This window comes from Christensenellaceae bacterium 44-20 (genome assembly GCA_041223705.1).
Lineage (GTDB): Bacteria > Bacillota > Clostridia > Christensenellales > Christensenellaceae > QANA01.
Genome location: JBCLQU010000002.1, coordinates 1 through 53,391, shown reverse-complemented (window position 1 = coordinate 53,391; position 53,391 = coordinate 1). Strand labels below are relative to the sequence as shown.

69 protein-coding genes and 1 tRNA gene are annotated in these 53,391 nt (G+C 56.9%); 12 read left to right on the top strand and 58 right to left on the bottom strand.

What is annotated here, in order from left to right; translation table 11 throughout:
- Positions 1–9: 9 nt before the first annotated feature.
- The 5 genes from AALG83_07170 to AALG83_07150 form a co-directional block, all read right to left on the bottom strand.
- A complete protein-coding gene (locus AALG83_07170) occupies positions 10–204 on the bottom strand; it encodes a DUF1858 domain-containing protein (GenBank protein MEY8382938.1) in 195 nt (64 codons plus the stop codon).
- A 62-nt stretch (positions 205–266) separates the two neighbouring features.
- Positions 267–650 carry a hypothetical protein gene (locus AALG83_07165; protein ID MEY8382937.1) on the bottom strand — a complete coding sequence of 128 codons (384 nt, stop codon included), beginning with the start codon at positions 648–650 and terminating at the stop codon, positions 267–269.
- Positions 651–743: 93 nt separating this feature from the next.
- On the bottom strand, positions 744–1,463 hold the full coding sequence (locus tag AALG83_07160) for an MBL fold metallo-hydrolase (protein MEY8382936.1): 720 nt from the start codon (positions 1,461–1,463) through the stop codon (positions 744–746).
- A 9-nt stretch (positions 1,464–1,472) separates the two neighbouring features.
- Complete coding sequence (locus AALG83_07155; protein ID MEY8382935.1) at positions 1,473–4,859, bottom strand: UvrD-helicase domain-containing protein; 3,387 nt, start codon at positions 4,857–4,859, stop codon at positions 1,473–1,475.
- Positions 4,825–8,034 carry a PD-(D/E)XK nuclease family protein gene (locus AALG83_07150; protein MEY8382934.1) on the bottom strand — a complete coding sequence of 1,070 codons (3,210 nt, stop codon included), beginning with the start codon at positions 8,032–8,034 and terminating at the stop codon, positions 4,825–4,827. The genes AALG83_07155 and AALG83_07150 overlap by 35 nt, the downstream gene beginning before the upstream one ends.
- A gap of 27 nt (positions 8,035–8,061) precedes the next feature.
- On the opposite strand from AALG83_07150, the gene AALG83_07145 reads away from it, so the two are divergent.
- Entirely contained in the window at positions 8,062–8,526 is a 465-nt protein-coding gene (locus AALG83_07145) for a hypothetical protein (protein ID MEY8382933.1), read from the top strand.
- A 254-nt stretch (positions 8,527–8,780) separates the two neighbouring features.
- On the opposite strand, the gene AALG83_07140 is transcribed toward AALG83_07145, so the two are convergent.
- The 3 genes from AALG83_07140 to AALG83_07130 all read right to left on the bottom strand — a co-directional run bounded on the left by AALG83_07140 (position 8,781) and on the right by AALG83_07130 (position 10,701).
- A complete protein-coding gene (locus tag AALG83_07140) occupies positions 8,781–9,014 on the bottom strand; it encodes a polya polymerase (protein ID MEY8382932.1) in 234 nt (77 codons plus the stop codon).
- 113 nt (positions 9,015–9,127) lie between these two features.
- Positions 9,128–9,853, bottom strand: coding sequence for an RluA family pseudouridine synthase (locus AALG83_07135; GenBank protein MEY8382931.1), 726 nt, complete (start codon positions 9,851–9,853; stop codon positions 9,128–9,130).
- The gene (locus AALG83_07130; GenBank protein ID MEY8382930.1) at positions 9,850–10,701 is read right to left on the bottom strand and encodes a class I SAM-dependent methyltransferase; all 852 of its coding nucleotides are present in this window, start codon (positions 10,699–10,701) and stop codon (positions 9,850–9,852) included. The genes AALG83_07135 and AALG83_07130 overlap by 4 nt, the downstream gene beginning before the upstream one ends.
- A 60-nt stretch (positions 10,702–10,761) precedes the next feature.
- Here AALG83_07130 and ispE point away from each other — a divergent pair, with 60 nt between their 5' ends.
- Positions 10,762–11,634: a 4-(cytidine 5'-diphospho)-2-C-methyl-D-erythritol kinase gene (gene ispE / locus AALG83_07125; GenBank protein ID MEY8382929.1), complete on the top strand. Its 873-nt coding sequence runs from the start codon at positions 10,762–10,764 to the stop codon at positions 11,632–11,634.
- Entirely contained in the window at positions 11,631–12,542 is a 912-nt protein-coding gene (locus AALG83_07120) for an alpha/beta fold hydrolase (protein MEY8382928.1), read from the top strand. Before ispE ends, AALG83_07120 begins: the two co-directional genes overlap by 4 nt.
- A 77-nt stretch (positions 12,543–12,619) precedes the next feature.
- Here the strand turns inward: AALG83_07120 and AALG83_07115 are convergent, their stop codons facing one another.
- On the bottom strand, positions 12,620–13,495 hold the full coding sequence (locus AALG83_07115; protein ID MEY8382927.1) for a class II fructose-bisphosphate aldolase: 876 nt from the start codon (positions 13,493–13,495) through the stop codon (positions 12,620–12,622).
- Between the two features lie 185 nt (positions 13,496–13,680).
- On the opposite strand from AALG83_07115, the gene AALG83_07110 reads away from it, so the two are divergent.
- The gene (locus AALG83_07110; protein ID MEY8382926.1) at positions 13,681–14,331 is read left to right on the top strand and encodes a flavin reductase; all 651 of its coding nucleotides are present in this window, start codon (positions 13,681–13,683) and stop codon (positions 14,329–14,331) included.
- Positions 14,332–14,535: 204 nt separating this feature from the next.
- Positions 14,536–14,627: transfer RNA gene (locus AALG83_07105), tRNA-Ser, on the top strand.
- Between the two features lie 567 nt (positions 14,628–15,194).
- Here the strand turns inward: AALG83_07105 and AALG83_07100 are convergent.
- A complete protein-coding gene (locus AALG83_07100; GenBank protein ID MEY8382925.1) occupies positions 15,195–16,094 on the bottom strand; it encodes a zinc ribbon domain-containing protein in 900 nt (299 codons plus the stop codon).
- 336 nt (positions 16,095–16,430) lie between these two features.
- Here AALG83_07100 and AALG83_07095 point away from each other — a divergent pair, with 336 nt between their 5' ends.
- Positions 16,431–17,534: an aldo/keto reductase gene (locus AALG83_07095; GenBank protein MEY8382924.1), complete on the top strand. Its 1,104-nt coding sequence runs from the start codon at positions 16,431–16,433 to the stop codon at positions 17,532–17,534.
- Between the two features lie 87 nt (positions 17,535–17,621).
- Positions 17,622–18,125 (top strand): ferritin family protein, encoded by a 504-nt coding sequence (locus tag AALG83_07090; protein MEY8382923.1) that lies wholly within the window; start codon positions 17,622–17,624, stop codon positions 18,123–18,125.
- 136 nt (positions 18,126–18,261) lie between these two features.
- Here AALG83_07090 and AALG83_07085 read toward each other — a convergent pair whose 3' ends face one another.
- A complete protein-coding gene (locus AALG83_07085) occupies positions 18,262–19,776 on the bottom strand; it encodes a DUF3794 domain-containing protein (protein ID MEY8382922.1) in 1,515 nt (504 codons plus the stop codon).
- Between the two features lie 148 nt (positions 19,777–19,924).
- Here AALG83_07085 and AALG83_07080 point away from each other — a divergent pair, with 148 nt between their 5' ends.
- From AALG83_07080 to AALG83_07070, 3 genes are read left to right on the top strand one after another with little or no spacing between them, the layout of a single operon-like run.
- Positions 19,925–20,872, top strand: coding sequence for an ABC transporter ATP-binding protein (locus AALG83_07080; protein ID MEY8382921.1), 948 nt, complete (start codon positions 19,925–19,927; stop codon positions 20,870–20,872).
- Positions 20,869–21,582, top strand: coding sequence for a hypothetical protein (locus tag AALG83_07075; GenBank protein MEY8382920.1), 714 nt, complete (start codon positions 20,869–20,871; stop codon positions 21,580–21,582). Before AALG83_07080 ends, AALG83_07075 begins: the two co-directional genes overlap by 4 nt.
- Positions 21,579–23,009 carry a Gldg family protein gene (locus tag AALG83_07070; protein MEY8382919.1) on the top strand — a complete coding sequence of 477 codons (1,431 nt, stop codon included), beginning with the start codon at positions 21,579–21,581 and terminating at the stop codon, positions 23,007–23,009. The genes AALG83_07075 and AALG83_07070 overlap by 4 nt, the downstream gene beginning before the upstream one ends.
- A 34-nt stretch (positions 23,010–23,043) precedes the next feature.
- Here AALG83_07070 and AALG83_07065 read toward each other — a convergent pair whose 3' ends face one another.
- The gene (locus tag AALG83_07065) at positions 23,044–23,235 is read right to left on the bottom strand and encodes a hypothetical protein (GenBank protein ID MEY8382918.1); all 192 of its coding nucleotides are present in this window, start codon (positions 23,233–23,235) and stop codon (positions 23,044–23,046) included.
- 149 nt (positions 23,236–23,384) lie between these two features.
- Between AALG83_07065 and spo0A the strand changes: the two genes are divergently transcribed.
- On the top strand, positions 23,385–24,149 hold the full coding sequence (spo0A, locus tag AALG83_07060; protein MEY8382917.1) for a sporulation transcription factor Spo0A: 765 nt from the start codon (positions 23,385–23,387) through the stop codon (positions 24,147–24,149).
- 125 nt (positions 24,150–24,274) lie between these two features.
- On the opposite strand, the gene AALG83_07055 is transcribed toward spo0A, so the two are convergent.
- The gene (locus tag AALG83_07055) at positions 24,275–24,496 is read right to left on the bottom strand and encodes a hypothetical protein (protein MEY8382916.1); all 222 of its coding nucleotides are present in this window, start codon (positions 24,494–24,496) and stop codon (positions 24,275–24,277) included.
- 1 nt (position 24,497) lies between these two features.
- Here AALG83_07055 and AALG83_07050 point away from each other — a divergent pair, with 1 nt between their 5' ends.
- A complete protein-coding gene (locus AALG83_07050; GenBank protein ID MEY8382915.1) occupies positions 24,498–24,734 on the top strand; it encodes a Veg family protein in 237 nt (78 codons plus the stop codon).
- Here AALG83_07050 and AALG83_07045 read toward each other — a convergent pair.
- From AALG83_07045 to AALG83_06825, 45 genes are all read right to left on the bottom strand, one after another.
- Positions 24,715–26,679 (bottom strand): hypothetical protein, encoded by a 1,965-nt coding sequence (locus AALG83_07045; protein MEY8382914.1) that lies wholly within the window; start codon positions 26,677–26,679, stop codon positions 24,715–24,717. The genes AALG83_07050 and AALG83_07045 overlap by 20 nt on opposite strands.
- A gap of 132 nt (positions 26,680–26,811) precedes the next feature.
- The gene (glmS, locus tag AALG83_07040; protein ID MEY8382913.1) at positions 26,812–28,638 is read right to left on the bottom strand and encodes a glutamine--fructose-6-phosphate transaminase (isomerizing); all 1,827 of its coding nucleotides are present in this window, start codon (positions 28,636–28,638) and stop codon (positions 26,812–26,814) included.
- 1 nt (position 28,639) lies between these two features.
- The gene (gene glmM, locus AALG83_07035) at positions 28,640–29,989 is read right to left on the bottom strand and encodes a phosphoglucosamine mutase (GenBank protein ID MEY8382912.1); all 1,350 of its coding nucleotides are present in this window, start codon (positions 29,987–29,989) and stop codon (positions 28,640–28,642) included.
- 20 nt (positions 29,990–30,009) lie between these two features.
- Positions 30,010–30,918, bottom strand: coding sequence for a thioredoxin-disulfide reductase (trxB, locus tag AALG83_07030; GenBank protein ID MEY8382911.1), 909 nt, complete (start codon positions 30,916–30,918; stop codon positions 30,010–30,012).
- 202 nt (positions 30,919–31,120) lie between these two features.
- Positions 31,121–31,759, bottom strand: a complete 639-nt coding sequence (locus AALG83_07025; GenBank protein ID MEY8382910.1) for a hypothetical protein — start codon at positions 31,757–31,759, stop codon at positions 31,121–31,123.
- Between the two features lie 45 nt (positions 31,760–31,804).
- Complete coding sequence (rpsI, locus tag AALG83_07020) at positions 31,805–32,197, bottom strand: 30S ribosomal protein S9 (GenBank protein ID MEY8382909.1); 393 nt, start codon at positions 32,195–32,197, stop codon at positions 31,805–31,807.
- A gap of 17 nt (positions 32,198–32,214) precedes the next feature.
- Complete coding sequence (rplM, locus tag AALG83_07015; GenBank protein ID MEY8382908.1) at positions 32,215–32,640, bottom strand: 50S ribosomal protein L13; 426 nt, start codon at positions 32,638–32,640, stop codon at positions 32,215–32,217.
- Between the two features lie 178 nt (positions 32,641–32,818).
- Complete coding sequence (gene truA, locus AALG83_07010; GenBank protein ID MEY8382907.1) at positions 32,819–33,553, bottom strand: tRNA pseudouridine(38-40) synthase TruA; 735 nt, start codon at positions 33,551–33,553, stop codon at positions 32,819–32,821.
- 2 nt (positions 33,554–33,555) lie between these two features.
- Positions 33,556–34,347 (bottom strand): energy-coupling factor transporter transmembrane component T, encoded by a 792-nt coding sequence (locus tag AALG83_07005; protein ID MEY8382906.1) that lies wholly within the window; start codon positions 34,345–34,347, stop codon positions 33,556–33,558.
- Positions 34,344–35,201, bottom strand: a complete 858-nt coding sequence (locus tag AALG83_07000; protein ID MEY8382905.1) for an energy-coupling factor transporter ATPase — start codon at positions 35,199–35,201, stop codon at positions 34,344–34,346. The genes AALG83_07005 and AALG83_07000 overlap by 4 nt, the downstream gene beginning before the upstream one ends.
- Entirely contained in the window at positions 35,186–36,019 is an 834-nt protein-coding gene (locus tag AALG83_06995) for an energy-coupling factor transporter ATPase (protein ID MEY8382904.1), read from the bottom strand. The genes AALG83_07000 and AALG83_06995 overlap by 16 nt, the downstream gene beginning before the upstream one ends.
- A 167-nt stretch (positions 36,020–36,186) precedes the next feature.
- The gene (gene rplQ / locus AALG83_06990) at positions 36,187–36,699 is read right to left on the bottom strand and encodes a 50S ribosomal protein L17 (protein ID MEY8382903.1); all 513 of its coding nucleotides are present in this window, start codon (positions 36,697–36,699) and stop codon (positions 36,187–36,189) included.
- Positions 36,700–36,723: 24 nt separating this feature from the next.
- Positions 36,724–37,668, bottom strand: coding sequence for a DNA-directed RNA polymerase subunit alpha (locus AALG83_06985; protein ID MEY8382902.1), 945 nt, complete (start codon positions 37,666–37,668; stop codon positions 36,724–36,726).
- Between the two features lie 44 nt (positions 37,669–37,712).
- Positions 37,713–38,336, bottom strand: coding sequence for a 30S ribosomal protein S4 (gene rpsD / locus AALG83_06980; protein ID MEY8382901.1), 624 nt, complete (start codon positions 38,334–38,336; stop codon positions 37,713–37,715).
- A gap of 15 nt (positions 38,337–38,351) precedes the next feature.
- Positions 38,352–38,741, bottom strand: coding sequence for a 30S ribosomal protein S11 (gene rpsK / locus AALG83_06975; GenBank protein MEY8382900.1), 390 nt, complete (start codon positions 38,739–38,741; stop codon positions 38,352–38,354).
- Between the two features lie 13 nt (positions 38,742–38,754).
- On the bottom strand, positions 38,755–39,123 hold the full coding sequence (gene rpsM / locus AALG83_06970; GenBank protein ID MEY8382899.1) for a 30S ribosomal protein S13: 369 nt from the start codon (positions 39,121–39,123) through the stop codon (positions 38,755–38,757).
- A 130-nt stretch (positions 39,124–39,253) separates the two neighbouring features.
- Complete coding sequence (rpmJ, locus tag AALG83_06965; protein MEY8382898.1) at positions 39,254–39,367, bottom strand: 50S ribosomal protein L36; 114 nt, start codon at positions 39,365–39,367, stop codon at positions 39,254–39,256.
- Positions 39,368–39,587: 220 nt separating this feature from the next.
- A complete protein-coding gene (infA, locus tag AALG83_06960; GenBank protein ID MEY8382897.1) occupies positions 39,588–39,809 on the bottom strand; it encodes a translation initiation factor IF-1 in 222 nt (73 codons plus the stop codon).
- A gap of 2 nt (positions 39,810–39,811) precedes the next feature.
- Entirely contained in the window at positions 39,812–40,078 is a 267-nt protein-coding gene (locus tag AALG83_06955) for a KOW domain-containing RNA-binding protein (GenBank protein MEY8382896.1), read from the bottom strand.
- Positions 40,079–40,086: 8 nt separating this feature from the next.
- The gene (gene map / locus AALG83_06950) at positions 40,087–40,839 is read right to left on the bottom strand and encodes a type I methionyl aminopeptidase (protein ID MEY8382895.1); all 753 of its coding nucleotides are present in this window, start codon (positions 40,837–40,839) and stop codon (positions 40,087–40,089) included.
- Positions 40,836–41,462, bottom strand: coding sequence for an adenylate kinase (locus tag AALG83_06945; protein ID MEY8382894.1), 627 nt, complete (start codon positions 41,460–41,462; stop codon positions 40,836–40,838). The genes map and AALG83_06945 overlap by 4 nt, the downstream gene beginning before the upstream one ends.
- Before the next feature lie 10 nt (positions 41,463–41,472).
- Positions 41,473–42,729, bottom strand: coding sequence for a preprotein translocase subunit SecY (secY, locus tag AALG83_06940; protein MEY8382893.1), 1,257 nt, complete (start codon positions 42,727–42,729; stop codon positions 41,473–41,475).
- Complete coding sequence (gene rplO / locus AALG83_06935; GenBank protein ID MEY8382892.1) at positions 42,729–43,172, bottom strand: 50S ribosomal protein L15; 444 nt, start codon at positions 43,170–43,172, stop codon at positions 42,729–42,731. Before rplO ends, secY begins: the two co-directional genes overlap by 1 nt.
- 13 nt (positions 43,173–43,185) lie before the next feature.
- Positions 43,186–43,362: a 50S ribosomal protein L30 gene (gene rpmD / locus AALG83_06930; protein MEY8382891.1), complete on the bottom strand. Its 177-nt coding sequence runs from the start codon at positions 43,360–43,362 to the stop codon at positions 43,186–43,188.
- A gap of 12 nt (positions 43,363–43,374) precedes the next feature.
- Positions 43,375–43,872 (bottom strand): 30S ribosomal protein S5, encoded by a 498-nt coding sequence (gene rpsE, locus AALG83_06925; protein MEY8382890.1) that lies wholly within the window; start codon positions 43,870–43,872, stop codon positions 43,375–43,377.
- A gap of 13 nt (positions 43,873–43,885) precedes the next feature.
- Positions 43,886–44,254 carry a 50S ribosomal protein L18 gene (rplR, locus tag AALG83_06920; protein MEY8382889.1) on the bottom strand — a complete coding sequence of 123 codons (369 nt, stop codon included), beginning with the start codon at positions 44,252–44,254 and terminating at the stop codon, positions 43,886–43,888.
- A 17-nt stretch (positions 44,255–44,271) separates the two neighbouring features.
- Positions 44,272–44,811, bottom strand: coding sequence for a 50S ribosomal protein L6 (gene rplF, locus AALG83_06915; GenBank protein MEY8382888.1), 540 nt, complete (start codon positions 44,809–44,811; stop codon positions 44,272–44,274).
- 37 nt (positions 44,812–44,848) lie between these two features.
- Positions 44,849–45,247, bottom strand: coding sequence for a 30S ribosomal protein S8 (gene rpsH / locus AALG83_06910; protein ID MEY8382887.1), 399 nt, complete (start codon positions 45,245–45,247; stop codon positions 44,849–44,851).
- Between the two features lie 27 nt (positions 45,248–45,274).
- On the bottom strand, positions 45,275–45,460 hold the full coding sequence (locus AALG83_06905; protein ID MEY8382886.1) for a type Z 30S ribosomal protein S14: 186 nt from the start codon (positions 45,458–45,460) through the stop codon (positions 45,275–45,277).
- 14 nt (positions 45,461–45,474) lie between these two features.
- Complete coding sequence (rplE, locus tag AALG83_06900; GenBank protein ID MEY8382885.1) at positions 45,475–46,014, bottom strand: 50S ribosomal protein L5; 540 nt, start codon at positions 46,012–46,014, stop codon at positions 45,475–45,477.
- 16 nt (positions 46,015–46,030) lie between these two features.
- Positions 46,031–46,354 carry a 50S ribosomal protein L24 gene (rplX, locus tag AALG83_06895; protein ID MEY8382884.1) on the bottom strand — a complete coding sequence of 108 codons (324 nt, stop codon included), beginning with the start codon at positions 46,352–46,354 and terminating at the stop codon, positions 46,031–46,033.
- Positions 46,355–46,369: 15 nt separating this feature from the next.
- The gene (gene rplN, locus AALG83_06890; protein MEY8382883.1) at positions 46,370–46,738 is read right to left on the bottom strand and encodes a 50S ribosomal protein L14; all 369 of its coding nucleotides are present in this window, start codon (positions 46,736–46,738) and stop codon (positions 46,370–46,372) included.
- A gap of 21 nt (positions 46,739–46,759) precedes the next feature.
- Positions 46,760–47,023, bottom strand: a complete 264-nt coding sequence (gene rpsQ, locus AALG83_06885; protein ID MEY8382882.1) for a 30S ribosomal protein S17 — start codon at positions 47,021–47,023, stop codon at positions 46,760–46,762.
- A gap of 17 nt (positions 47,024–47,040) precedes the next feature.
- On the bottom strand, positions 47,041–47,244 hold the full coding sequence (rpmC, locus tag AALG83_06880; GenBank protein MEY8382881.1) for a 50S ribosomal protein L29: 204 nt from the start codon (positions 47,242–47,244) through the stop codon (positions 47,041–47,043).
- The gene (gene rplP / locus AALG83_06875) at positions 47,231–47,674 is read right to left on the bottom strand and encodes a 50S ribosomal protein L16 (GenBank protein MEY8382880.1); all 444 of its coding nucleotides are present in this window, start codon (positions 47,672–47,674) and stop codon (positions 47,231–47,233) included. The genes rpmC and rplP overlap by 14 nt, the downstream gene beginning before the upstream one ends.
- The gene (gene rpsC, locus AALG83_06870) at positions 47,646–48,389 is read right to left on the bottom strand and encodes a 30S ribosomal protein S3 (protein MEY8382879.1); all 744 of its coding nucleotides are present in this window, start codon (positions 48,387–48,389) and stop codon (positions 47,646–47,648) included. Before rpsC ends, rplP begins: the two co-directional genes overlap by 29 nt.
- A 1-nt stretch (position 48,390) precedes the next feature.
- Positions 48,391–48,786 carry a 50S ribosomal protein L22 gene (gene rplV / locus AALG83_06865; GenBank protein MEY8382878.1) on the bottom strand — a complete coding sequence of 132 codons (396 nt, stop codon included), beginning with the start codon at positions 48,784–48,786 and terminating at the stop codon, positions 48,391–48,393.
- Between the two features lie 12 nt (positions 48,787–48,798).
- Entirely contained in the window at positions 48,799–49,071 is a 273-nt protein-coding gene (gene rpsS / locus AALG83_06860) for a 30S ribosomal protein S19 (GenBank protein ID MEY8382877.1), read from the bottom strand.
- A 23-nt stretch (positions 49,072–49,094) separates the two neighbouring features.
- Positions 49,095–49,928 carry a 50S ribosomal protein L2 gene (gene rplB / locus AALG83_06855; protein MEY8382876.1) on the bottom strand — a complete coding sequence of 278 codons (834 nt, stop codon included), beginning with the start codon at positions 49,926–49,928 and terminating at the stop codon, positions 49,095–49,097.
- A 17-nt stretch (positions 49,929–49,945) separates the two neighbouring features.
- Positions 49,946–50,242, bottom strand: a complete 297-nt coding sequence (gene rplW, locus AALG83_06850) for a 50S ribosomal protein L23 (protein MEY8382875.1) — start codon at positions 50,240–50,242, stop codon at positions 49,946–49,948.
- Entirely contained in the window at positions 50,242–50,865 is a 624-nt protein-coding gene (rplD, locus tag AALG83_06845; protein MEY8382874.1) for a 50S ribosomal protein L4, read from the bottom strand. Before rplD ends, rplW begins: the two co-directional genes overlap by 1 nt.
- A 24-nt stretch (positions 50,866–50,889) precedes the next feature.
- Complete coding sequence (gene rplC / locus AALG83_06840; protein ID MEY8382873.1) at positions 50,890–51,510, bottom strand: 50S ribosomal protein L3; 621 nt, start codon at positions 51,508–51,510, stop codon at positions 50,890–50,892.
- A gap of 21 nt (positions 51,511–51,531) precedes the next feature.
- The gene (gene rpsJ / locus AALG83_06835; GenBank protein MEY8382872.1) at positions 51,532–51,840 is read right to left on the bottom strand and encodes a 30S ribosomal protein S10; all 309 of its coding nucleotides are present in this window, start codon (positions 51,838–51,840) and stop codon (positions 51,532–51,534) included.
- 6 nt (positions 51,841–51,846) lie between these two features.
- Complete coding sequence (locus AALG83_06830; GenBank protein MEY8382871.1) at positions 51,847–52,170, bottom strand: hypothetical protein; 324 nt, start codon at positions 52,168–52,170, stop codon at positions 51,847–51,849.
- A gap of 181 nt (positions 52,171–52,351) precedes the next feature.
- Positions 52,352–52,828, bottom strand: a complete 477-nt coding sequence (locus AALG83_06825) for a DUF2500 family protein (protein ID MEY8382870.1) — start codon at positions 52,826–52,828, stop codon at positions 52,352–52,354.
- Positions 52,829–53,391: the final 563 nt, after the last annotated feature.

Below are 53,391 nucleotides of genomic sequence, written 5' to 3'. Positions count from 1 at the left end.
TCGCATCTCTTACTCGCCAAAGAACTCGTTGAGCTTAGCGACGAGAATATCGGCATCCAGCCCATGCACCATGCATGCCTGCTCGATGGATTCGCCGGACGCGGAAGGGCATCCCACGCAGTGCATGCCCGATTCCAGGAAAATCTCTGCGCTGTTAATATCTTTTTCCAGCACTTGCCGGATGGTCATCTCTTTTGTAATCATGTGTTTCTCTCCTTTTGCTTGATACCCTTATTATATCCAATTTGAGGGAAAAATCAATTCCATCAGGTTTTTTTCTCAAATTTTTTCCCGCACCGGGGGCAGGTGATTAAAATCTTGCCCTTTCCCCTGGGCACGCGCACCTCCTGCCGGCACTCCGGGCATTTATAGTGCCTATGCGTTTTGGCATCCGCTCTGGGTTTAAATCCGGAAAAGAAGTTTTTGACGCGCTGCCATCCCCGCAGATAGGCCGCGTTCTCCTTTTGCCTGGCGTAGATATTGCGCGAAAGCATCCGCCAGACGGCAAACGCAAACACGGCCGGCGCCAAAAACGAAAAAAACGGCAGGAACATCGAGGCAAGGTTGAGCCCGATGCCCACGCACATCAAAAACAGCGTCAGGGCATCGCTGCCATAGCGCCCCTGCATAAACCGACGAATCGCATCCATTCCTTCTCTTCCTCCTCTGCGCCGCCTTCAAACATTCGCCGCAGGCAAGCCTGCAATTCTATCCTATCTCAAAGATATGAACAAAACAAAAACTCAGCATGAAATTTCCAAAACATCTCCGGCAAACTGCGGCGCCCAGACCCGCGCCTTGCCCTGCATTTTCTGCGCAAACCGCCGCGGCGCAGCAAACTCCTGGCCGAAGTGCATGGGGACGAGCAGGCCGCAGGGAACTTTGTGCAAAAACTCCAGGGCGCCGTCGTCCAGCAGCGTGCCCAGGCGAGGATCTACCGGAAAAAAGGCGAGATCTGCCCGGGGCATTTTGGGCGCAATCTCCGCCAGCGCCTGGCTGAAGGCCTGCCTGGCCTCGGCCTCTTCCGCCGGGGTGTTTTCCCCCGCCCAGTGCCAGCAGTTGAGATCGCCTGCATGGAAAATCGTCTTGCCAAAGGCCTCAACCTGGAAGGAAATGCCGATATCCGTGGAGGGATGAGCCGTAACGCGCAGGGTTTCATCCGCAAATACCTGGCCGCAGGCCAGCTTTTGCGCCAAAACGCCCTGGGGCGCGGAGATTTCGCTATCCAGCAGGTAGGTTACCCCCGCTCCTGCCCAATCGAAAATTTTGGGGTTAAAGTGATCCGCGTGGCTATGGCTGACAAAAATATATGCCTTCTCATAGCTGCGCACCTGCTCCCGGCAGAGAAAACCCTCTTCCGGCCCACCCTGGTCGTTTTCCGGGAACTTCCAGCAATCGAACACCAAAAGCACGCCGCCCTCTTCCAGCGCAAACCCGCTGTTATCCAGATACCTGATTTTCATAAAATCCTCCTAATACAGTTGCAGCGCCGTATGCGCCCGCAATAGATAGAGATAGCTCTCGGCCACGGGCTTTCCCGTGATGCGGGTGAGCGCCTTGCGGTAGAGATCTATCTGCGTCTGATAGGCGCTGGCCAGGGCGATGAGCCGGCTTTCCTCGGCCATATTGGATTTATAGTCCACCAAAATCCACTTGCCCTGCTCTTCAAACACCAGGTCGATGATGCCCTGCACCATGATTTTCTCCTGGCTATCCGCGATGCCCACCTCCTGGGCCGTTACCGAAAGGCTGAACGGGATTTCCCGCAAAACAGTTTGAGAAGCCCGGGCGCGGTAGGCCAAATCGCTGGTCAGAAAGCTCAAAATCTGCGGGAAAAAGCCGCGCAGGCGGGCGGCCTCCTGCTCTGTCAGGATGAGCTGGCGCACCATGCGCCGCGCCTCCTCCTCCAGCCCCTGCTGGCTTTTGCAGGCAAAATCCACATGCTGAAGGAAAAGATGTGCCAGCGTCCCCAGTTCGGCGCCGCCATCCTCTCCGCTGTCTGCCGCGTGGTAGGCCGGGCGAACCTCGCCTTCGGCATCGTCCATGGCGCGCAGCGTGCTCACGCCGATTTTCACCGGGATGCGCTCGGCCTCATAGCGCAAAAAGGGGCGATAGGGCCGCCTGCCCGCCGCCAGCAGGCAGGCTTTCAAATCAAATGGTTCCTCCTGCCTGCCGCCCCCGGCCGCCTCTCCGCAGATGCTGTGCGCAATCTCTATCTGCTCCTTTGCCGGGTGCACCCCCTGATACCAATCCGCCATGCAGGGAAGCGGCAGCAGCGCCGAGAGCGCCCATTCCAGCAGGCTGTTTTGCGCCAACAGGTCGTACCACGCGAAATCCTGGCTGAGCTTTGCAAAAAGCTCCTGGCTTTTTTTGACGGCGCCGGATAGAATCAGCCGCTCTTTGGCCCGGGTCAGGGCGACATAGAGCACGCGCAGTTCCTCGCTTTTGAGCTCTTTTCCCATGACGTAGGCAAAAAGCGCGCGGGTCAGGGCCGGGCGGGTGGTGCGGCGCTGGGCGCTGATGAGATCGGATGCGATGCCCAGGCCAGAATGCAGCAAAATGCTCTGGCTGAAATCCTGCCGGGAAAATTTGCTGTCCATGCGCGCCAGGATGACCACGGGAAATTCCAGGCCCTTGCTCTTGTGCACGCTCATGATGCGCACGCACCCGCCCCGATCCCCGGCCTGGCGGAACTCGGAATACGCCCCCTTGCTTTTATAGACCTCCTCCAGCTGCACCACCAGGCCATAGAGCATGCGCTGCTGCTGGGCATAGGAGAGGCAGCGGGCGAAAAACTGGTCGAACGCCTCCTTTTTCTTGGCGCCGCCGGGCAGGGCCGCCAGATGCGCGGCATAATCCGTCTCGTTTTTGAGCAGTGTCAGAAAAGCGGGCAGCGGCAGGCCCCGGGAGAGCAGCCGCCATCTGCGGATTTTCTCCAGAAACGCGGCGCACTTTTCGCCCAGGGCATCCGCATACCCAGCGTATGCCGCGAAGGCCTCATAAAAGGAGTGGGCCCGGTCTGCCTGGCGGATGAGGGCCAGCTCGCGCTCATCGAACCCGCCGATATGGCTCTTCATCACCGAGAGCAGGGCGATATCCGATCCAAAGCTATCCACAGTTTTGAGCAGGTTTACGAACACTTCCACGCCCACGAATCGGGTGAACCGGCCGTCGGGCGTCTCGGAATCGATGCCGTAATCCGCGAAAACTTCCGCGAAAATCTGGCTGCTGATTCTGGTCTTGCGCAGCAGCACGCAGATATCCGAGGGCGCATAGCGCTTTTCGCCCTGCTCATCCCGCTCCTCCAGCAGCTGCAAAATGCGCCGGGCCACGGTATGCGCCTCTTTTTCTGCCGCGCCGATATCCTCCTCCTGGCCGGCGGCATCAAAATCCGTCAGCAAAAGCTCCATCCCGCCGCCCTGCTCGCGCTTTGCGATGAGCTGTTCCTGCTCGGTATATTCGATTTCCCCCAGCTCCCGGCTCATGAGCCGGCTCATCATATAGTTGATGGGCGCGATGACGCCCGGGGCGCTTCGGAAATTCTCGTTCATGCGGATAACTTGCTGATCCGCCGCCGCGCCCTCAAACTCCCGGGTCTTTTGCAGGAAAATCATCGGGTCGGCCAGGCGGAAGCGGTAGATGCTCTGCTTGATATCGCCCACCATAAAGCGGTTATCCCCCCGGCTGATGCGGGAAATCAGCGCCTCCTGGACGGGGTTGGTATCCTGGTATTCATCCATGAAAATATAGTCATACCGCCCGGCATAGCGCCCGGCCGCTTCCTCCTCTTCCAGCAGGCGGTAGGCAAAGGCGATGAGGTCGTCGTAATCCAGCATATGTGCCTCCCGCTTGAGGGCGGCATAGCGCTGTTCGAAGCGCACCAGCACCCGGTGCAGAGCCTGCGCCAGCTCCCGCTGATAGGCGTTTTCCTCCCGCAGAAGGGGCATAGCCTCATCGGGCAGAGCGCGCCTCAGCTCGCTCAGTTCCTCCCGAGCCTGCTTTTTGAGCTCCCGCAGCAGTTCTTTGCCCTCGCCGGCCGGGTTCTTGCGCTCCAGCGCGGAAATTTTGAAAGAGGCCAGCTCTGCGCCAAAGGCGGCGAAATCCCGCTCCAAAAGCGCCAGCAGCGCCTCGGCCTGCTCCAGCTCCTGCTGGTTGTTCAGCGACTGCTTTTCGCAGAATTCATAGTGCGCCTCCAAATCCTGCCCGCGCCGCAAAAGCGCCCGCAGGCGGCGCATACCCACCTGGCATTTCTCCTGCAAAACCGCCGCCAGGCCCTGCTCATCAAAGCGCTGGGAAACTGCCTCCAGCCAGCCCAGCCGTTCGGGGCGGCTGGTGCAGAAGGAATAGACTTGCAGCAGCACTTCTTTCAGGCGATCATCCGTCCTCCCCGAGTAGCGGTCCCGCAGGGAGAGGAACTGGGCGTCCTCCTCCTCGTAAAGCTCAGTAAAAACCTGCTCCAGCGCCTTTTCGGCCAGAACGTCGCATTCCTCTTGCCCGCCCACGCGCATCCGCTGGGGCAGCCCCAGCGCCAGGAAGTTTTCCCGAATCAGCCGGGCGGCAAAGCTGTGGATGGTGCAGATATCCGCGACCTGCACATACTCTGCCTGCGCCTCCAGCCGGAACTGCCCTAGCTCTTCGGCCCGGGCGGAGAGCTCCCGGCGGATGCGGTCCCGCATCTCTGCGGCGGCCAGGTTGGTATACGTTACGATGAGCATACGCCGGATATCCGCGCCTTCCTCGATTAAGGAGACGATGCGCCGCGCCAGCACGCTGGTCTTGCCGCTGCCCGCCGCCGCCGAGACGAGCAGATTGCCGCCCCGGCTCTCAACAGCCTGCCGCTGGCGGCTGGTCAGCTCCATTTTCGCCACTTTCCCCTCCTATCTCGCCAAAAAAGCGCGCTTTCTCCATCTTCTGCTTTTGCCGCACCTGGTTGCCCTGATAGAGCTCGTCGAACCCGCAGACGGCGTGGTAATCGCAGTACCGGCAGGGCAGGTTTTCCCCATCCGCCACCGGGCAAAGCGAGAGCTCCCCCTCGCTCATCTGCGCCGCCGCCTGCAAAATCAGCTTTTTGGTGTAGCCAAAGAGCGCCTGCATCTGCTCTTTGCTGAAGGTGTTCTCCCCGTCTGCCAGGCCGCCGGCCTTCTGCCTTATATTCATGCTCTGCTCCTGGCCGGAAAACGCCTGCGCCACCGAATCTTCGGCCAGGATAAAGCCGTTCATCTTAAATTTGGAGAGCCGGCTTCCCTCCTCGGCATCCTCCGGAATATAGGGCAGCTTGATCTCGAAATAGAACCCGCCCGCCGGGAAGACTTCCCTGCCGTGGGCGCGGTAGTAGTTTTCCACCGCCATGAGGTAGACGATAAGCTGCAAATTCAGGCCGTAGTAGACGTCCGTCAGGCTGAATTTTTTGGCGCCCGTCTTGTAATCCACCACGCGCACATATGCCTGGCCGCCGGGTGCGGCTTCATCCACCCGGTCGATGCGGCCGCGCAGGGTCAGCCGGCCATACGGCGTGGGCAGGGAGAAGATATCCCCGCCAAAGCCCGCCTCGCTAGCCGCCACGCGCACGCCGCTTCCCTCCAGCTGGCTGCGCACAGCCCGGGCCGCCAGCGCCGCTTCTTCCCGCAGGCGCTTTTCGCCAAAGGCAAAGCGCTTCTCCCGGAAAATGCCGCGGTTGTGCTCCTCCATGCGCTTTTCCGCCGCGCTGTCCACTACTTCCTGCAGGAGAGCGTCGTCTATCTCGGCCCAGGAGAGCTTTCGCTCGGCCAGCTCCTGGGCAAAATCATCCATCAAATCGTGCACATACGTCCCGGCACTGCCCGCATCCTCCTCAAACTCCCGGATCTTCTCCGGCCGGATGCCGTATTCCATGAAATGCCGGTAGGAACACTCGAAATAGCGCTCCATCCGGGAGACGCTGGCCGCCGGCGGGCCGTATAGCCCCCGGGCGACCGCTCTGCCCAGGCTGGCCGGCGTGTTGTCGAACTGCACGCTGGGCAGCAGCTCTGCCAGCTTTTTCTTCTCTTCGCCGATATAGGCCGAGAGCAGTTCGCTCTGCGCCTGCCCGCCGTCTGCCAGCGCCCGAAGCTCCATGGCCAGGTTGTCGTAAGAAGCCTGAGCCGAGCGCAGAGGCCGGCACTCGGCCTGCTCCTCCTCCAGCATGGGGAAAAGGCGATGCAGGCGGTGCACCAGATGCGAAGCCGGGCCGTCTTCCCGGTTATAGCAGAGCACCAGCCGCTCGCCCGCGGCAAAGCCCCGGCGCAGATACGCCTTTTGGTCGTCGAACTCCATTTTATTGGGAAAGGCCGGCAGTTCTTTGCGCAGCTCGGCAATCTCGTAGTCGTTGATGAGGCCGGAGCCATCCGGCGTCAGCGGCAGGCTGCCCTCGTTCGCCCCCAGCACGATCACCAGCTTTTTGCGCTCGAAAATGCTGTGGGTGATATCTCCCAGGCTGACTTCGTCTGTCGCCGGCGGGATGATGGAGATTTGCGCGGCTTCAAAGCCCGCCTCCAAAACCTGCCGCAATTCCCGGGCATCCATCTGCTCCCCCAGCGCCTGCGCCTGGGAAATCAGGGCGCGCATGGCCTCGTAAACCTGCCGCAGATAGCGGCCCTCGGCCAAAAAGCCCAGCCGCTCCAGCTCTGATGCCTGTTCTTCCAGCTTTGGGCCAAGGCCGGAGCGCTCCAGATATTCCAGCAGCAGCGCCGCGATATTCTCCTGCTCCGCCCTCTGCTCCAGCTCCAGAAGCGGCCCGAAGGCGCGCTGACGGAGCGCTTCCATCTCCTCGCCGCCCTTCCGGAAACCGCGCCGGAAGGCATAGCCCCGCAGGCCGTATTCCCGGGCATGGCGCACCAGGGCCGTCTCCTCCCGCTCATCGCAGAGAAAGCCGCATTTTAAATGCCGCAGAACGTCTGCCAGCCGCCATCTGCGGCCAGCCAGGATATCCAGCGCCGAGAGGGCAAATTCAGCCGCACTGCTCTCCAGAAGCGCCCGCTTGCTCTCCAGAAAGAACGGGATGCCCGCCCGGGCAAACACATCCCGCACGGCCGCCTCGTATTCCCCCATACTGCCCGCCAAAATCGCGATTTCCCGCATCCGGCCACCCTGCTCGCAGGTGTGCTCCAAAATGCGCTGGGCCGCGTATTCCACTTCCTTTTGCTTGCTCGCCGCACAGACAACTTCCACCGCCCCCGGCTTTTTCTCATACTGCCCCCCTGGGTAGGCATAGATATTTTCCTGCAAAAAGCCGATTTCCCCGGCCGGCTTTGCTTTCCATTCCCGCATGGAAACGGCAACCCCTTCCGAGCGCGCCAGCGCTTCCAGCCGCTTAACACACTGCCACTGTTTTTGCAGAACGCCGTCGTCTGCCGCCTCGATGAGCAGTTTCAGGCTGGCCGCGCTTTTGGCCAGCGCCGCGATGCTCTTCATGCGCAGAGCAGGCAGAATATCGAACCCGAAGATGACGATATCCCGCTTTTTCAAATAAACCGAGCCGGCGAATTTGCCCTGCGCCAGCTTTTCCTGGTCTCTTCCATCCATCATGCTCCCGCCCGAAAGCGCCAGCATCTGTTCAAAGATATCCGCGACGTCCAGCAGCTTGTCCGCCGTAAAGGCGTGCCGCCCCGCGGCCAGAGCCCGCAGCTGCTCCGGGAAAATTTCCTCGCTTTTGAGCGCCGAAACCAGCTCGCCCACCCGCTGATGCAGGCGCTCGTCCTCGGTATTCAGCGCCCGAAGCCCCTGGGCCTGGCGCATGGCGCGCTTGGCCAGCATGGCGACGCCTGCGCCGTCCAGCGCGGGCAGGACGCGGCCGCCCTCCAGCTCCAGGATGCGGGAGGTCAGCTTCTCAAAACTCATGACTTCCAGCTCCAGAAAGCCCTGCACGCCGCACTCTCTTAGTATGCCGGATTCCACCAAAAAGCTGGCCTGGGCTGGCACAAGAATCAGCGTCGGCCGATTTTCGCGCAGTGCCTGGCCTGCCATGCGGTAGAGCTGCTCCTGCAGCGCATGATAGTGGCTCGAATAGATAATTTCCATAGGCTCCTCCGGTAGCCCTATTATACCATGATAAAGGCAAGCGTCAGCTTGCTTCTTCTTTTAGCGCCGCGGCAAAGCGGAGCGGCGCCATGGTTCAATGAATCCGGGAACCCGTTTGAAATCTCTGATTTCAGTAACGGGTGGAATCATTATACCATGTCGGCAGCGCGCGGCGTGCACTGCCGGCAGCCGTCAATGAACGCTCGGCCCTTTGTGCGTTCATTTTACCACGGTAAGGGCAAGCGTCAGCTTGCTTCTTCTTTTAGCGCCGCGGCAAAGGGGCACCCGAATGGCGGAACAGAAAAACCTTTCATCGCCGCTCGCGCAGCTGACAGTCGGTTTGCCAGTTCGTACATGCTCACACAGAACGTGCCTGCCTACCCGCGCCGCTCCGCCCAATTGATGGGGCGTAACAATTTGTCAGAGAGCAAATGCTCTCCCATTTTCAGCCCGCCATGCGAATCGGCCTTCCCCCCGCAACCCCATTTTTAAAAATAGGTAAGGGGGTATGGGGGCTTGCCCCCATGACTACCCATTGCCCTTGACCTTTTTATTATCATCGTGGAATCATTATACAATAAAACCGGCTCAAAGGCACGGGATTTTTCTTGCCCGGCAGGCTCTGCCAGCATTTGCCAAAGGCTGTGCAAAAGAAAAACACCCATGCGGCGCATCGGTGTTTTTATATCTCAAAAATGATTGATTGCGTTTTTTAGCGGCTGCCAAAGCAGCCTTTTTTTGGAAGATTAGCCCTTGATGAGATAGTCAAGAAGCATGCTCATATCTTCCGGCTCGGAAACAACCAGCTCGACTTCGTCGATGGATGCATCCTTGAACATCTGCGTGAGCGCAATATACTGGCAGAGCTTGCTCTTCAGGTTGAGTCTGTCGCCTTCGGAAGTAACCAGCTCAACGCTGCCCTTGCAGTTGTTCAGAACCTCAAAAAATTTTTGGGGCTCGCTGATGTTTTGAATTTTCATCGCTTTCCTACCTCCCTATTCTACTCGGCATATTCCATGCCTCTTTAGATATTTCGCCGTCTCCCAGTAAATTCCTGCCTATCTCCTGCTATTTTTTCAAAAATGCGGCGATTTTATTCGTCTTCCGGCAAAATTGCTTCTCCCAGCTCTGCCGCAGCCTTCTTCTGGGCATTTATTGCCTGCCGCATGGCCTGCCCGAAGGGCGCGAACGCCGGGGCGCAGGGAAGCGAATAAAAGCGCATGGCCTGCTGTTTCGTCGGGTGTGCAAAGCCAAGAAAATAGGAATACAGCGCCAAATCCTGCCCGCCGCTTCCGTATTTGGCGTCGCCGGCCAGCGGCCACCCCCGGGAGGCGAATTGCAGGCGAATCTGATGCGACCGGCCCGTGAGCAGGCGGATGCGCACCAGCGCTTGCCCGCTTTTCTGCTGCAAGACCTCATATTCCAGCGCCGCCTTTTTGGCGCCGCGCTCCTCCGGCCGGGCGATGCGGGACTGGTTTTTGCGCGGGTCCTTTACGAGATAGTCCTCCAGCCGGCCTTCCCTTGGCGGCGCGCCCTGCACCACGGCAAAATACCCCTTTTGCATCTCTCCCCGGCGAATCTGCTCGGAAAGGCGGCCTGCGGCCTTGCTCGTCCGGGCGAACACCATCAGGCCGGAAGCCGGGCGATCCAGCCGGTGCACCAGCCCAAGGTAGACTGCCCCGCTCTTTTGGTATTTCTCCTTGAGATAGGCCTTGAGCAGAGTGAGCATATCCGCCGCCCCCGAGGCATCTGCCTGGGCCGGGACGCCCGCCGGCTTTTCGGCCACCAGAAGGTGGTTATCCTCGTATAGAATGTTCACGCCTGCCACCTGGCCGTCGTCCCGCAGGGCAGATAGATGCGCTGTTCCTGCACGGGCAGAACCAGGCTGTCCGCCTGAATGCTGCCGCCCAGCTTCTCTGCCACGCACTGCTCCAGCATGTTTTGCGTAACCACAGCGGAGAGGCCGGTGGTATAGGAATTGATGATGAAGAACTTGGCATCCTCCGCCAGCAGTTTGGCGCACTCCTCCACCAGCGGGAAAAGATGCTCCTCCACCCGCCAAATCTGCCCGCTGCTGCCCCGGCCGTAGCTTGGAGGATCCATGATGATGCCCTGGTATTTCCTGCCCCGGCGCTGTTCGCGCAGGACGAACTTCATGCAGTCGTCTACCATATAGCGGATGGGCGCTTCCGCCAGGCCGGAAAGAGCGGCATTCTCCTTGGCCCAGGCCACCATGCTCTTTGCCGCATCCACATGCGTCAGCCGCGCCCCGGCCCTGGCCGCCGCCAGCGTCGCTCCGCCCGTATAGGCAAAGAGATTGAGCACTTCCTCGCCGCCCGAGAGCGCATCCATCATAAACTGCCAGTTGGCCGACTGCTCGGGGAACAGGCCGGTATGCTTAAAGCCCGTGGGCCGCACATAAAAGCGCAGGCCGCCATAGCCGATTTCCCAGCGCTCGGGCAGCTGTTTTTTATATTCCCAGTGCCCGCCGCCTGTGGCGCTGCGGTGATAGACCGCGTGGGCCTTTTCCCAAAGAGCGGGCCGGCTCTTTTTCCAAATCACCTGCGGATCCGGCCGGGCCAGCAGATAGCCGCCCCAGCTCTCCAGCTTCATGCCGTCGCCCGTATCCAGCACTTTATAATCCGAAATTTTATCTGCAATGATCATATCTTCCGCCTTTCTTTTCCATTTTAACATATCTTTGGCGTTTTATGCTATAATACATTCATGTTAACCATTCAGGCAAATGCAAAAATCAACCTATATCTGGAAATTACCGGCACGCTGGAAAACGGCTACCACGCTCTTTCCATGATCATGCAGAGCATCTCGCTTGGCGATACGCTCCGCATAGAGCAGGCGGATGCGCTCTGCGTGCATTGCCCGGGCGTGCCCCAGGAGCAGAACAGCGCTTTTCGGGCGGCGCAGCTCTTTTTTGATGCCGCAGGGCTGGCCGGCGGCGCGCGCATCGAGATTTCCAAGCGCATACCTTCCCAGGCCGGGCTTGGGGGCGGCAGTGCGGATGCGGCGGCGGCTCTTTTGGGGCTGAACGCGCTCTATGGCAACCCGCTTGGCCCCGATGAGCTGGCGCGCATCGCCGTGCAGATTGGCGCAGACGTCCCCTTCTTTCTGAAAGGCGGATGCCAGCAGTGCCAGGGCATCGGCGAGGTGCTCACCCCGCTGGAAAATGCGCTTTGCCCCTATTATCTGGTCGTTCAGCCCGAGGGCGGCGTCAGCACCCCGGCGGCCTACCGCAAATACGACGAGCTGGGCGGCCGGCAGGGAGACCTGGCGCTCTGCAAACAGGCGCTGGCGGCGGGGGACCTGGCGGCCTTTGGCAAGGCTACGGCCAACAGCCTGGAGCGCGCGGCAAAGGCGCTCTGCCCGCCCGTCGCCCAGGCGCTGGCATTCCTGCAAACATGCGCAGACTGCGCCCTGATGACGGGCAGCGGCAGCGCCTGCATCGGTCTGTTTGCAGACAAGCCCCGGGCAGAGGCGGCGCTGCAAAAGGCCCGCGCCCGGTTTCCCTTTGCAGAGCTGGCGCAAAATGCGCCGGCAGGCATCTACATTCACAGCACCAGCAATACGGAGGCACTATGAAGCATCAAACCGAAATTTTTCATCTGAATTCGGATGCCGACGGCCTGCGGCTGGAGGGGACGCTGGTGTTCCCATCCGGCGCGCCCAAGGGCATCGTGCAAATTTCCCATGGCATGGCCGAGCATCGCCAGCGCTATTTGCCCTTTCTGGATTTTCTGGCGGATGCGGGCTATATCGGCGCCATTCACGACCACCGGGGGCATGGAGGCAGCGCCAAAGGCCCGGAGGACTACGGCTATTTCGGCGCGCCGGGCTGGCAGGGGGCCGTCTCGGATTTGGCGCAGGCTGCCGCCTATCTGAAGGGGCGCTTCCCCGGCCTGCCCCTCTCCCTCTTCGCCCACAGCATGGGGACGATGATCGCCCGCATCTTCCTCAAGGAGCACGACGGCGAAATTGCAAAGCTCGTGCTCTGCGGGCCGCCCACGGAAAACAAGCTGGCGGGAGTTGGCATCGCTCTGGCGCGGGCGCTGGGGGCACTCTGCGGCGGGCATCACCGCAGTGCTTTTTTGCAGAGCCTGGCCTTTGCGGGATACGACAAGAAGGGAGATCCGGAGAATTCCTGGGTCTGCGCCAATCCGGACGCGCGCTCGGCCTATCAGGCAGACCCGGCGTGCGGCTTTGTTTTCACGATAAACGGCTTTGCGGCGCTCTTCTCTCTCATGCGGGAGTGCTTTTCCAAAAAAGGATGGCAGATGCGGCACGCGGATTTGCCCATCCTGCTCATGGCCGGGGCGGATGACCCCGTCATCCAAAGCCCGGCGGCTTTTGAACAGGCGGCAGAGTTTTTGCGGCGGCGTGGCTATGGCGATATCTGCACCAGGCTCTACCCAGGCCTGCGGCACGAACTGCTGAACGAGCGGGAAAATGAGCGCGTCTATGCAGATGTGCTGGCCTGGCTGGAGGAGTGAGGGCAAGATAGGCCTCGGCCGTCATTTTATGAAGGCACAAAAAAAGAACCGGAAAAATCCGGTTCTTTTTTTATTGCTTATTTCTCGGTGGTATCGATTTCGAAGAAGCCCAGGCCCTTGTTCTCGACTTTCCAAGCTTTGTCCTTGCCGCCGAACAGCTCGATGTAGTAGGAAATCTGCTTGACGATGCCGTTGGTGATGGAGTTCCAGATCATGCCGGGGATGCCGTCTTCGTTGATCTGGCGGACAGCAGCTTTTGCAAGGTCGGTGTAGATATTGACCTTGTTGATGCCCAGCTGGCAAGCCTTCTTGAGGTTCTCATCGCCCGAGCCGGAACCGCCGTGCAGAACCAGCGGGAAGCCGTTGGTCGCCTTCTTGATCTCGACCAGGCGGTCGAAATCGATGTGGGGCGTGCCGACATACTCGCCGTGCGCCGTGCCGACTGCGACAGCCAGCATATCAATGCCGGTATCCTCGATGTATTTGACGGCCTCTTCGGGCTTGGTCAGGCCGGCATCTCTGTCTGCGGCATAGCTTGCGCCCTGGCCGACGTGGCCCAGCTCAGCCTCAACGCTGACGCCCAGCGCGTGTGCAACCTTGACGAGATCCTTAACCTCTGCAACATTCTCCTCATAGGGGAGCGTGGATCTGTCGACCATGATGGAGGTGAAACCAGCGGCGATAGCGGCAACGCCTTCCTGATATGTGCCGCCGTGATCCAGGTTGATGGCAACCGGAACAGCAGCTTTCTCTGCCAGCTGGGTCAGATATTTGCCATAGAAAATGATATCCGGGGTTGCGCCATAGGCGACGTCCAGGATAATCGGAGCGTTCATCATCTCCGCAGCCTGGAGAACCGCTCTTGCATCCAGCTCATGCGCCACGTTGGGGGCGGCAACGCCGTAGTTCTCTTTGCTGGCTCTATCCAGCATCTCTTTCATCGTTACGAGCATAATAAGTACCTTCCTTTCAAATCTACTGTAAAAAGCTTATGCTGTTTTACCAAATTTCACTATTCATATGATAGCAGACTCCTGGCAAACTAACAAGAGTTTTTATAGAAATTCACTCATATTTGCGCCGGGTTATGGTAAGATAGAGAAGATAGAAGCAATTCGCTTATTTTGGGAGGGAGAAAATGGATCCGAGAATTTTATGGAAACTTTCCTACGGCGTTTATGCCGTCTGCGGGCAAAAGGACGGCGTAAAATTCGGCTGCATCGCCAACAGCGCCATGCAGGTTACGGCAGAGCCCGCCAGCATTGCCGTCAGCATCAACCACGACAACTTTACGCACGGCTGCCTGGCGGCGACCGGCCGGTTTGCCCTCTGCATTCTGCCCGAATCCTATCCCCCGCTGGCCATCGGCAAGCTGGGCTTTTACAGCGGCCGGGACACAGACAAATTTGCCGGGCTGGAATATGAGACGGCGGATGGCCTGCCCGTTTTAAAGGGCGCCTGCGGATATCTCATCTGCCAGGTGCGCCAGACGCTGGACGCGGGCACGCACACCATCTTTTTGGCAGATGTCGTGGATGGCGCCCTGCAGTCGGATGCCCCGCCCATGACGTATGCATATTATCACGATGTCATCAAGGGCAAGAGCCCCAAAAACGCGCCCACCTACCGCGGCCAGGAGCAAAAAAAGCCCCAGGAAAAGAAGAGCGGCTACCGGTGCAGCGTCTGCGGATATGTGTATGAGGGCGAAACCGCGTTTGAGGATCTCCCGGAGGACTACGTCTGCCCCATCTGCAAAGTTCCCAAGAGCAAGTTCGAGAAAATATCCTAGCAGGTTTTCACGCAAAAGGACCGAGGCATTCTACGCTTTCGGCCTTTTTGCGCCGTGCTGGGCGGCGGCTCCTGCTCTGCGCGCATTCTTTGCGCAATTATGGGAAGAATTGTGTTGACATGGGCAGGGGAAATCCTTATAATATGGAAGTAATGACTTTTGTTTGCAAAAATGCTCCCTTTCCTGCATTTGAGCAAACATGCTGGAGAAGTATCGAAGTGGTCATAACGAGCACGACTGGAAATCGTGTTGCCGTGATGAGCGGCACGCGGGTTCGAATCCCGCCTTCTCCGCCAAAAAGAAAAGTGCCATGCAGTGCATGGTGCTTTTTTCTTTTTATGGGATATCCACCGCGGATTCGAACGGGCAGCTTCGCGCCGCCTGTGGCGGATCAAGCGAGGCTGCCCCGGCGTGATAGGCGGCTTTGCCGCCGGAGCGAATCCCGCCTTCTCCGCCACGTCGCGATGGACTTCGCGATCATAATCCCGTTCGGATAAACCGGACGGGATTTTTAATCGCCCCGTCATCGCTCCTCACTCCGCAAAAAAGCTCGGCTGCGCTCCCGCGCAAAAAACATTCGCTCGTCCCTCGCTCGGTTTTTTTGCTCTACGCTTGCCTACCACTTTTTTGCGGTTGCGTGCCTTATAGCGCAGTTGAAAGATAAAAATAGTTCATTTTTAGCAAACCGATCCAAAAAGAAAAGCGCCATGCAGTGCATGGTGCTTTTTATTTTTAGCAGAGCGAAGTTCGATTCACCCCTGATAAAAAATATTCGCTCATCCACTGCTTTGGCAGCGCCTTGTTTTTATTATGGCGGCTTTTTGTTGCAGATATGCCGTAATTTGCGAACGAAGCACACTTTCTTATCTTACGGGAGAAATTGAGACAGTATAGTAGTCTCCTAGCTTGCTATATTGAAATAATAAATTTTCTGTTCGGTAGCTATCAGAAAGCAGCAATCCCAAAGCGATTTCCCCATACTGCGTTTCCACAGAAGCGTCTATTATCTCGGCCAGTTCTGTTCCATATAAATATGCAATTGCAAGATCATCGGAAATTGCAGAAACGACGATCACCTCAGATTTTTCATTCTCTTTAAAGCTAAAGATTGCCGCCTTCTGTACCTCGTCAGCCGTGCACACAACTCCATAGCCCATTACACCCTCTTCTATCTCCTGCTTCACATCCGGAAAATATGTAGCTGGCAAATTTTCCTTGCAATATTCCATGAACTGCTCTTTTGTAAAAGTGAAATGCCCATCTTCAATCATCTCAGATGCAACCGTAAATTGCAGCGGGCTTTCTACCGTCAATTGAGTGCTTAAGCCCTGATATGCAATATTTACGGTTACGCTCTTCCCTCTGGCCAAGGCCTTCGGCTCTTCGATCGTCCATTCCTCTAGCTGCTTTTCATCCCCATTGTCATATTTGCCTATTACCATAATGCCGACATTGTTGTTATCCAGCATGACGCCATGCGCGGTATCGCCGCCATAGGACGCGCTAATCGATTCCAGCTTTGGCCGCATAAGAATTACAGCGCCTGCCACTATGCAGATTAGTACAGCACTCACAGCAGCTATGATGGAAATAAGCCGCTTTTTCTTTTTCGGATCAGGCTTTTCCTCTGATACTGCTTCATCCCCAGGTTTTTCCGAATTTGCCGCCTCTTCATCTAAGCCCGGCATTTCGCTGCCGCAATTACTGCAAAACTTTACCTCCTGGGAAACCTCGTCTCCACAATTTGGGCACCTCTTTGCCATCTTTCTCCTCCTCTTAATTTTTCTACACAAATCATAGCAGAAATCAAAATTTCCGCAGCCAGCCTTTTTACATCTTTATATCTGTGCGATATTATTTTATCTTATTTCGATAATTTATTCAACTATATTGCACTGTAAATTCAGTCAGAGCTCTATCCGCTCCAAATAAGCGCCGTAAAGGGCTAGAAACGGTATTTTTCTTATCGTATTGCCGGAAAAGAAGAAGCCTCCTGCCTAACGGGCAGGCTGGTCAACCCGATTGGCAGGATATATAATAAAAGTTAATAAACGGAGAAGGACAGCAAGATAGCCGCCTCCCATAGAAAGGAAAATAAGATGAACAAACTTGGTTTTGGCTTTCTGCGCCTGCCCAAGGCGGATGCGCAAAACGAGCAGGCGCTGGATTGGCCGCTTCTTTTTGAGATGGTGGATACCTTCCTCGCCCGGGGCGGCACGTATTTCGACACTGCCTATACCTACCTGGACGGCGCCAGCGAGGCGGCCCTGCGCAGGGCGGTTGTGGAGCGGTATCCGAGAGAAGCCTTTCAAATTGCCGATAAACTGCCCTCCTGGCATGTCAAAACGCCGGAGGACTGCCAGAAATATTTTGATGAGCAGTGCGCCCGGTGCGGCGTGGATTGGTTCGACGTCTACCTGCTGCACTGGCTGAATGCCGAGAATTACGCCATCGCGCAAAAACACGATGAATTCGCCTTTTTGCGGCAACTCAAAGCCCAGGGCAAAGCGCGCAAAATCGGCTTTTCCTACCACGGCGGCGCCGCCCTGCTGGAGGAGATTTTGGCGGCGCACCCGGAAACTGAGATTGTCCAGCTGCAAATCAACTATCTGGATTGGGAAAACCCGGCCATGGAGGCGCGCAAATGCTATGAAGCCGCGGCGCGGCAGGGCAAGGAGGTCGTGGTGATGGAGCCGGTCAAAGGCGGGACGCTGGCCAGCCTGCCCGGGGAGGCGGAGGCGCTCCTGAAGGCGCACGCCCCGGACGCCAGCTGCGCCTCCTGGGCTCTGCGCTTCGCCCAGATGCCGGAGCGGGTCAGCATCGTTTTAAGCGGCATGAACACCATGGAGCAGATGCTGGATAACCTGGCAGATTTTTCCCCGCTTACGCCGCAGGAATACGCGGTTTTGGAGCAGGTCTGCCGGATTCTCAATCAAAGCATCACCATCCCCTGCACGGCCTGCCGCTACTGCACGGCGCACTGCCCCAAAAACATTGCCATTCCGGATTATTTTGGCATCTATAACGAATACAGCCGCCGCCCGGATGAGGGATGGAAAATGACCCCGGTCTATGCCTCCCTTGCCGCCTCTCACGGCAAAGCCTCGGACTGCATCGGCTGCCGCGTCTGTGAGCGAAACTGCCCGCAGAAAATCAAAATTGCCGACTGGCTGGCCAAAACCGCGCAGGCGCTGGAGCGCTAGGCATCCGATCGGCCATACGCCGGGCGTATTTTTGCCTTTTCTTCTTCATATGGATAAATAACAAGCTATGAAGGAGGACACTCTTTTTTGGATCAGATTCTATGTCAATCCCCGCTCCCCTATCCGCCCGTCGCGGCGCAAATCAAAAGCCCTGCCTATGCCCAGGCCATGCTGAGCAATATGAGCGGCTCTGTTTCCGAGATGTGCGCGGTCAGCCTCTATTTCTATAACCGCCTGCTTTCGCACGAACAGCAGAAGATCGCCGATATTTTTTCCAAAATGGCCGTCGTCGAGATGCACCATCTGGAAATTTTCGGGACGCTCGCCCGCCAGATGGGCGCGGATCCCCGGCTTTGGCAGCGCCGCGCCGGGCGGATGCTCTACTGGTCGCCCGGGTATAACGACTATCCCCAGGAGCTGCTACCCATGCTTCAAAACTCTCTGAAATGCGAACAGCTGACCATTCAGAAATATCAGGACCAGGCAGAGGAGATCGCGGATGAGAACGTCGTGGAAAACCTCATGCGCATCATCCTGGATGAGCAGGTGCATGCGTCCATTTTGAAGGAACTCATCGAACAGCACAGCTGAAAAAAGACTCGCTCAAAAGCGAGTCTTTTTGATTTGGCGGATATCCGCATAGGCAGAGTTTCTCCAAAAGCCTATAGGGTATCATGGGAAAATGCCTTCGCGGCATAAAAAAAGCGGCGCTTTCGCGCCGCTTTTTCTATTTGCGGATGAAGATGAGCCGCTGGCCTTTGGGGATTGCCGCATCCGGCTCGCCGCTGCCCAGCATATCGCTGCTGACCTTGAAGCGCTTGGCGATATCCCAAAGCGTCTCGCCGCCGTCTGCATAATAGACGACTGCGCCGCTCCGGCAAGGCTGCTCCAGCGGCTGGCTGGATACCTCGCAAACCGCGCGCATCCGCTCGCTTTGCATCTGCCAGATGCAGAGATCCAGGCAGCATTTGAGGCTGAGCTCCCGGCCGGAGCCCTCCGCCGTGGCGTATTCCACATTGGCATAGACCTGAAGCTCGCAGTCCGGCGTTACGCCGGGCAGGGAGATCTCGGTCTCAAAGGGGAGCACAAGCGCCGCGCTCTTGATGCCGGCATCCGCCGTGGTATAGCAGATGTTGACGGCCAGCTTGCCGTCGATGGACGCACGATCCCGCTGGGGATGGATGCAGACCGTCTTGGGCACCGCCGCCGTAAACAGCACCCGGGAGACTTCGGGCGCGTTTTCGGGAATCTGCGCCTCCAGCCGCACGATTTTCTTCTGGCCTTCCCGCATGGCGGCCTTGCAGGCGCCAATCTCGCAGGACTGCGCATCCATCTCACTCTTCTCGTCGTAGAGATCCGCGATATAGGAGAGCTGGCGCATGCCCCGGCTCATGACGCACAGATTGACCACGGCAGAGATCTCCAGCAGATCGGGATTCTCCGGCGCGGTATCTATGGCCAGGCGCTCCAGGGATGCGTGCACGGTTACCGAGCTGTCTGCGCCGATGTTTTCGTGGTTGACGATCTCCCCAAAGGGGATGGTTTCCTGGAAATACTGAAGCGGCGCGTTCTTATCCGTGCTCTCGTAGACCACGAACACCCGAAGCTCGCCCTCGATGATGGCCTTGCCCGGCTCGGTTACCACGCCCCGCACCGCCGCATAGCCCCGCTCGGCCAGCACCTTGCGCACCTCCGGCATACTCTGGGGGACGCGCAGCTCGCTTTTGACATAGCTCTTGATCATCTTGACGCACTCGACAAAAGAAGCCTCCCCCTGGCCGCATTTGAGATGGATATTGCCGTCGGCCAGTTCGGGATCCAGGATCTCGAAATTCTGGTTGCACAGGGCGAAGGCATCGATGCAGATATCCGCCCGGACGGAGACCGAGCTGCCATCCAGCACGCTGAAGGAGATTTCCCCCAGCTTCGCCCCCGCCGCCACCTTCATATCCGGCCGGACGCCGCCGCACTCTATGGTGTGGTTGAAGCGGCAAGTCGCGTTAAAGCTCTCGAACTCGCCTTTTTTATTCAGATACAGCACGCAGAAGACCGCGTTGCCCTCGATAAAAATGCTGTTTTCCCCGGCCGAGGCATCCGTAACCTCGCCCACGCCTGCGATATCCAGCACTCCCGAAATCTCCTCCATGGAGTCGGGAAGCTTGAGCACGCCCTCCACCATCGCCTGTGAGGCGCAGATCCACCTGCTGTTTTCAGCCATAATTTCCCGTTTGGAAATGCTCATTTGATTACCTCCGTTCCCTTTCGCTAGCTGCTACCCTATCTATATTTCAAAAGCCCCGGGAAAATTACACCTTTGTTCATAAATTATTAACACCGCAGGATCGGGGCTTTTGCTATAATTTAGATACGAAGAAAAGGAGGGAGCGTTTTTGCTGACAGTATCCAACCTAAGCAAGCGTTATGGAAACGTTTTGGCACTGCAAAACGTTTCTTTCCATATTCAAGAGAAGGAGAGCGCAGGCATTTTTTCCGCGGCCGGCCCTGCGGGCCCTGCGCTCTGCGGCCTGCTCTCGGGGCTTTATGAATGCCGCCCCGGGCAGATCTGCATCGGCGGGCTGGATATGGGCAAATCCGCCGAAAAGGCGCGCGCTCTGGTGGGCTATCTGCCCCGGGGCAACCCGCTCTATGGGGATATGAGCGTCTTTGAATATCTGGAATTCATCTGCTCACTGTATAAAATTCCGGGCAAAAGCCGCCGCGCGCGCATAGAGCAGGCCATGGAGCTCTGCGGCCTGGCCAGCCGGAGGGATGCGCTCATCCGGGATCTCTCGGCGCTGGATGCCAGGCGGGCGGGCATTGCCGGGGCCATCGTCTTTGGCCCCTCGCTGCTGCTGCTCAGCCAGCCGACGTTCGCCCTGCGCACGGAGGATGCCGAGCAAGTCCGCGCCCTGCTGGCAAAACTGCGGGGCAGCTATACCCTGCTTTTGCTGACGGATTCGATTACCGAGATCACAGAGCTTTGCCGGCATATCATCATTTTGAACAAGGGCAGAGTCGTCTCGGACAGCTCGCTCTCGGATCTGGCCGCGACGACGGGCGGCAACAACCGCCTCAAGCTGCGCATGGCCGGCTCGCCTGCGGATTTGCAGGCGCTCTTTGGCCTGCTCCCGGGCATCTTGGACGTGAATTTTCAGCGGACGTTCGAGCCGGGGACGGTGGATATTCTGCTGGAAGTGCGCCGGGGGACGGACCTGCGCCGGGATATCTGGGCGCTTGCCGCCAAGGCGCAGCTGCCCATTTTGGAAATGCGCCCCATCAGCGTCTCTTTAGAGGATGTTTTCCTTCAGCTGACGGGCAGCGGAGGAGGGAGCCTATGATCGCCATCTTCAAAAAGGACTTCCGCTCCTATTTCCGCAGTATGCAGACCTTCGTCTACCTGGCGCTCTTTTCGCTTTTCTGCGGCTACTATGCCTGCCGGCAGTTTTTCCTGGCCGGGGCAGACGGCAGCGCGGCCAGCACGCTCTTAAGCGGCATGTGCGCCGCGGCGGCCCTGCTTTTGCCGCTCATCACCATGCGCAGTTTTGCCGGCGAGCGCATTTTGCATACCGACCACCTGGTGCTCACGGCGCCCATTGGCCCGCTCAGCCTGGCGTTCGGCAAATTTCTGGCCTGCGCGGCATTTTTCGCCCTTTCGCTGGTTCCTGCCGCGATCCTGCCGTTTATCATCGCCTGCATGGGCTATCTCTCCTTTGGCGAGCTGTTTCTGGTTCTGCTGGGCTGCCTGCTCTTTGGGCTGGCGGTGGCGGCGCTGGGCATCTTCGTCTCCTCCATGAGCGGCGGGCCCATCGGGGCCTATTTCGGGACGCTGGGCATCCTCATCGTCTTTTGGATGGCGGGAAACATCCTGCCCAACCTGGGCAGTTCTGCCCTTAGGGCGCTGCTCTCGGCCATCGCGCTCTTCGATGCCCCGGAAATTTTCTCCTACGGCATTTTGCGCTATTCCACAGCGCTCTACCTGCTCTCCTTTGCGGCAGTCTGCATTCTGCTCTGCGCCAAATCCCTGGATTTGGAAAGGAGGGCCAGATGAACGAAGCGCGCAATTCCCTTCGCCGGCTGTTTGGCCGCCGCCTGCGCCCCATTTCCAGCATCGTGCTGCTGGCGGTTTTCGTGCTGATTCTGCTGCTCAACCTGGGGCTGCCCATGCTGGAAGACCAGCTCGCCTTCAGCGCGGATCTCAGCGCCGGCAAGATTTACACGCTCTCGGAGGACAGCCTGGGCGTGCTGGCAGAGCTGGAGCATGAGATCTATCTCTACCCCGTCTATTCCCCGGGCAATGGCGATGTGATTTTGTTGCAGCTGCTCAGAAAGTATGCCGCCAAATCCTCCAAAGTGCACCTGCGGGAGCTATCGGCAGATGCCGTAGCCCGGGAGTTCTCCCTCAGCCGGGATGCCGCCGGGGTTGTGGTGGCCTCGGAGGACGGCTCTATGTTCCGCTTCATTCGGGACGACGAGCTCTACCGCACGGATGCCAACCTGAACCCCGTCGCCCTCAAGGCGGAGGCCAAGATCACATCCGCCATCCTGAGCATCGACCGCGGGGCGTTTTTGCAGATCTGCGCGCTTACCGGGCACAACGAGGCCAAGATCGCAGATCTCTCCAGCTTTTCCGCTCTGCTGGAGGCCAGGAATTTCGGCGTGCTCACCTGCGATCTCTCCAGCTACACGCCCAACCCTCTGACGGATATTCTGCTCATCGCCGCCCCCAAGACGGATCTCACCGAAAGCGAATACATCGCCCTGCGGGAGTTCCTTTCTCTGGGCGGGCGCATGCTCTTTTTGATGGAAAACGCCTCCTTCAACCCGGATCAGGGCGTCATGCAGATCTATATCGACCCTCTGCCGCGGTTTGAAAGCCTGCTGGCGCAGTATGGGATGCTGGTGAACAAGACGCTGGTTGTGGGCGCAGACCCTGCCAAGATCAACCTGCGGGCGACTTCCATGTCTGTGCAGGCGCTACCCCACGCGCTGACAAGCCAGCTGGAGGCCGGGCGGCAATCCGTGGTGCTAAGCGAGATGTCCTCTATCGAGCTGCTCCCGGATGCCGGAAATGCCCAGGTTTCAGAGCTTTTGCGCACGGATGCCTCCTGCTATGAGAAGAAGCTGGCCTCCGGGCTGAGCAATCTGCGCCGCTCCGAGCAGGATCGCGCGGGCAGCTTCCTGGTGGGGGCAGTCTCCGAGAGCGGGCAGTCCCGGGTGGTCCTGCTCACGGGCACTTCGCTGGTCAGCAACCGCGGCCTGGCCGTTTCGGGCAACCGCATCCTTCTGGGGCGCATCCTGGAATATTTGAGCCCCATGGAAAACGATCTGAGCATCCCCGTCAAGTCCCTTTCCGGCGCTTTGCCGGCGCCTTCCTCGTTTTTGCGCAGTCTGCTCGTGCTGCTGGCGCTGGCGGCCATTCCCGCGCTGCTGCTCTATGCGGGCGTTCAAATCTGCTATAAAAAGAAACATTCCTGAAAAATTCGCCGGAAGCCGCAAAGGCTTCCGCTTTTTATTGCCCTGATTTTCTCTTCTCCGCATGGCTTCGCCCTATGGCGCACAAACCGCGCGCGGCTTTTTTGTTTTTTTGCCGCTCTCCGAAAAATTTCGCCTCATTTGTCAGAATAGTACAGCTTTTTACAAATTCTCCCCATTCAAACGCCTTGTGTTCGCCTGCCGCTATGATATAATAAGGATAAGCCATTTATTTACAGATTAGTCAATAAATGGTGTGTTCCGAGGGTGCCGCAGGCACGATATCTGGTATGAGCGGCAAAAAGCAGGAAGCCGGGCGCAGGAAAGTTTTGAGCACATCAGTTTGTATAAATTCAAAAGAAAGAGGAAAAAAGAAAGATGGCGGAAAAAATCAGGTTGCTTATTGTCGAGGACAGCAAATCGCTGGCGGAGAGCCTGCGAACGTTTATGAGCGCGCAGCCGGAAATCGAGGTGGTAGGCGTCGCGGAGAATGCAGAAGTTGCGCTGCAGCTGCTGCAGGAGGAGCAGCCTTCGGCGCTGATTACAGACCTCGTCATGCCCGAGGCAGACGGTTTCCTGCTGTTAGAAAAGCTGGCCAGCGGGCAATACGGCAAAATGCCTGAAACCATTGTGCTCTCTTCGCTGGGGACGGAGGAAGTCATCTCCCGGGCGCTGGAGCTGGGCGCGAAGTATTATATGGTCAAGCCCTTCAACATGGACCTCGTCTATAAGCGCCTGCTGGATTTGTTCCACATGCGGGAAGTGCGGGGCAGCAAGAAGGTCGTCCAGAGCAAATCCCTGGATGAGAAGATCACCAGCATTTTCCTGACCATCGGCATTCCTGCGCATATCAAGGGCTATCAGTTCCTGCGCGAGGCCATCAAAATCGTCATCCGCACGCCCGAGATGATCAACAGCATCACCAAGGAGCTCTACCCCGCCATCGCCGCGCATTTTGAGACGACGCCCAGCAAAGTCGAGCGGGCGATCCGCCATTCCATCGAAGTTGCATGGTCCAGAGGGAAAATCGAGAATCTGAACACGATTTTCGGCTACAACATCTACGGCAAGAACGACAAGCCCACCAACGGCGAGTTCATTGCCCTGATCGCAGACCGGTTGATGCTGGAGCAGATTGCCTGACTTTCATTTCTGCCTCCCTGCCGGCGCTGCCTTGGAGCGCGGCGCGGCTGTTTGTGTCAAAATTATGAATAAAAATGGGCTTTGTGGATAACCTGCCAAAAATATCAACAAAAAAATCCCCAGTTTTATGCTTTTTTGTGCATATGTTGTTGATAATGTTGATAACTTTTATGCATAAACGCAAAATTGGCGCATAAATGCAGCGGCGCACCGCATGGCCCGGATATGAATTTAGCGAAAAAAGCTTCCTGCAAATTGCCGTTTTGGGCAATGCCGGAAGCTTTTTTTGATGCCTGAAATATTTTTCCTCTTTTTGGGAAAACTATAGAAAAACCAAAGGGAGGCATTATGAACCATCAATTACAGGCCATTCGCCATAAGCTTCTGCCCTGCCAGGGGCAGACAGTGCGGCTGCATGTGCGCGCAGAGCGCAACCGGATTTTGGATACGCACGGCGTGCTGGAAGGGCTATACGGCGAGGTATTTACCGTATATGTGCAGTCTGAGGACTACGCCCGCCGCTACTGCTATTCCTACCACGATATTTTGACCAGGCACGTCAGCGTCATCCCTGTGAACCTTTAAACACCTGGGAGATGGGGATGGCCTTGCCCTGCATATCGCAAAAGAGCAGCCAATAGCCCTGGGCGCTGGCGTCTTCCAGATACGTCTCGAAGCCCTTGAGCCAGGCCGGCGGATTCAGGGCATACCGCCCGGGCACGGCCAGCGCCTTGGCCGCGCATTTCTCCCCCTGGAAAATCTCCCCCGAGAGATAGTAGCCTCTCCCCGGGAAGGAGGGATATTCCACCTTCACCCATTTGGAAGTGGGGAAAATTTTGGGAAAAGGCTGGACGCTCTTTTCACTTCTCTGGATGCACGCATACTCCGGGGCGCTTTTTGCGCCCTGTTTTTTTTGCTGCCCAGACTGCGGGCCATTGCTCTGGCCTTCTGCCTTCTGCGCAGGCAAGGGCGCAGACGCAGTTTTAGGCGCGGCCTGCTCTGGCTGCCTCTGCATCTTTTGCCCCGGCGCATTTCCGGCGCTGGGCGCGGCGGCTGTTCTCTGCCCTTGGTTTGGCTGCCCATCCTGGGGGGCGCGCTCCCGCTGCCCGGCCGTCGTTTGCCGCGCAGTGGAGCCGCCTTGCCGGAGTTCCTGCGCCTGCCCTGCTTTGGGGTACTGGCGCGGCTCCGGCATCCCGGCCTGCCCTCCTCTGCGCATGGAGGACTGGGGCTGGGCGGCGCGCATGAGCTCCTCCAGCGCCGGCGTCGAGACGTATTCCGGCAGGTTTTCCCACTGCCCCCTCTGTTGGCTCATCGCCCCTCTTGCCGGCGCACCGGGAGCCTGGCTCTGCCCGCGCCCAAAAGCGCGGCTGTCCCGGCCGCCCCTATATGCAGAGGAGTGGGAATTTCCCGGCCCCGCGCCCCCTTCCTGCCCGGAAAATGCCTGCCTGGGCTGGGCTGGAGCGCCCTCCTGCCGACGCGTTCCCGGCGCTTCGGGCATGGACTCGGGCTGGCTATCCCGCGAAAATGCCGCAGTTGGCTGTTTCTGCCGCGAACTAGGGGCGCTTTCCTGCTCCTGCACGCTCTGCCGCATCCGGGGCATCGGCTCTGGGGCAGTTTGAGGCTCCCCCTGCTTCAAGTGCCGCCTCTGCTCAAGTGCCGACTGCGCCTGTGATTGCGGTTCCGAATTGGCAGGCGTCTTCTGCGGCGCCAATTCCCAGGCAGTTCGTGCCTCGTCCTGCCCAGACTGCCGCCTTTGCTCGGATGCCGGCTCTGTCTGCGCAGTCTGTGCGTGCCCAAGCGGCTCTGGGGCGGCAGACTGCTTCTCCTGACTGCTCATTGCCTGCGTCTTTTCCTGGCTGGCCAGCCCGGAGGCGGGCTCTCTCTCCCGGCCGCGCTGTGGTTCCTGTGCCCATTGCGCTTGGCTGGCCTGCGGGCGCCCCTGCCCGCCCTGCCGCGTCTCCCAAGAGCCTTGCTTCTTTTGGCGCGTCTCCGGGGCCGGCTGTGCTTGGGCGGCCCGGGCGGTTTCCTGCCCTTTTCCCCCCGCAGTTTCCTGCTGCGCCGCAGACGCCTGAGCCGGGCGCTCATTCTCTGCCCTTCGCTCCTGCCTGGCAGAGGGCGTTTCTGCGCCTCTGCGCTGTGTTTCCTGAAATATCTGCCCTTCCGGCTGGCCGGATAGAATCTCGCTGGGCTTTGGCCTTTGCCGCGCCGAGACTTCCAGCTCCTTCAGGCGCTTTTTCTCCTGGCGCGTGAAGCAGGCCGATCGGGCCGCAGAGAAATCTGCCTTGCCTCCGGCCATGAGAAACTGGCCGCCCCGGGCCGCGGCCGCCGCCTGCACTCTGCGCGGAGGCAGCGGGCAGCTTCCCTTGCACCGATCCAAAATCATCCAGTCCCTATCTGAAAACAGCAGCCAAAGCTCTGCATCCCGCAAATAGGCCGGCGATTCCAGCGAGAAGGCCAGCTCCTCCCCATATTCCAGCCGCAGTACACCCCGGGATTTTCCCGAAAGCGCCAAAACCTGTTTTTCCGCCATGTTTGCACCTCCATCTTCCCGCTTCATTTTATGCCCGGCCGGGCGCAAACATGCCGGGGGAGTGGGCTTCCCCCTTTTTCCGCGCATTTTAAACCCCCTGACATCGTATCAGGGGGTACTATTTTTCCCGGCTTATTCCACCGTTACAGATTTGGCCAGGTTTCTGGGCTTATCGACATCGCAGCCCTTGAACACCGCAGTGTAGTAGCCATAGAGCTGATAGAGCAGCACGGCCAGCAGCGGCGCGAAGGTATCCCCGGCGTCTGGAATGGTCAGCACCAGATCCACCTCCTGCTCCAAAAGCGGCTTATGGTGCTCCTGCACCACCGCGACGACATACGCGCCCCGGGCCTTGACTTCCTTGAAGTTGGAGAGAGATTTTTCCATCAGGGCTTCCTGCGTCGCCAGCGCCATGACGAGCGTCCCCTCCTCGATGAGGGCGATGGGGCCATGCTTGAGCTCGCCCGAAGCATAGGCCTCGGAATGGATATACGAGAGCTCCTTGAGCTTGAGCGAGCCTTCCAGCATGAGCGCATAGTCCATGCCTCTGCCGATGAAGAACTCGTGTTCATCCATATAGCGCTTGGAGGCCAGATGCTGGATGGCGGTCTCATCCTTCAAAATCTCCGCCGCCAGCTCGGGCAGGGCTTTCAGCTCGCCCAGCAGCGCAGCATATTTTTGCGGCGAAAGCGTGCCCTTGATGCGGCCCAGCTCCAGCGCCATCATATAAAGGCACATGACCTGCGTGCTGTAGCCCTTGGAAGTCGCCACGGCGATCTCCATGCCGGCCTGGGTATACATGGTGGCATCCGCCTCTCGGGAGATGCTGCTGCCCTTGACGTTGGTGATCGCCACGACCTTCTGCCCATGGCGCTTGGCTTCCCGCAGGGCCGCGATGGTATCCGCCGTCTCGCCGGACTGGCTGATGACGACGACCAGCTGATTTTGATGCAGAATCGGGCTGCGGTAGCGGAACTCGGAAGCCATATCCACAGACACCGGCACCCGCGCCAGCTTCTCGATGACGTATTTGCCCAAAATTCCGGCGTGATAGGCGCTGCCGCAGGCCACGATGAGAATCTCGTCGATATCCTGCATGAAGTCGTCTGTGATGTGGATTTCCGAAAGATCCAGCCGTTCATCCCGCAGGCGCGTCATGAGCGTATCGTAGAGCGCCTTGGGCTGCTCGTGGATCTCCTTCATCATGAAATGCTCGTAGCCGCCTTTTTCGGCCTGGGAGACATCCCAATCCACCACAAAAGGCGCTTTCTCCACCTTGTTGCCGTATTCATCGAACACCTCCACGCGGTTTTTCTCGATGACGGCAACTTCCTTATCCTCCAGCAGATAGACATTTCTGGTGTATTCCAGCAGGGCGGGGAAATCCGAGGCGATGAAGTTTTCCCCCTCTCCCAGACCCACCACCAGCGGGCTGTCTTTTCTGGCCGCGACGATTCTGCCCGGCTCCTTTGCGCTGACGACGCCCAGGGCATACGAGCCCTCCAGCATCTTGATGGCCCGCATGACCGCGCTTTTCAGATCGCCCTCGTAGTAGTAGTTGACCAGATGCGCCACGACCTCGGTATCCGTATCCGAGACGAAGGAAATGCCCTTGCCCGAGAGCCAGCTTTTGAGCTTGGCGAAGTTTTCGATGATGCCGTTATGCACCACCGCGAGGTCTCCCGCCGTATTGGTATGCGGATGCGAGTTGACATCCGACGGCTCGCCGTGGGTCGCCCAGCGGGTGTGCCCGATGCCCAGCGTCCCCTCGGCCTGCGCGCCGCCCAGCTTTTCCTCCAGCTTTGCCAGCCGCCCCTTTGCCTTGACGACCTTCATGCGCCCATCCTGAATAAAGGCGACGCCGGCGCTGTCGTAGCCGCGGTATTCCAGTTTCCCAAGCCCTTTCAGCAAAACCGAAAGAGCGTCTCTATCGCCGATATAGCCGACAATTCCGCACATACTATTTGCCTCCTAGCTTTTGCTCGATGAGCCGGGCGATTTTCACAGCCTCTTCCCCAATCGCCTTTTTATCCTTGCCCTCGATCATGACGCGCACCAGCGGCTCTGTGCCCGAAGTGCGGATGAGCACCCGGCCCTGCCCGGCCATCTGCTGCTCCAACCGGGCGATCTCCGCCAAAATCTCCTCATCCTTGTCGTAATCGAATTTCTTCTCCTCGCTGACTTTGGCATTGACCAGCACCTGCGGCAGAATTTCCACTGCATTGGCCAGCTCGGAGAGCGTCCTACCTTTGCGTTTCATCACGCCCAGCAACTGGATGCCCGAAAGCATACCGTCACCGGTGGTGTTGTGATCCAGGAAAATCAGATGGCCGGACTGCTCGCCGCCGAAATTATAGCCGGATGCCAGCATCTCCTCCAGCACATAGCGGTCGCCCACGCCGGTTTTGACGATCTCGATGCCCTGGGGCTTTAAGGAAAGCTCCAGGCCCAGATTGCTCATGACCGTGGCCACCAGGGTATTTTTGGCCAGGCAGCCGCGCTCCTTCATATCCAGCGCACAGACGGCCATGATGCGATCCCCGTCGATGATGCGGCCAAATTCGTCTACCGCGATGAGGCGATCCGCGTCGCCATCGAATGCCAGGCCCACGTCTGCGCCGTATTCATTTACCAGGATTTGCAGATTGCCCGGGTGCGTGGAGCCGCAGTTGTCGTTGATATTCGCGCCGTCCGGCATGTTATAATGCGCATAAACCTCCGCGCCCAGCCGGGAAAACACCTCGCCCGCCAGCGCAGAGGAGGCGCCGTTGGCGCAGTCCAGCACGACTTTGAGGCCATCCAGCCGCACCGGGCTGGATTCCGCGAGAAAATCCGCGTATTCCCGGGGCGCGTTTCTCAGCCGCACCCGGCGGCCCACCCCAAGGCCGGTGGGCAGGGCATCGCCGATGCCTTGCAAAACCAGCTTCTCAATCTCGTCTTCGATGGCGTCGGCCAGCTTATAGCCCTTGGCATTGAAGAACTTGATGCCGTTGTATTCCACCGTGTTATGCGACGCGCTGATGACCGCCCCGGCATCTGCCTCGTAGTACCGCGTCAGGTGCGCGACGGCGGAAGTCGGGATGACGCCCAGCGTGCAGGCCTCTGCCCCGGCAGAGCAAATGCCCGCAATCAGCGCGCTCTCCAGCATATCCCCAGAAATTCTGGTATCTTTTCCGATGAGTATTTTCGCCTTGTGCACTTCGTTGGTCAGCACCTTGGCCGCCGCCTGCCCCAGCTTGAAGGCAAGCTCGCAGCTCAGTTTTTCGTTGGCAATTCCGCGCACGCCGTCCGTGCCAAAAAGTCTGCCCATATCAATACCCCTTTATTTTCCTAGCGCATCAAATATTCCCGCGCCTGCTCGGCCGCCACTGCGCCGTCCGAAACCGCCGTGGCAACCTGCCGCAGAGATTTCGCCCGGACGTCTCCCGCGGCAAACACCCCTGCAATCTCTGTTTTGGTATCCTCTCCGGCCTGGAGATAGCCCGCGGCATCCAGCGTCATCTCGCCCTGCAAAATGCCCGTATCCGGGATGCGCCCAATCGCCACGAACAGCCCATCCGCCGCCAGGCGCTTTTGCTCGCCCGTCTCCGCCTGCTCCAGCGTAACCGCCTCAAAGCCCAGCGTTCCTTCCAGCGCCGCCGGGCGATACCCCAGCAGCATGGAGAGGTTTTCCTTTTCTTTTGCCTTCCTTATAAGATATTCCTGCGCGCGGAATTCATTCCGCCGATGCACCAGCGTAACACTTTTGGCGATATCCGCCAGATAGAGCGCATCCTCAAAGGCCGTATCGCCCCCGCCGATGACGACCGCATCCCGCCCCCGGAAAAAGGCGCCGTCGCAAGTCGCGCAGTAGGAGAGGCCAGAGCCCACCATTTCCTCTTCGCCGGCCAGCCCGAGCTTTCTGGGGGCCGCGCCCATGGCCAGAATGACCGACCGGGCCTGGTAGTTCCCTGCTCTTCCCTGGGCGCTCTTCTGCTCGCCCTTCAGGCAGACCGAGCCAATCTCATCCGAGACGAGCTCTGCCCCAAAGCGCTCGGCCTGCTCCCTAAGCTGCTGGGAAAACTCGCCGCCCGAGATGCCCCGGGCAAAACCCGGGTAGTTCTCCAGCTGGTGCGTATAGGCGATTTGCCCGCCCGGCACCTGCTTTTCCGCCACTGCAACGCGCAGGCCGCTGCGCGCCGCATAAATGGCCGCCGTCAGCCCCGCAGGGCCCGCGCCAATGATAAATACATCGTACATCGTTGCTCCTTTTTTTCACCTGTATCTGGATTCGAGCAATGCCATGCAATGCACATAGCCCGCCCACCGAAACCTTGGCGGGCGGTGGATTTATGATACCATGTCGGCGGTGCGCAGTGTGCGCCGCCGGTAGCCGCGAACGCTCAGGCTTCGGAAGGGCAAAGCCCTTTCGATTAAGCCGTGCATTTATGATACCATGTCGTCAGCGCGCAGCGTGCGCTGGCGGTAGCCGCGAACGCTCGACCCTTCGTGCGTTCATGATACCATGATAAACGCAAGCGCCAGCTTGCTTCTTCTTTTGCGTTGCAGCGAAGCACGGCAACGCCATGGTCCAATGTTCTCTCAGTCGTCCGAAGCTTTGCTTCGGACGACGCCGTAAAAATATTATACCGCATAAATGCAAGCGCCAGCTTGCTTCTTCTTTCAGCGCTGCGGTGAAGCACAGCAGCGCGCAGTTCAATGAATCCGGGCCCCGCTCAAAATCTTTGATTTTGCTAGCGGGTGGATTTATTATAGCATAGCACTCTAAAAATGTCCAAACGAGGTATGATTGTTCTTCTTTATCATGCGGCTTTTGCGGCCAATTACTCTTTTTCCCGAAAAATTTCTTTATGGAGTTTTTCCAGGAAAGAGCGGCTTTTCTCCCCCGCAAAACCTTGAAACACCGGCGCGTCCCTTTTCCGCCGCACTTGGCCGCCCAAAAAAGTTTACAATTTCCAGCGCTGATTTCATCGGAGCTATTGCGGACTGCGCAACCATTCCCTATTGCGAAATTCTCTGCCTTGGAAGCAAATCCCTTCTTTGCGGCAGCAATGCAGGCGGGAGGCGGAATTTTGGGCATGAGAAAACCCCGGAAAAAACCGGGGTTGCAATTTCTCTCGTGAAATTATCTCTTGGAGAACTGGGGAGCTCTTCTGGCGGCTTTGAGGCCGTATTTCTTTCTCTCCTTCATTCTCGGGTCTCTGGTGAGGTAGCCAGCGGCCTTAACCTCGCCGCGCAGATCCGGCTCTGCCTTGATGAGCGCGCGCGCGATGCCGTGGCGCATTGCGCCAGCCTGGCCGGTATAGCCGCCGCCATGCACAGTCGCGATGACGTCGTAGCTGCCCAGGCGCTCTGTCAGCTCCAGAGGCGAACGGACGAGCATCCGCAGCGTCTCATAGCCGAAAAACTCCTCGAGGTCTTTATGGTTTACCGTGATATTGCCATTTCCCGCAATCAGGCGGACTCTGGCGACGGATTTCTTTCTTCTGCCTGTTCCCAGGAACTGTTCTTTTGCCATCGTTTATTACCTCCCTCTTACAGGTCCAGCGCCGTGGGGCACTGCGCAGCGTGCTTATGCTCTGCGCCCTTATAGACATTGAGCTTGGAGAGCATCTGGCTGCCAATTTTATTCTTGGGCATCATTCTCTCGACGGCCTTCTCGAACGCGAAATCGCTCTTTTCAGCCATCAGCTTCTTATAAGAGATTTCCCGCAGGCCGCCGCGGTAACCCGTGTAGCTGCGGTATACTTTCTTATCCAGTTTTTTGCCGGTCAGCACCAGCTTATCCGTATTGACGACAATCACATAATCGCCCGTATCCAGGCTGGGCGTGTAAGTCGGCTTATTTTTTCCCATCAGAATGGCAGCAACCTGGCTGGCAAGGCGGCCAAAGGTTTTGCCTTCCGCATCTACGACATACCATTTTCTCTCGATATTGCCGTGCGGCATATATGTCTTCATGAGGCGTTCCTCCTATAGTTAAGTTGCTCGGCGCAAGCGCCAATGATTATGGTAGATGCACGAGTTTTTACGGGGCTAGTGCAAAAATCCATGCACATTATATTTTAGCCAAGCCAAACGGCGATGTCAAGGGATATTTTGCACTTTCGGCCAAGTTTATGCCCTCTTTGCGGCTTTTTTACTCATAATACACCTGCATCATGATCAGCCCCCGGGCGACGGCCGTGGGCCCGGCGTTTTTGCGCTCCAGGCTTTTTAAAATCCGCCCCACCTGCTCCGGCGGGTATTTGCCCTTGCCGACGTCCATGAGCGTCCCGGCGATGATGCGCACCATGTTATAGAGAAAGCCGTTGCCCGTGATATCCAGATAGACCATGCTGCCCTGCCGGGAGATTTGCAGGCTGTCTACCCGGCGCACTGTGCCCACCAGATTGCTTCCTTCGGCCTTGAAGGCGTTAAAATCGTGCTCGCCCACCAGATATGCTGCGCCCGCCTGCATGGCGGCTTCATCCAGCGGGATGGGGCAGTGGGCGCAGGTCTGCCGGCCGATGGCGCAGTTATGCCGCCCGTTGTAGATGGCATAGCGGTAGTGCTTGCCCTTGGCGGATTTCCTGGCGTGGAACTCCTCCGAAACCTGCCGGGAGCTTTGAACCCGAATATCCGGCGGCAGCTGCTGGTTGAACACAAAGCTCAGCTTTTCCGCGGGAATGGAAGTCTGCGTATCGAAATGCGCGCACTGCCCCAGGGCGTGCACGCCGGCATCCGTCCTTCCGGCGCCGATGATGCGCCGCCGCTCTCCCGTGGCCCGAAACAGCGCGGCCTCCAGCTCGCCCTGGATGGAGGCGGCGTTCTCCTGCACTTGCCAGCCCGAGTAGTTCGTGCCCTCGTATTCGACGATTAGCTTCACTCTCATAGCTAGAACCCGAAGCCGATGAACACGCACAGCCCGGCAAACAGCAGCAGCGCCAGATAATCGCGCAGCTGCACGTGAAAGACCTTCATGCGCGTGCGGTTATCGCCGCCGTGATAGCATCTGGCCTCCATGGCCAGGGCCAGCTCATCCGCCCGCTTGAATGCGCTGACGAACAGCGGCACCAGAATGGGAATCATCCCTTTTGCCTTTTCCATCAGGCCGCCCGAATCAAAGGAAGCGCCTCTGGCCGTCTGCGCCTTCATGATGCGATCCGTTTCCTCCATGAGCGTGGGGATGAACCGCAGGGCGATGCTCATCATCAGCGCCATCTCGTGCACCGGGAAGTGCACGGCTTTGAGCGGCCGCAGCAGGGATTCCAGCGCGTCGGTAATCTCCTTGGGGGAGGTGGTCAGCGTCAGAATCGTGGAGCACATGACCAGCAGAATCAGCCGGATGGCCAGCTCTATCGCCTTTTCGATGCCCTCCCAGTAGATTTTGATGATGCCCCACTCCCAGAGGATTTTCTCCCCGGTCAGGAAGAAAATGTTCATCACAAAAGTCAGCAAAATGACAAACCACATGGGCTTGATGCCCTTGAGCACAAATTTGATGGAGATGCGCGAACATGCCACCGCCAGCAGCAGCATGCCGAGCACCGCCAGATAGCCCCAGTAGGTATGCACGAAGAAGATGAGCACGATGATGGCGAGGGTCAGCAGCAGCTTGACTCTCGGGTCCATCCGGTGCATGAGGGAGCTTCCGGGGAAATATTGCCCCAGCGCGACGTTTTTCATTGCTTTGCACCTCCCAGCTTCCCGGTCAGGCAGTCCAAAATCTCATGGTAGCGGATGGTTCCCTGGGGAATATCCATGCCCCGCTCCCGCAGCTGCCCCGCCAGCTTGGCCGCTTCGGGCAGATCCAGCCCGGCGGCAAGCAGCTTCTCCTCCTGCGCAAAAACTTCTCTCGGCGTGCCGTTCAGATACAGCTCGCCGCCGTTCATGGCCAGCACCCGGCCGGCGTATTCCGCCAGGTTGTCCATATTATGGGAAATCATCAGGATGGTGATGCCCGTCTCGTTCAGATCCCGGGCAAGCTGCATGAAGTTTTCCCGGCCCATTGGGTCCAGCCCGGCGATGGGCTCGTCCAAAATCAAGATGGAAGGCTCCATGGCCAGCACGCCTGCAATGGCGATTTTGCGCTTTTGCCCGCCCGAGAGCGAAAAGGGCGATTTATCCTTATACAGCTCGTAATCGATGCCCACATGCTCCAGCGCGACGCGCACCCGGCCTGCAAGCTCGCTTTCGGGGACGCCCATTTTGCGCGGGCCATAGGCCACATCCTTTTCCACCGTCTCCTCAAAAAGCTGGTATTCGGGATACTGGAACACCACGCCCAGCGTCCGCCGAAGCTGCCTGCGATCCGCCTTTTTGGCCATGTAGTCCACGCCGTTGATGAGCACCTGGCCCTCTGCGCCGTCCAGCAGGCCGCTGATGACCTGGATGAGCGTGCTCTTGCCGCTGCCCGTGTGCCCGATGATGCCCACGAACTCGCCATCTGCGATCTCGAAGCTGACATTTTTCAGCGCCTGATGCTCGAAGGGCGTGCCGGGCATATAAGTGTAGGAAAGATTTTTTACTGTAATTGGCATAGCTGATCCGCAAGCTCCTCTCTGGTGAGCGCAGGAAGAAGGGCAACGCCCCGTTTTTTCAGATCCATATACAGCTGCGCGGCAAAGGGCGGCAAAAGCTCTGCCTTCTGGAGCAGCGGCTCATCGAAGAAAATCTCCTCCGGCGTCCCCTTTCCCAGCACAAACCCGTTGCTCATGACCACCACCTGATCCGCCCCCACGGCTTCCTCCATGAAGTGCGTGATGAGCAGGATGGTCATGCCCTGAGCGTTCAGCTGATGGATGATCTCCAAAATATCGCTGCGGCCCTTGGGGTCCAGCATGGCCGTAGCCTCATCGAAGATGATCATCTTGGGGTGCATGGCCAGCGTGCTGGCGATGGCAATGCGCTGTTTTTGGCCGCCCGAGAGCATATGCGGGGCGCGCTTTTGATACTGCTCCATGCCCACCATCCGAAGCGACTGCTGCACGCGCTCCAGGATTTCCTCCCGGGGCACGCCAAGGTTTTCCGGCCCGAAGGCGACTTCCTCATCCACCACCGTGGCCACCAGCTGGTTATCCGGGTTCTGGAAGACCATGCCCGCCGTCTCCCGGATGGCAAGCTGGTTCTCCTCTTTTGCCGTATCCATCCCGGCGACTTCCAGCCGGCCGGAGGTCGGCGTATTCAGCGCGTTGACCAGCCGGGCAAAGGTGGATTTGCCGCTGCCGTTGTGCCCGAGTATGACGACGAACTCCCCTTCCTGCACGGCAAGGTCGACGCCGTTCAGGGCGAAGTGGTAGGTCTCGTCCTCGGAGATATAGGCGAATTTGAGCGCTTCCGCCTCTAAAATTTGTTGCATGCTGCTACCTGCTTTCTAACGCGGCCTTTTGCACCCCGCTTTGGGGGATGCCCTGCCGGCATCGTTTGCTCAGCCTCCGGCCGCAGTCTGCCGCATTTAAAATGGGCAAACCTCAAATTGAAAAAAGGGCCTTGAGTGCATCTGCCCCCAAAGCCCCTCTCTGGCAATTAGACCAGCTCGAGAATCACCATTTCCGCAGCATCGCCGCGTCTCGGCCCCATCTTGATGATGCGGGTATAGCCGCCGCCCTGGCCCAAGGATTCTGCCCGGGCTGCATACTTCGGAGCGATTTCTCTAAATACTTTCTCCACAACGGGATATTTCACATCCCCTGTGCGCTGATTGTATTTGTATTTGCTCTCCTTCTCCAGCTTCTCCGGCTTAACGTTATAAAGATAAGCCAGCATCTGGCGTCTGACGGCCAGCTTTTCCGGAGCGTCGTTCACGAACTCTTTCTCTACAATATTGCCCTTATCATCCTTGACGGATTTCGTGACAGTTACTGTATTTTTATACTGCTTCATGGCCTTCGTGATCATCTTCTCAGCGATTCTGCGGACTTCTCTGGCCTTGGCGTCTGTCGTCTCGATTCTGCCATTCCAAAGAAGCGCGGTAACCTGATTTCTGAGAACAGCCTTTCTCGGGCCCGAGGCCATGTTTAATTTGGTATAGTTTGCCACCTTCGTGTGCCTCCTAGCTACAGATTAATCATCCTGACGAAGGCTGAGCCCCAAGGTCGCGAGCTTCTGCTGGACTTCCTCCAGAGATTTTCTGCCCAGGTTTCTTACCTTCATCATTTCTTCTTCGTTCTTTTTGATGAGCTCTTCGATCGTGTTGATGCCTGCGCGCTTTAAGCAGTTATAGGAGCGCACGGACAAATCCAGCTCTTCGATGGTGATCTCAAGGATTTTCTCTTTCTTTGCATCCTCTTTTGCCACCATGATCTCGACATCGCCCACATGATCCGCCAGACCCACGAACTGGCTCAGATACTCGGTGAGAATCTTTGCCGCAAAGGAAACGGCCTCGTCTGCCGGGATGGAGCCATCCGTCCAGACATCCAGCGTCAGCTTGTCAAAATCCGTGATTTGGCCGACCCGGGTGTTTTCCACCGTGAAGTTTGCCTTGGTTACGGGGGTATAGAGCGAATCCATGGGAATCACGCCGATGGGCATATCCGGCTCTTTGTTCTTATCTGCAAGAACATAGCCTCTGCCATGGGCCAGCGTAATTTCCATCGTCAGCGCTGCGTTGTCGTCCAGTGTGGCGATATGAAGATCCGGATTGATAATTTCCACATCGGAATCCAAAGAAATATCCGCCGCCGTTACTTCCCTCGGCCCCGCGACGTTGAGCGTCAGCGTCTTGGGCTCATCGGAATACAGCTTTGCGCGCAATCCTTTCAGGTTTAGCACGATGTTCGTAACGTCCTCCCGAACGCCGGGAACTGTGGAAAACTCGTGCAACACTCCATCAATCTTGATTTTCGTTACCGCTACACCAGGAAGGCAGGAAAGCAGGACTCTTCTCAGAGAGTTGCCAAGCGTTGTCCCAAAGCCCCGCTCGAGGGGCTCCATCACGAATCTCGCATAGCTTCTGTCAGCATTGTGCTCAGTGCATTCGATCTTCGGCTTTTCAATTTCCAACATGTACGAAAAACCCTCCTTAAAGTTAGTTGCGGTTCGAACTATTGTTATCTAGAATACAGCTCGACGATCAAGTGCTCTTCAATGGTTAAATCCATATCATCTCTCTCAGGCAGCGCTACCACGCTTGCGGAAAGACCGCCCTCGGCAACCGAGAGCCACTTGGGAACCGGCTTTCCTGCCTGCTCCGCGATCTGCTTGAAGCGCTCTGTTGCTGCGCTCTTTGCCTTGACGGCGATGACATCACCCACCGAGACTCTGTAGGAAGGGATATCGACCTTCTTGCCGTTGACCGTGATATGCCCATGCAGGACAAACTGCCGGGCCTGCGCGCGGGAATCGCCCACGCCCATGCGATAGATCACGTTATCCAGGCGAAGCTCCAGCAGCATGAGCATATAGGCGCCGGTAACGCCTCTCTGCTTGGCAGCCAGCTCGAAATAGCTGCGGAACTGCTTTTCGCTCATGCCATAAGCTCTTTTGACTTTCTGTTTCTCACGCAGCTGAATGCCATATTCAGAAGCTTTCTTTCTGCTCTGGCCATGCTGCCCCGGAGCGACCGGGCGTTTTGTGAATCCGCACTTTTCCGAGAAGCATCTATCCCCTTTGAGGAACAGTTTGCAGCCTTCTCTGCGGCAAAGGCGGCATACAGGACCTGTGTATCTTGCCATAATAATATACCTCCTTTAAACCCTTCTGCGCTTGGGCGGACGGCAGCCGTTGTGCGGAATCGGCGTAACATCCTTGATGAGCGTAACTTCGAGGCCGGCCGTCTGGAGCGCGCGAATTGCCGCTTCTCTTCCGGATCCCGGGCCGCGAACGTAGACTTCAACTGTCTTCAGGCCATGCTCCATAGCTGCCTTGGCAGCCGTCTCCGCAGCCATCTGCGCCGCGAAGGGAGTGGACTTTCTCGAGCCGCGGAAGCCAAGCGCTCCCGAGCTCGACTGCGAAAGCGCGTTGCCCTGCATATCCGACATCGTAACAATCGTGTTGTTGAAGGAAGAGCGGATATGTGCCTGGCCGCGCTCAATGTTTTTCTTTTCTCTGCGCTTTCTGCTTGTAACTGCTTTTGCCATTACATTCTCCCCCTTACTTCTTCTTGCCCGCTACCGTCTTCTTGGGGCCTTTTCTGGTGCGCGCGTTTGTTTTCGTGCTCTGGCCGCGCACGGGCAGGCCTCTTCTGTGGCGGACGCCGCGATAGCAGCCAATTTCCATCAGACGCTTAATATTGAGGCTGACTTCTCTTTTGAGATCGCCCTCAACATGGCAGTGCTTATCGACATATTCTCTGATTTTGCCGGCATCATCCTCGGATAAATCTCTCACCCGAATATCCGGGTCTACCCCGGTTGCAGCGAGAATTTCCTGAGAGGTTTTCAGACCAATGCCATACACATAGGTCAGGCCGATTTCAATGCGTTTATCTCTGGGTAAATCTACCCCAGCAATACGTGCCATTTAACCTTTTACCTCCGGTTCCTTGTTCGGTGATTTGTATAATAAGGTGAGCATGCGTGCGCAATACGGGCGGGTAAGGCCCGTACAGCCGCTGCGCGAACATGGCAGCACTTCTTATCAAAAAATAAATTTAGCCCTGTCTCTGCTTATGCTTTGCATTCGAGCAGATGACCATAACCTTGCCGTGCCGCTTGATGACTCTGCATTTCTCGCACATCGGTTTTACAGACGGTCTAACCTTCATTTCTCTACCTCCTATTTTTTAGAGATGACAATAGGGTGCTTATCCTAAGAAAGCTCTCAGGGCATCCCACAACACTCTCTAATGCGCCTATGATCAATATAAGCGCACCTTATATTTTATCTGTTCATCCAGAAAATTGCAATGCTTTTTCCTGAATTTTTACTCAAAAATATGCCTTTTTAAGCAATTTTTTGTGATAACACAGCAAAAGCGCCGCTTTTTAGTTCTTTCCTCTCCAAGTGATTCTTCCTCTGGATAGATCGTAGGGAGAAAGCTCCACCGTAACCTTATCGCCCGGAAGAATGCGGATATAGTTCATGCGCAGCTTTCCGGAAATATGCGCCAGCACCTTATGCCCGTTTTCCAGCTCAACTTCAAAAGCAGCATTCGGAAACGTATCCGTTACGACGCCCTGAACTTCGATAACATCACTTTTTGACAAATCTAATTCTCCTTTAATATTGCCAAAGCTTCCCGCACCCGCGCATCCAGCGCATCGCCTTGCTGCAGCGCCTGCCTAAGCTCCTCGCTCACAGCGCCGCAGGGGCGCAGATGCATCCTCTTTTTGCGTTTTGGCTTTGCGAGCTTGCGGCCTCTGCCATCTGCCAGATGCACATACTCGCCCTCCAAAACCTCCGACACCACAAAATATTTGCCCTTATCTCTGCCAGCCAGAGCCCGGCAAACCGTGCCAACTCCAAACTTTTCCATGCCGCGCCTCACTCTGCTGCTGTGAGAATTTCACAGGGGCCCTCTGGCATGATGGCGATGGTATTCTCGTAATGCGCCGAGAGTTTGCCATCCAGCGTGGAGACCGTCCAGCCGTCGTCTGCCTCGGCCACCTTTGGCGTGCCCAGATTGAGCATGGGCTCGACGGCAATCGTCATGCCAGGCCGCAGGACCGGGCCTTTGAACCGGGAGACGAAGTTTGGCACATCCGGCGCCTCGTGCAGATCCTGCCCGACGCCATGGCCGATGAGCTCGCGCACGACGCTCACCCCATTTTCCACCGCATACTCCTCGATGGCTTTGCTGATATGGAAAATGCGGTTGCCCGCGATTGCCTGGGCAATGCCCCGGTAGAAGCTCTCTTTTGTGATATCGATGAGCCGCTGTGCCTCGGGGGAGATTTGGCCGACGCCCACTGTTCTGGCCATATCCGAATGGAAGCCATGCAGATAAGCGCCCATATCGATGCTTATAATATCCCCTTCCCGCAGGCGCCGATGCCCCGGGATGCCATGCACAACCTGCTCATTGACAGATGCACAGATAGAGCCGGGAAACCCGCCGTATCCCTTGAAGGATGGCGTCGCTCCCGCCCCTATAATGTAATCAAATGCAATGCGGTCCAGCTCGCCCGTAGTTACCCCCGGGCGAACCGCCGCAAGCACCTTTTCCATTGCCTGGGCAGCAACCCTGCCCGCCTGGCGCATCTTTTCAATTTCTTTTGCAGACTTAATGATGATCATTCGTTTTTGAGCCCCTCAAGAGTCTCGCGAATTTGCTTCGCAATCTCATCCGGCGCCCCGTTTGCGTCTATGGTATACAGCTTTCCCTGGCCCTGATAGAATTCTACCAGCGGCGCAGTCTGCTGCTGATACACTTCGAAGCGCCTAATGACCGTCTCTTCGGTATCGTCGTCCCGGATATAGAGCGCGCCGCCGCACTTTTCGCAGGTGCTGCCGCTATACCAGGCTGTGCTGTATACTGCGCCGCATTCCTTGCAGAGCCGGCGCGAGCAGATGCGCCCGACGACGACATCTACCGTAGTATCCAGATTGACGACGGCATCGATTTCCGCGATCTCGGAAAGCGCCTTCGCCTGCTCCACCGTGCGCGGGAAACCATCGAAGAGGATGCCCCCTTCTGTGTTTTCCAGACGGTTTTTTACCATGCCTATGATCACGCTATCCGGCACCAGCTTGCCCTCGTCGATATAGGCCTTGGCCATGTTGCCAAGCTCTGTGCCGTTTTTCATCTCTGCGCGCAGCATATCGCCCGTGGAGAGATGCTCAAAGCCAAAATGCTCTTTGATTCTGGCCGCCATTGTGCCTTTTCCAGCCCCGGGAGGGCCGAGTAGAATGACATTCATTGCCTTCCTCCTATTTCAAGAAGCCTTTGTAGTGGCGCATCATCATCTGTGCTTCCAGCGTCTTGGCCGTTTCCAGCGCCACGCTCACCATGATGAGCAGGCTGGTTGCGCCAAAGGCGGAAGTGGAGCCCAGAAGCTTGCTGAACAGCGTGGGCACTGCGGCCACCACGGCCAGGAACAGTGCGCCGAACAGCGTCAGGCGCGAAAGGATGCTGGCAAGATAATCCGAGGTGGGCTTGCCGGGGCGGATGCCCGGGATGAAGCCGCCGTACTGCTGGATATTCTTGGAGACATCGATGGGGTTAAAGGCGATCTGGGAATAGAAGTAGGTGAAGAACATAATCAGCAGGGCATAGATGATGGCATACAGCCAGCTGCCCGTTCCCAGGAATTTGGAATACCACTGATAGAAGCCGCTGTTCGGCCAGAACTGGGCGATCATGCCCGGGAACTGGACGAACGTCATGGCGAAGATCAGCGGCATAACGCCGGATTGGTTGACCTTCATGGGGATGAAGGTGGACTGCCCGCCGAACATCTTGCGGCCGACCACGCGCTTCGCATACTGGACGGGAATTCTGCGCTCGCCCATATCCACGAAGGTGATAGCCGTGATGGTGAACAGCGCGAACACCAGCGTTCCCACTAAAGACCAGACGCTGGCCTTTCCTGTGAACATGCCGCTGAACAGGGCGATTGCCTGCCCGGGCAGATCTGCCACGATACCCACGAAGATGATCAGCGAGATGCCGTTGCCGATGCCCTTGTCGTTGATGCGCTCACCCAGCCACATGATGAAGGCCGTGCCTGCCGTCAGGCAGAGCACAATGGTGATATAGTTGAAAATATCCGTCGACTGGACGGCGTTTGCGCCCATGCCCAGCAAAATGCCGACAGCCTGGACGATTGCAAGCGCCACCGAGACGATTCGGGTAATAGCGGAGACCTTTTTCTGCCCTCCCTCTTCTTTCGCCATGCGCTCCAGCGCGGGAATCGCGACTGTGAGCAGGTTCATGATGATGGAAGCGTTCAGGTAGGGAGAAATGCCAAGCGCAAAGATAGACATGCTTTCCAGGCCGCCGCCCGAAAGCAGGTTGAGAAAGCCAAGAGCGGTATAGTTGTTGACCTGTTCGCTGATATACGCGACGTTCACGCCCGGAACCGGAATGATAATGCCAAGCCGGTAGATTAAGAGCATGAGCAGCGTATAGAGCATCTTTTTTCTGATATCTGCAACTTTCCAGGCATTTCCCAAAGTCTTAAACATTAGTATATCTCCTCTGCGGTTCCACCGGCAGCCTCGATTTTCTCCTTGGCGGAGGCCGTGAACTTCACAGCTTTGACTGTCAGCTTCTTAGAGAGCTCTCCCTGACCCAAGATTTTGATGCCATCGTTGATTTTGCTGATAAAGCCACACTCTTTGAGCATCTCGGCCGTGATGACGGTGCCCTCATCGAAAGCATTGAGCTCTTCGACGTTGAGCGTCGTATAGACTTTGGCAAAAATATTCTTGAAGCCTCTCTTGGGGATTCTTCTGGTGATGGGCATCTGGCCGCCCTCGAAGCCGGGGCGAACGCCGCCGCCGCTTCTGGCGCCCTGACCCTTCTGGCCTCTGCCAGAAGTTTTGCCGCATCCCGAGCCGTTGCCGCGGCCAACGCGGACGGCTGCTTTCTTGGAGCCCTCGGCAGGTGCTAATTCATGTAATTTCATCGCTTCTGCCCTCCTAAACTTCTTCCACGCAGACCAGGTGTTTCACTTTGAAGATCTGGCCGCGGATGGGAGCGTTGTCTTCCTTGATGACTTCCTGGCCGAGCTTTCTGAGGCCCAGCGCACGGACAGTATCCTTCTGATCTTTGGGGCAACCGATGGGGCTCTTGACGAGCTTAACTTTTAACTGCATGTTATTGCCCTCCTATCTCATCTGCTCGACGCTGATTCCGCGCAGCTTTGCAACCTGCTCGGCCGTTCTCACCTGGGAGAGGCCGGCAATCGTCGCCTTGACTGCGTTGATCGCGTTGTTGGAGCCATAAGATTTTGTCTTGATATCCTTAATACCCGCCAGCTCGATAACCGCACGCGCCGGGCCGCCGGCCAGAACGCCGGTTCCCTTGGATGCGGGCATCAGCACGATGTGGCCTCTGCCAAACTTGCCGATGATCTCGTGGGGGATGGTCGAACCGTCCATCGCGACGGTTACCATATTGCGCTTTGCCTGCTCGACTGCCTTGCGAATCGCTTCGGGAATCTCGGCAGCTTTGCCCATTCCGCAGCCGACATGGCCATTGCCATCGCCGACCACCACAAGGGCGCTAAAGCGCATGGTTCTGCCGCCTTTGACAGTCTTGGCGACGCGGTTTACGGCAACAAGCCTTTCTTGTAAATCCAGTGTGCTGGCATCTATGCGTTGCAACTCATTGCCCTCCTTATAACTTCAGCCCAGCGGCGCGCGCGCCGTCTGCAACCTCTGCGACTCTGCCCGTGTACAGATAACCGCCACGGTCAAAGACGACTTCCGAAATGCCTTTTTCCAGTGCGAGCTTGGCGGCCTTTTCGCCGACAGCCTTGGAAGCCTCTTTCTTGGTCATATTCTCGATGACGCCCGCGAGATCCTTATCCAGCGTGGAAGCTGCGACGAGGGTGTTTGCTGCGACGTCGTCGATGAGCTGAACATAGATGTTGTTCAGGCTTCTATAGACGCACATTCTGGGGCGGCTGGCCGTGCCGCTGATTTTATTGCGGATGCGCTGGTGGCGGGCCTTGCGTACCATGTTTTTATCTTGTTTTTTAATCATAATACTCTACCCTCCCCTTACATACCTGTCTTGCCTTCTTTGCGGCGTACATGCTCGTCTTTATAGCGGATGCCCTTGCCCTTATAGGGTTCCGGCGGCTTGACGGCGCGAATGTTCGCTGCAACCTGGCCGACCTTCTGCTTATCGATGCCCCGGACGATGATGCTCGTCTGCGAGGGAACCTCAAAGCGGATGCCATCTTCTGCCTCGATTTCGACGTTGTGCGTAAAGCCGACGCCGAGCACGAGCTTCTTGCCCGAGAGCTGCGCGCGGTAGCCGACGCCAACGATCTCCAGCTCTTTGACATATTCTTCGTTTACACCCTTGACCATGTTGGCGATGAGCGCTCTTGTCAGGCCGTGGAGTGCGCGATGCTGTTTATCATCCGAGGGACGAGACACTGTGATAACATTGCCTTCGACCTTAATTTCCATGTCGCCACTGAACGCCTGGGCCAGCTCACCCTTCGGTCCTTTCACCTTAAGCACGTTGCCCGCTTCGACGGAAGCAGTAACGCCTGCAGGTAGCTCGACAGGAAGTCTGCCTATTCTTGACATATCCTTTTCGTACCTCTCTTTTTAAATTTACAGCGGCCTACCAGATGTAAGCCAAAACTTCGCCGCCAACCGATTTTCTTCTGGCTTCGGCATCCGTCATGATGCCAGAGCTCGTGGAGATGATGGCGATTCCAAGGCCATTGAGCACTTTGGGCAGCTCCTCTTTGCCGACATGCACGCGCAGGCCGGGCTTGCTGATTCTCTTGAGCCCCGAGATGACGTTCTCTCCATTCGGGCCGTATTTCAGCTTGATGCGCAGAACCGGGCGCTCATCCTCCTGCACCGTCTCACAGCCTTTGATAAAGCCCTGATCCAACATGATTCTAGCAATAGAAGCCTTCATTTTGGAAGCGGGGATGTCGACGATATCCTTTTTTACGACCAAAGCATTGCGAATGCGTGTCAGCATATCTGCTACGGGATCCGTAACTGGCATTTACTTTTTCCTCCTTTTTAAAGTCTTCTACCAACTAGCTTTCTTTACGCCGGGGATTTCCCCTTTGTAAGCAAGCTCTCTAAAGCACACACGGCAGATGCCGTATTTTCTGAGCACAGAGTGAGGACGCCCGCAGATGCGGCATCTGGTATACTCTCTGGTGGAGAATTTCGAGCCTCTCTGCTGCTTTACAATCATACTTTTCTTTGCCACTTTGCCTCTCCTCCTTACTTGCTGAACGGCATTCCCATGAGCGTCAAAAGCTCGCGGGCTTCTTCGTCCGTCTGCGCGGATGTCACGACGATGATATCCATGCCGCGTACCTTTTCGACTTTATCGAATTCGATTTCCGGGAACATCAGCTGCTCTTTGACACCAAGGGCATAGTTGCCTCTGCCATCAAAGCTCGTGGCGGGAAGGCCGCGGAAATCTCTGATGCGGGGGATTGCGATGCTGATGAGCTTATCCATAAACTCATACATGCGATCGCCTCTCAGCGTTACCTTTGCTCCAATCTTCATGCCCGCGCGGAGCTTGAAGTTTGCGACGGAGTGCTTTGCAAGCGTGACTACCGGCTTCTGGCCGGAGATGAGCGTCAGCTCTTCCAGCGCGGAATCCAGCGCCTTGGGGTTATCCTTGATATCGCCCATGCCCATGTTGATGACGATTTTCTCGAGCTTTGGCGCCTGCATGACGTTTTTATACCCGAATTTCTGCATGAGGGCAGGAACGATTTCTGTTTTATAGCTATCCTTTAATCTAGGCATTTTCTATCCCTCCCGCTTATTTATCGAGTACTTCGCCGCATTTTTTGCAAACGCGGACTTTGCTGCCGTTTTCCAGAACCTTCACAGCCGTGCGAACGCCTTTTTCGCACTTGCTGCAATACAGCATGACGTTGGATGCTGCGATGGCGCCCTCGCGGTGCACGATGCCGCCCGGCTCTGTCTGGCTCTTGGCTTTCTGGTGGCGCGTTACCATATTGACGCCCGCTACGACGACTCTGCCCTTCTTGGGCTCGACCACCATAACTTTGCCAGTTTTGCCTTTGTCTTTGCCTGTAATGACGACGACTGTGTCGTCTTTCTTAACGTGTAAATTTGCCATTTCTTAGCTCCCTCCTTACAGCACTTCGGGAGAAAGAGATGCGATTTTGGTGTAGCCCTCATCTCTGATCTCTCTGGCAACTGGCCCGAAGATACGAGTGCCTCTGGGCTGCTTGTTGTTATCGATAATCACAGCGGCGTTCTCATCGAACTTGATGTAGGAGCCATCTGCTCTCTTAACGCCCGAAACGCTTCTGACGATGACGGCCTTCACGACGTCTTTTTTCTTGACGACGCCGCCGGGAGCCGCGCTCTTGACCGAAGCGATGATAACATCCCCGATGTTGGCAGTTTTTCTCATAGAGCCGCCAAGCACCTTGAAGCACTGAATGACCTTAGCGCCGGAGTTGTCAGCTACTTTCAGATATGTCTGCATTTGGATCATTTTTAGCTCTCCTCCTTAACCTTACTTGGCCTTTTCTACGATTTCCACGACTCTCCAGCATTTGTCTTTGCTGATCGGGCGGGTTTCCATGATTTTCACGGTATCGCCAATGCCGCAAATTTCCTGCTCATCGTGGGCTTTGAATTTCTTAGAGTAGTTCACAGTTTTCTTATAGATGCTGTGCTTCTTTCTCTCTTTGACTAAAACCACAACGGTTTTATTCATCTTATCGCTTACAACTTCGCCGATTCTGACTTTGCGAAGATTTCTTGCTTGCTCTTCCATGAAAGCTCTCCTTTCGACTATTTGTTTGCGGCGCTAAGCTCACGCTCTTTGAGAATCGTCTTCACTCTTGCGATATCCCGCTTGACTTCGCGAATGCTTAAAGGGTTGCTGAGCTGGCCGGTGGCTTTCTGGAAGCGCAGGTTGAAGAACTCTGTTTTGAGATCGCCAAGCTTTGCGCTCAGCTCCTGCTCCGTCATTTCACGATATTTATTCGCCTTCAACTTGCTCACCGCCTTTTTCCAGTTTCTCACTCTTTACAAACTTGCACTTGATGGGCAGCTTATTGCCTGCAAGACGCAAAGCCTCTCTGGCGACTTCCTCGGAAACGCCAGCAATTTCGAACAGCACTCTGCCCGGCTTGACAACTGCGACCCAGTATTCCGGCGAGCCCTTGCCGCTGCCCATTCGGGTTTCGGCGGGTTTCTGCGTAACCGGCTTATCCGGGAAGATTTTGATCCAGACCTGGCCGCCTCTTTTGGTGTAGCGCGTCATTGCGATACGGGCTGCCTCGATCTGGCGGCTTGTAATCCAGCAGGGTTTTGTTGCCATAAGGCCATATTCGCCATATGATACGGTATTGCCGCGCAGGGCCTTGCCCTTCATGCGGCCTCTGAATACCTTTCTATGCTTTACTCTTTTTGGAAGTAACATTTCTTCTGCCTCCCTCCGGATTTCTTCTGTTGTCCCTTCTGTTTTCTCTGGGCGCGTTGGTGTTCTTCGCACGCTCTTTGAGCGGGTTTACCATGATCTCGCCGTTATAAATCCAGACCTTGACGCCGATCTTGCCGTATGTGGTGTTTGCTTCCGCAAAGCCATAGTCGATATCCGCGCGGATGGTCTGCAGCGGAATGCTGCCTTCGTGGTAGCTCTCGCTTCTGGCGATTTCAGCGCCGCCGAGCCGGCCGCCCGTGGCAATCTTGATGCCCTTGACGCCGCCCTTCATGGCACGGCCGATGCAGGACTTCATTGCGCGGCGGAACGCGATTCTGCGCTCCAGCTGGGAAGCGACGTTCTCTGCCACGAGCTGCGCATCCACATCCGGGCGGCGCACTTCCATGACATTGATGACGACGGTTTTATCCGTCAGCTTCTTGAGATCCGCCTTGATGACATCCAGGCCCGTGCCGCCCTTGCCGATGACGATGCCGGGCTTTGCGGTGTAGATGTTGACGGAAATTTTATTTGCTGCGCGCTCGATTTCGATTTTGGAAACGCCGGCAGCATAGAGCTTCTCTTTCAGGAACGTTCTGATCTTGTGGTCTTCCACGATGCAATCGGACATCTGGTTCTTTTTGACCATCCAGCGGGAATCCCAATCCTTGATGATACCAACCCGAAAGCCGTTTGGATTAATTTTCTGGCCCATCTTATTTCTCCTCCTTCGCCTCGCCCAGGATAACCGTGATATGGCTGCTTCTCTTCAGAATCTTGTAAGCTCTGCCCTGGCTTCTAGGCTGGAAACGCTTGAGCGTGGGCCCCTGATCCGCAAATGCCTCTGCGACGATCAGGCTGTCCCGGCTGAGCTCCAGGTTGTTTTCCGCGTTTGCGATGGCGCTGTTGAGCACCTTGAGCACGGGCTCGCATGCGCCGTTTGGCATATGCATCAAAATCGCGCGGGCCTCATCCACTTTCTTGCCTCTGATTAAATCGATGACAATTCTCACTTTGCTGGGGGAGATTCTGATGTATCTGCCGACAGCACGAGCTCTGTTATCCTTGTTTTCGCGCCGTTTGAGCGCTTTTTCTCTCTCGCGTGTTGCCATTTAACTCTCCTCCTATCTGGACGACTTCTCGCCGGCATGACCACGGTATGTGCGCGTGGGAGCGAATTCGCCGAGCTTATGCCCAACCATGTCCTCGGTAACGTAGACGGGAACGAACTTTCTGCCATCATGAACCGCAATCGTATGCGAGACCATATCCGGGAAAATCGTCGACGCACGAGACCATGTCTTCAGTACTTTCTTCTCGTTCTTTTCGTTCATCTGCTGAATTCTTGCCAGCAGTTTTTCATGCACGAAAGGCCCCTTTTTCACTGACCTACTCATTTCATATTCTCCTTCCTGCTAGCCTACTTGCCGTTTCTGCGTCTTACAATGAACTTGTTCGACGGATTCTTGCCTTTTCTCGTCTTCTTGCCCAGAGTCGGCTTGCCCCAGGGCGAAACCGGGCCGGGACGGCCGATGGGGGACTTGCCCTCACCACCGCCGTGCGGGTGGTCGTTCGGGTTCATGACAGAACCGCGGACGTTGGGCCGAATGCCTTTATGACGGGATTTGCCAGCCTTGCCCAGGCTGATGTTGCTGTTGTCGATGTTGCCAACCTGGCCGATGGTCGCCTTGGCATTCATGGGAATCATGCGGACCTCTCCGGAGGGGAGACGGACCTGCGCATAAGCGCCTTCCTTTGCCATCAGCTGCGCGGCGTTGCCCGCGCTTCTGACCAGCTGGCCGCCCTTGCCGGGCTTCATCTCGATGTTGTGCACCATGGTGCCCACCGGGATGTTCTGGATTTCCAGCGCGTTGCCGGGCTTGATATCCGCGTTCTCACCGGAGATGATGGTATCGCCGACCTTCAGGCCCAGGGGAGCGAGGATATATCTCTTCTCACCATCGGCGTAGTGCAGCAGCGCGATGTTGGCCGTGCGGTTCGGGTCGTACTCGATGGTCGCGACTTTGGCGGGGATGCCGTCTTTATTGCGCTTGAAATCGATGATTCTGTATTTCTGTCTGTTGCCGCCGCCAATGTGCCGCACCGTGATGCAGCCGCGGGCGTTTCTGCCGCCCGTCTTCTTCTTGGTTGCCAGCAGAGATTTCTCGGGTGCGTTTGCCGTAATCTCGTCGAACGCGGAGACCGACATGCCTCTTCTGCCCGGAGAAGTCGGTTTGTATTTTTTAATCGCCATGATAATACCCTCCTAAGCTACTGAACCATGCTCTCGAAGAACTCGATGGCCTTGGAGCCTTCTTTGAGCGTAACAACTGCTTTTTTCACCTTGGCAGTTCTGCCTCTGGTGTAGCCCTGTCTTTTGACTTTGCCGTCGCGGTTCGAGGTGTTTACGCTCTCGACCTGAACGCCGAAAATCTCTTCAACTGCGGATTTGATTTCCGTTTTGTTGGCACCCGGCGCAACTTTAAACGTATATTTCTTCATGGGGATTTGGTCGTAGCTCTTTTCCGTGAGCACCGGCCCCAGAATGATATCATGAATATCTTTCATTACGCATAAACCTCCTCGACCTTTTTGGCCGCAGCCTGCGTTACGATGAGCTTATCGCAATTGATAATATCGTAGACGCTGATGCCGCCGACAACGCCCGTCTTGACGCCGGGCAGGTTGTTTGCCGCGCGGACGACTTCTTCGTCCTTCTCCGCCGTTACGATGAGCGCCTTGCCCGAAACATTCAGATTGCCGAGCAGCTTGACGACTTCCTTCGTCTTGGGAGCGGCGAGCCTCAGCTCATCGAGGACGAGCAGCTCCTCCGTCTTAACTTTCTCGGAAAGCGCGCTGACCATTGCCAGGCGGCGAACCTTCCGGTTGACCTTGAAGGAATAATCCCGGGGCTTGGGGGCGAACACGACGCCGCCGCCCACCCACTGGGGAGCGCGGATAGAGCCCTGTCTTGCACGGCCTGTACCCTTTTGTCTCCAAGGTTTGATGCCGCCTCCGCGGACTTCGCCGTAGGTGAGCGCGGACTGCGTTCCCTGACGATCTGCTGCCAGCTTTGCGACGACGACCTGGTGGATTGCATATTGATTGACTTCAGCGCCAAAGACTGCATCGCTAAGAGCGATTTCGCCAGCCTCTTGGCCGCTTGTGTTATACATCTTCAAATTAGGCATATTTGCTTCCTCCTTTCATCCGGCTTAAGCTTTGACCGCTTTTTTCACAGTAACGACCTGGCCGTTTGCGCCAGGGATGCTGCCCCGGATGAGGAGCATATTGCGCTCTGCGTCCACACCCACAATCCGCAGATTCTGGATGGTTTTCTTGACGTTGCCCAGATGGCCGGGCATGTGGTGGCCCTTATAGACCTTGGCAACTCTCGTGCCCATGGAGCCATGGCCTCTGTGATACTTGGAGCCGTGCGCCATCGGGCCTCTGTGCTGGCCATAGCGCTTGATTGCGCCGGCATAGCCCTTGCCTTTGGAAGTGCCCGTAACGTCGATGATGTCGCCGTTTTCGAACACATCCGCTTTGATTTCCTGGCCGATTTCATAGCTTGCTACATCGTCCGTGCGGAACTCGCGGAGCACTTTTCTCATCTCCACGCCAGCTTTTTTGAAATGCCCGGCCTCGGGTTTGTTGACTCTATTTTCCTTTACGGCGCCGAACCCAACCTGGATTGCGTTATAGCCGTCGGATTCGATGGTCTTCTTTGCAACGACAACGCAGGGGCCAGCTTCTACTACCGTAACGGGTACGACGTTGCCTTCTTCCGTGAAGATCTGCGTCATGCCAACTTTTTTACCTAAGATCGCTTTCATTGTTTACCTCCTTACGCTGCCTTACAGTTTGATTTCGATATCAACACCCGCCGGCAGATCCAGACGCATGAGAGCATCCGTGGTTTTCGCATTCGCTTCCAGGATATCGATGAGTCTTTTGTGGGTGCGGATTTCAAACTGCTCGCGAGAGTCTTTATATTTGTGCGTTGCTCTCAGGATTGTGATGATCTCCTTTTCCGTGGGGAGCGGGATCGGGCCGGATACTTTCGCACCCGTGCGCTTTGCCGTTTCCACGATCTTCGCCGAAGACTGATCGATAAGGTTGTGATCGTATGCCTTCAGCTTAATTCTGATTCTTTGGCTTGCCATTACTTATTATTCCTCCTTTGCCAATGTGGCACCTCTTGCGGCTTTTCCATGCCTTCCCACCACAGGTTGTGTTCCGGCTGGATCAGGAGCCTGCATCATTGCCCCTTTGTAAACGCTGCCGTGTGTGCCGTAGCTATTTTTTAATGCAAATGCCCCGCGTTTTTCTGGCATTTGCCCTTTGGAGCGCCCGATTGTCGGGCGATTGTCAGCAGAAATTACCCGGAAATGGCCTCCGGCAACCTTCTGCCTCATCCCATATTGCGCACTGCGCAACAGTAGTATTATATAATAGGAAAAAGCCCTTTGCAAGGGCTTTTCCTGAAAAAACACGATTTTTTCTGCAAAAAGAGGGATTTTTGCCCGCGGTGCACCGCTCCGGCATGGTCTGCGCCGATTTTCTGCGGCGAAGGGGGCGCGCAGAGCCTAAAAAGCACCGCCTGGCTTTGCACTTTGCGCCTCAGGCTGGGCGCCCGGCCGTCCTCCCCGGCCTTGGGGCAAGCCCTGCGTTTTCCTACACTTTCTGGGCATTCATGGTGCTCATGCGGAAGGACTTGAATTTATCGCCCCGGAAAGTCAGGACGCCGTAATCCCCTTCCTGAACGCCCATGTAGATCTCCCGCCAGACTTGCAGTTCCTTTTGCGAGCCATCCGCCAGCTGGAACCGCACAAAATACTTGGTATAGCCAGTCCGCTCATATTCAAAAGCCGGCCCCACAAAGCGGTGCGTACAAAGGAGCTGCCGCCAGCGGTTTTTCTCCTGCTCCTCCCGTTTCAGCGTGATTTTGGCCGGAGCACAGACTTCGGGTGCAAAGAGATTTTTCAGGCCTTGCAGCAGATTCCAAAAGAGATTGCACAAAAACAGGAGCACAAAGGGAGCCAGCAGCAATGCGGCGATCAGCGCTATTTTATTTTGAAAACATCCGGATATTCCCTGCCAGAGCCACACAAAAAAGTTTTTGCAGGCATCCAGCACAGCTTGGATTTTCATAAAAATTCCCCCTCGCTCTGTTTTAGGCGCAGAATGCCGCTGCCCGTCTGTGCCGCGCTTGCCCAAGGTCAAGGGCGATGGGTAGCCATGGGGCTCCGCCCCATACCCCAACACGGAGGCGGGGTAATGCAGAGGTTTTGGCTCTGCGTTGCGGCAGGAATTCCTGCGGAAGTTGCTCCCGCGTTCCCTGTCCGCCTAAGATCAAGGGCAATGGGCAGCCATGGGGCTCCGCCCCATACCCCATTACGAAAGCGGAGTAGTGCAGAGATTTTGGCTCTGCGTTGCGGCAGGAATTCCTGCGGAAGTTGCTCCCGTGTTCCCTGTCCGCCTAAGGTCAAGGGCAATGGGCAGCCATGGGGCTCCGCCCCATACCCCAATACAAAGGCGGGATAAGCGCGGTTCAATAGTTGCGGGCCCCGTTTGAAATCTTTGATTTCAGTAACGGGTGCAATTATTATAACACGCCCTACTCCCAAAGAAAACGCCCTGGGCTTTTTGTTTTCAGCTTGTTTGCAGTTTGCGGCAGCAAAAAAGGGAAGAGCATCTGCTCTTCCCTTTTACTT

What these genes read in the sequence shown, in the direction of transcription:
- AALG83_07170 (MEY8382938.1), bottom strand. Translation starts at nt 204, where the DNA reads ATGATTACAAAAGAGATGACCATCCGGCAAGTGCTGGAAAAAGATATT.
- AALG83_07165 (MEY8382937.1), bottom strand. Translation starts at nt 650, where the DNA reads ATGGATGCGATTCGTCGGTTTATGCAGGGGCGCTATGGCAGCGATGCC.
- AALG83_07160 (MEY8382936.1), bottom strand. Translation starts at nt 1,463, where the DNA reads ATGAAAATCAGGTATCTGGATAACAGCGGGTTTGCGCTGGAAGAGGGC.
- AALG83_07155 (MEY8382935.1), bottom strand. Translation starts at nt 4,859, where the DNA reads ATGGAGCTGACCAGCCGCCAGCGGCAGGCTGTTGAGAGCCGGGGCGGC.
- AALG83_07150 (MEY8382934.1), bottom strand. Translation starts at nt 8,034, where the DNA reads ATGGAAATTATCTATTCGAGCCACTATCATGCGCTGCAGGAGCAGCTC.
- AALG83_07145 (MEY8382933.1), top strand. Translation starts at nt 8,062, where the DNA reads ATGATAAAGGCAAGCGTCAGCTTGCTTCTTCTTTTAGCGCCGCGGCAA.
- AALG83_07140 (MEY8382932.1), bottom strand. Translation starts at nt 9,014, where the DNA reads ATGAAAATTCAAAACATCAGCGAGCCCCAAAAATTTTTTGAGGTTCTG.
- AALG83_07130 (MEY8382930.1), bottom strand. Translation starts at nt 10,701, where the DNA reads ATGATCATTGCAGATAAAATTTCGGATTATAAAGTGCTGGATACGGGC.
- ispE (MEY8382929.1), top strand. Translation starts at nt 10,762, where the DNA reads ATGTTAACCATTCAGGCAAATGCAAAAATCAACCTATATCTGGAAATT.
- AALG83_07120 (MEY8382928.1), top strand. Translation starts at nt 11,631, where the DNA reads ATGAAGCATCAAACCGAAATTTTTCATCTGAATTCGGATGCCGACGGC.
- AALG83_07115 (MEY8382927.1), bottom strand. Translation starts at nt 13,495, where the DNA reads ATGCTCGTAACGATGAAAGAGATGCTGGATAGAGCCAGCAAAGAGAAC.
- AALG83_07110 (MEY8382926.1), top strand. Translation starts at nt 13,681, where the DNA reads ATGGATCCGAGAATTTTATGGAAACTTTCCTACGGCGTTTATGCCGTC.
- AALG83_07100 (MEY8382925.1), bottom strand. Translation starts at nt 16,094, where the DNA reads ATGGCAAAGAGGTGCCCAAATTGTGGAGACGAGGTTTCCCAGGAGGTA.
- AALG83_07095 (MEY8382924.1), top strand. Translation starts at nt 16,431, where the DNA reads ATGAACAAACTTGGTTTTGGCTTTCTGCGCCTGCCCAAGGCGGATGCG.
- AALG83_07085 (MEY8382922.1), bottom strand. Translation starts at nt 19,776, where the DNA reads ATGAGCATTTCCAAACGGGAAATTATGGCTGAAAACAGCAGGTGGATC.
- AALG83_07075 (MEY8382920.1), top strand. Translation starts at nt 20,869, where the DNA reads ATGATCGCCATCTTCAAAAAGGACTTCCGCTCCTATTTCCGCAGTATG.
- AALG83_07070 (MEY8382919.1), top strand. Translation starts at nt 21,579, where the DNA reads ATGAACGAAGCGCGCAATTCCCTTCGCCGGCTGTTTGGCCGCCGCCTG.
- AALG83_07065 (MEY8382918.1), bottom strand. Translation starts at nt 23,235, where the DNA reads ATGGCTTATCCTTATTATATCATAGCGGCAGGCGAACACAAGGCGTTT.
- spo0A (MEY8382917.1), top strand. Translation starts at nt 23,385, where the DNA reads ATGGCGGAAAAAATCAGGTTGCTTATTGTCGAGGACAGCAAATCGCTG.
- AALG83_07055 (MEY8382916.1), bottom strand. Translation starts at nt 24,496, where the DNA reads ATGCCTCCCTTTGGTTTTTCTATAGTTTTCCCAAAAAGAGGAAAAATA.
- AALG83_07050 (MEY8382915.1), top strand. Translation starts at nt 24,498, where the DNA reads ATGAACCATCAATTACAGGCCATTCGCCATAAGCTTCTGCCCTGCCAG.
- AALG83_07045 (MEY8382914.1), bottom strand. Translation starts at nt 26,679, where the DNA reads ATGGCGGAAAAACAGGTTTTGGCGCTTTCGGGAAAATCCCGGGGTGTA.
- glmS (MEY8382913.1), bottom strand. Translation starts at nt 28,638, where the DNA reads ATGTGCGGAATTGTCGGCTATATCGGCGATAGAGACGCTCTTTCGGTT.
- glmM (MEY8382912.1), bottom strand. Translation starts at nt 29,989, where the DNA reads ATGGGCAGACTTTTTGGCACGGACGGCGTGCGCGGAATTGCCAACGAA.
- trxB (MEY8382911.1), bottom strand. Translation starts at nt 30,918, where the DNA reads ATGTACGATGTATTTATCATTGGCGCGGGCCCTGCGGGGCTGACGGCG.
- AALG83_07025 (MEY8382910.1), bottom strand. Translation starts at nt 31,759, where the DNA reads ATGCCCAAAATTCCGCCTCCCGCCTGCATTGCTGCCGCAAAGAAGGGA.
- rpsI (MEY8382909.1), bottom strand. Translation starts at nt 32,197, where the DNA reads ATGGCAAAAGAACAGTTCCTGGGAACAGGCAGAAGAAAGAAATCCGTC.
- rplM (MEY8382908.1), bottom strand. Translation starts at nt 32,640, where the DNA reads ATGAAGACATATATGCCGCACGGCAATATCGAGAGAAAATGGTATGTC.
- truA (MEY8382907.1), bottom strand. Translation starts at nt 33,553, where the DNA reads ATGAGAGTGAAGCTAATCGTCGAATACGAGGGCACGAACTACTCGGGC.
- AALG83_07005 (MEY8382906.1), bottom strand. Translation starts at nt 34,347, where the DNA reads ATGAAAAACGTCGCGCTGGGGCAATATTTCCCCGGAAGCTCCCTCATG.
- AALG83_07000 (MEY8382905.1), bottom strand. Translation starts at nt 35,201, where the DNA reads ATGCCAATTACAGTAAAAAATCTTTCCTACACTTATATGCCCGGCACG.
- AALG83_06995 (MEY8382904.1), bottom strand. Translation starts at nt 36,019, where the DNA reads ATGCAACAAATTTTAGAGGCGGAAGCGCTCAAATTCGCCTATATCTCC.
- AALG83_06985 (MEY8382902.1), bottom strand. Translation starts at nt 37,668, where the DNA reads ATGTTGGAAATTGAAAAGCCGAAGATCGAATGCACTGAGCACAATGCT.
- rpsD (MEY8382901.1), bottom strand. Translation starts at nt 38,336, where the DNA reads ATGGCAAGATACACAGGTCCTGTATGCCGCCTTTGCCGCAGAGAAGGC.
- rpsK (MEY8382900.1), bottom strand. Translation starts at nt 38,741, where the DNA reads ATGGCAAAAGCAGTTACAAGCAGAAAGCGCAGAGAAAAGAAAAACATT.
- rpsM (MEY8382899.1), bottom strand. Translation starts at nt 39,123, where the DNA reads ATGGCACGTATTGCTGGGGTAGATTTACCCAGAGATAAACGCATTGAA.
- rpmJ (MEY8382898.1), bottom strand. Translation starts at nt 39,367, where the DNA reads ATGAAGGTTAGACCGTCTGTAAAACCGATGTGCGAGAAATGCAGAGTC.
- AALG83_06955 (MEY8382896.1), bottom strand. Translation starts at nt 40,078, where the DNA reads ATGGAAAAGTTTGGAGTTGGCACGGTTTGCCGGGCTCTGGCTGGCAGA.
- map (MEY8382895.1), bottom strand. Translation starts at nt 40,839, where the DNA reads ATGATCATCATTAAGTCTGCAAAAGAAATTGAAAAGATGCGCCAGGCG.
- AALG83_06945 (MEY8382894.1), bottom strand. Translation starts at nt 41,462, where the DNA reads ATGAATGTCATTCTACTCGGCCCTCCCGGGGCTGGAAAAGGCACAATG.
- secY (MEY8382893.1), bottom strand. Translation starts at nt 42,729, where the DNA reads ATGTTTAAGACTTTGGGAAATGCCTGGAAAGTTGCAGATATCAGAAAA.
- rplO (MEY8382892.1), bottom strand. Translation starts at nt 43,172, where the DNA reads ATGAAATTACATGAATTAGCACCTGCCGAGGGCTCCAAGAAAGCAGCC.
- rpmD (MEY8382891.1), bottom strand. Translation starts at nt 43,362, where the DNA reads ATGCAGTTAAAAGTTAAGCTCGTCAAGAGCCCCATCGGTTGCCCCAAA.
- rplR (MEY8382889.1), bottom strand. Translation starts at nt 44,254, where the DNA reads ATGATTAAAAAACAAGATAAAAACATGGTACGCAAGGCCCGCCACCAG.
- rplF (MEY8382888.1), bottom strand. Translation starts at nt 44,811, where the DNA reads ATGTCAAGAATAGGCAGACTTCCTGTCGAGCTACCTGCAGGCGTTACT.
- rpsH (MEY8382887.1), bottom strand. Translation starts at nt 45,247, where the DNA reads ATGCCAGTTACGGATCCCGTAGCAGATATGCTGACACGCATTCGCAAT.
- rplE (MEY8382885.1), bottom strand. Translation starts at nt 46,014, where the DNA reads ATGCCTAGATTAAAGGATAGCTATAAAACAGAAATCGTTCCTGCCCTC.
- rplX (MEY8382884.1), bottom strand. Translation starts at nt 46,354, where the DNA reads ATGGCAAATTTACACGTTAAGAAAGACGACACAGTCGTCGTCATTACA.
- rplN (MEY8382883.1), bottom strand. Translation starts at nt 46,738, where the DNA reads ATGATCCAAATGCAGACATATCTGAAAGTAGCTGACAACTCCGGCGCT.
- rpsQ (MEY8382882.1), bottom strand. Translation starts at nt 47,023, where the DNA reads ATGGAAGAGCAAGCAAGAAATCTTCGCAAAGTCAGAATCGGCGAAGTT.
- rplP (MEY8382880.1), bottom strand. Translation starts at nt 47,674, where the DNA reads ATGTTACTTCCAAAAAGAGTAAAGCATAGAAAGGTATTCAGAGGCCGC.
- rpsC (MEY8382879.1), bottom strand. Translation starts at nt 48,389, where the DNA reads ATGGGCCAGAAAATTAATCCAAACGGCTTTCGGGTTGGTATCATCAAG.
- rplV (MEY8382878.1), bottom strand. Translation starts at nt 48,786, where the DNA reads ATGGCAACACGCGAGAGAGAAAAAGCGCTCAAACGGCGCGAAAACAAG.
- rpsS (MEY8382877.1), bottom strand. Translation starts at nt 49,071, where the DNA reads ATGAGTAGGTCAGTGAAAAAGGGGCCTTTCGTGCATGAAAAACTGCTG.
- rplB (MEY8382876.1), bottom strand. Translation starts at nt 49,928, where the DNA reads ATGGCGATTAAAAAATACAAACCGACTTCTCCGGGCAGAAGAGGCATG.
- rplW (MEY8382875.1), bottom strand. Translation starts at nt 50,242, where the DNA reads ATGAAAGATATTCATGATATCATTCTGGGGCCGGTGCTCACGGAAAAG.
- rplD (MEY8382874.1), bottom strand. Translation starts at nt 50,865, where the DNA reads ATGCCTAATTTGAAGATGTATAACACAAGCGGCCAAGAGGCTGGCGAA.
- rplC (MEY8382873.1), bottom strand. Translation starts at nt 51,510, where the DNA reads ATGAAAGCGATCTTAGGTAAAAAAGTTGGCATGACGCAGATCTTCACG.
- rpsJ (MEY8382872.1), bottom strand. Translation starts at nt 51,840, where the DNA reads ATGGCAAGCCAAAGAATCAGAATTAAGCTGAAGGCATACGATCACAAC.
- AALG83_06825 (MEY8382870.1), bottom strand. Translation starts at nt 52,828, where the DNA reads ATGAAAATCCAAGCTGTGCTGGATGCCTGCAAAAACTTTTTTGTGTGG.